This is a genomic window from Streptomyces sp. LMG1-1-1.1, from assembly GCF_040815545.1.
Classification (GTDB): Bacteria; Actinomycetota; Actinomycetes; order Streptomycetales; family Streptomycetaceae; genus Streptomyces.
This window is the reverse complement of the sequence record NZ_JBFPNH010000013.1, coordinates 1-56,409: the sequence shown is the minus strand read 5'-3', so window position 1 is coordinate 56,409 and position 56,409 is coordinate 1. Positions and strand designations below refer to the sequence as shown.

The 56,409-nt window shown below is 72.7% G+C and carries 50 protein-coding genes (1 of these 50 only partly in view); 21 read left to right on the top strand and 29 right to left on the bottom strand.

The window, feature by feature from the left end:
* From MRBLMG1_RS05020 to MRBLMG1_RS04955, 14 genes are all read right to left on the bottom strand, one after another.
* Positions 1–529: the 5' portion of a sirohydrochlorin chelatase gene (locus tag MRBLMG1_RS05020; protein WP_367821120.1), read on the bottom strand. Its footprint begins 215 nt before the window's first position; the window shows 529 of its 744 coding nt (coding positions 1–529); its start codon is at positions 527–529; its stop codon lies beyond the left edge, outside the window.
* An 8-nt stretch (positions 530–537) separates the two neighbouring features.
* Positions 538–1,431, bottom strand: coding sequence for an ABC transporter permease (locus MRBLMG1_RS05015; protein WP_367821118.1), 894 nt, complete (start codon positions 1,429–1,431; stop codon positions 538–540).
* The gene (locus tag MRBLMG1_RS05010; RefSeq protein WP_367821116.1) at positions 1,418–2,212 is read right to left on the bottom strand and encodes an ABC transporter ATP-binding protein; all 795 of its coding nucleotides are present in this window, start codon (positions 2,210–2,212) and stop codon (positions 1,418–1,420) included. The genes MRBLMG1_RS05015 and MRBLMG1_RS05010 overlap by 14 nt, the downstream gene beginning before the upstream one ends.
* A gap of 69 nt (positions 2,213–2,281) precedes the next feature.
* Entirely contained in the window at positions 2,282–3,391 is a 1,110-nt protein-coding gene (locus tag MRBLMG1_RS05005) for an aliphatic sulfonate ABC transporter substrate-binding protein (protein ID WP_367821114.1), read from the bottom strand.
* 205 nt (positions 3,392–3,596) lie between these two features.
* Complete coding sequence (locus MRBLMG1_RS05000; protein WP_367821112.1) at positions 3,597–4,937, bottom strand: sulfate adenylyltransferase subunit 1; 1,341 nt, start codon at positions 4,935–4,937, stop codon at positions 3,597–3,599.
* Positions 4,937–5,872 carry a sulfate adenylyltransferase subunit CysD gene (gene cysD, locus MRBLMG1_RS04995; RefSeq protein ID WP_033210002.1) on the bottom strand — a complete coding sequence of 312 codons (936 nt, stop codon included), beginning with the start codon at positions 5,870–5,872 and terminating at the stop codon, positions 4,937–4,939. Before cysD ends, MRBLMG1_RS05000 begins: the two co-directional genes overlap by 1 nt.
* Entirely contained in the window at positions 5,869–6,447 is a 579-nt protein-coding gene (gene cysC, locus MRBLMG1_RS04990) for an adenylyl-sulfate kinase (protein ID WP_367821110.1), read from the bottom strand. The genes cysD and cysC overlap by 4 nt, the downstream gene beginning before the upstream one ends.
* Positions 6,447–7,169, bottom strand: coding sequence for a phosphoadenylyl-sulfate reductase (locus tag MRBLMG1_RS04985; protein ID WP_367821109.1), 723 nt, complete (start codon positions 7,167–7,169; stop codon positions 6,447–6,449). The genes cysC and MRBLMG1_RS04985 overlap by 1 nt, the downstream gene beginning before the upstream one ends.
* Positions 7,166–7,345: a hypothetical protein gene (locus tag MRBLMG1_RS04980; RefSeq protein ID WP_367821107.1), complete on the bottom strand. Its 180-nt coding sequence runs from the start codon at positions 7,343–7,345 to the stop codon at positions 7,166–7,168. Before MRBLMG1_RS04980 ends, MRBLMG1_RS04985 begins: the two co-directional genes overlap by 4 nt.
* 28 nt (positions 7,346–7,373) lie before the next feature.
* On the bottom strand, positions 7,374–9,071 hold the full coding sequence (locus tag MRBLMG1_RS04975; RefSeq protein ID WP_367821104.1) for a nitrite/sulfite reductase: 1,698 nt from the start codon (positions 9,069–9,071) through the stop codon (positions 7,374–7,376).
* A gap of 136 nt (positions 9,072–9,207) precedes the next feature.
* The gene (locus tag MRBLMG1_RS04970) at positions 9,208–9,291 is read right to left on the bottom strand and encodes a putative leader peptide (protein ID WP_310591794.1); all 84 of its coding nucleotides are present in this window, start codon (positions 9,289–9,291) and stop codon (positions 9,208–9,210) included.
* A gap of 153 nt (positions 9,292–9,444) precedes the next feature.
* Complete coding sequence (locus tag MRBLMG1_RS04965) at positions 9,445–10,014, bottom strand: GNAT family N-acetyltransferase (RefSeq protein WP_367821102.1); 570 nt, start codon at positions 10,012–10,014, stop codon at positions 9,445–9,447.
* 280 nt (positions 10,015–10,294) lie between these two features.
* On the bottom strand, positions 10,295–11,587 hold the full coding sequence (locus MRBLMG1_RS04960; protein WP_367821100.1) for a helix-turn-helix domain-containing protein: 1,293 nt from the start codon (positions 11,585–11,587) through the stop codon (positions 10,295–10,297).
* 282 nt (positions 11,588–11,869) lie between these two features.
* On the bottom strand, positions 11,870–13,528 hold the full coding sequence (locus tag MRBLMG1_RS04955) for an acyl-CoA dehydrogenase family protein (protein ID WP_367821098.1): 1,659 nt from the start codon (positions 13,526–13,528) through the stop codon (positions 11,870–11,872).
* 17 nt (positions 13,529–13,545) lie between these two features.
* Here MRBLMG1_RS04955 and MRBLMG1_RS04950 point away from each other — a divergent pair, with 17 nt between their 5' ends.
* The 3 genes from MRBLMG1_RS04950 (at position 13,546) to MRBLMG1_RS04940 (ending at position 17,685) form a co-directional block, all read left to right on the top strand.
* Positions 13,546–14,670 (top strand): YihY/virulence factor BrkB family protein, encoded by a 1,125-nt coding sequence (locus MRBLMG1_RS04950; RefSeq protein WP_367821097.1) that lies wholly within the window; start codon positions 13,546–13,548, stop codon positions 14,668–14,670.
* Positions 14,671–14,929: 259 nt separating this feature from the next.
* On the top strand, positions 14,930–16,045 hold the full coding sequence (gene rsgA, locus MRBLMG1_RS04945; protein WP_367821095.1) for a ribosome small subunit-dependent GTPase A: 1,116 nt from the start codon (positions 14,930–14,932) through the stop codon (positions 16,043–16,045).
* A 200-nt stretch (positions 16,046–16,245) separates the two neighbouring features.
* Positions 16,246–17,685, top strand: a complete 1,440-nt coding sequence (locus tag MRBLMG1_RS04940) for a DNA-3-methyladenine glycosylase 2 family protein (RefSeq protein WP_414721488.1) — start codon at positions 16,246–16,248, stop codon at positions 17,683–17,685.
* On the opposite strand, the gene MRBLMG1_RS04935 is transcribed toward MRBLMG1_RS04940, so the two are convergent.
* Together MRBLMG1_RS04935 and MRBLMG1_RS04930 are read right to left on the bottom strand one after the other, a co-directional pair.
* Positions 17,672–18,154, bottom strand: coding sequence for a DUF456 domain-containing protein (locus MRBLMG1_RS04935; RefSeq protein WP_367821093.1), 483 nt, complete (start codon positions 18,152–18,154; stop codon positions 17,672–17,674). The two genes, MRBLMG1_RS04940 and MRBLMG1_RS04935, sit on opposite strands and share 14 nt — an antisense overlap.
* A 111-nt stretch (positions 18,155–18,265) precedes the next feature.
* Entirely contained in the window at positions 18,266–19,249 is a 984-nt protein-coding gene (locus MRBLMG1_RS04930) for a helix-turn-helix domain-containing protein (protein WP_367821091.1), read from the bottom strand.
* Between the two features lie 232 nt (positions 19,250–19,481).
* Here MRBLMG1_RS04930 and MRBLMG1_RS04925 point away from each other — a divergent pair, with 232 nt between their 5' ends.
* From MRBLMG1_RS04925 to MRBLMG1_RS04910, 4 genes are all read left to right on the top strand, one after another.
* The gene (locus MRBLMG1_RS04925) at positions 19,482–23,255 is read left to right on the top strand and encodes a S8 family peptidase (RefSeq protein ID WP_367821089.1); all 3,774 of its coding nucleotides are present in this window, start codon (positions 19,482–19,484) and stop codon (positions 23,253–23,255) included.
* A 138-nt stretch (positions 23,256–23,393) separates the two neighbouring features.
* Complete coding sequence (locus tag MRBLMG1_RS04920) at positions 23,394–24,800, top strand: protein phosphatase 2C domain-containing protein (RefSeq protein WP_367821087.1); 1,407 nt, start codon at positions 23,394–23,396, stop codon at positions 24,798–24,800.
* Between the two features lie 27 nt (positions 24,801–24,827).
* Positions 24,828–26,570 carry a pyruvate dehydrogenase gene (locus tag MRBLMG1_RS04915; RefSeq protein WP_367821085.1) on the top strand — a complete coding sequence of 581 codons (1,743 nt, stop codon included), beginning with the start codon at positions 24,828–24,830 and terminating at the stop codon, positions 26,568–26,570.
* A 67-nt stretch (positions 26,571–26,637) separates the two neighbouring features.
* Positions 26,638–27,045, top strand: a complete 408-nt coding sequence (locus MRBLMG1_RS04910; protein WP_367821083.1) for an ATP-binding protein — start codon at positions 26,638–26,640, stop codon at positions 27,043–27,045.
* A 42-nt stretch (positions 27,046–27,087) separates the two neighbouring features.
* Here MRBLMG1_RS04910 and MRBLMG1_RS04905 read toward each other — a convergent pair whose 3' ends face one another.
* A complete protein-coding gene (locus MRBLMG1_RS04905; protein ID WP_367821081.1) occupies positions 27,088–28,194 on the bottom strand; it encodes a DUF2637 domain-containing protein in 1,107 nt (368 codons plus the stop codon).
* Between the two features lie 204 nt (positions 28,195–28,398).
* The gene (locus MRBLMG1_RS04900) at positions 28,399–29,265 is read right to left on the bottom strand and encodes a (2Fe-2S)-binding protein (RefSeq protein WP_367821079.1); all 867 of its coding nucleotides are present in this window, start codon (positions 29,263–29,265) and stop codon (positions 28,399–28,401) included.
* 191 nt (positions 29,266–29,456) lie between these two features.
* Between MRBLMG1_RS04900 and MRBLMG1_RS04895 the strand changes: the two genes are divergently transcribed.
* Both MRBLMG1_RS04895 and MRBLMG1_RS04890 read left to right on the top strand, forming a co-directional pair.
* Positions 29,457–30,332, top strand: a complete 876-nt coding sequence (locus MRBLMG1_RS04895) for a GntR family transcriptional regulator (protein WP_367821077.1) — start codon at positions 29,457–29,459, stop codon at positions 30,330–30,332.
* A gap of 245 nt (positions 30,333–30,577) precedes the next feature.
* Positions 30,578–32,248 (top strand): WD40 repeat domain-containing protein, encoded by a 1,671-nt coding sequence (locus MRBLMG1_RS04890; protein WP_367821075.1) that lies wholly within the window; start codon positions 30,578–30,580, stop codon positions 32,246–32,248.
* 93 nt (positions 32,249–32,341) lie between these two features.
* Here MRBLMG1_RS04890 and MRBLMG1_RS04885 read toward each other — a convergent pair whose 3' ends face one another.
* Together MRBLMG1_RS04885 and MRBLMG1_RS04880 are read right to left on the bottom strand one after the other, a co-directional pair.
* Complete coding sequence (locus tag MRBLMG1_RS04885) at positions 32,342–33,130, bottom strand: hypothetical protein (protein ID WP_367821073.1); 789 nt, start codon at positions 33,128–33,130, stop codon at positions 32,342–32,344.
* 289 nt (positions 33,131–33,419) lie between these two features.
* Positions 33,420–35,117, bottom strand: coding sequence for a PucR family transcriptional regulator (locus MRBLMG1_RS04880; RefSeq protein ID WP_367821071.1), 1,698 nt, complete (start codon positions 35,115–35,117; stop codon positions 33,420–33,422).
* Positions 35,118–35,426: 309 nt separating this feature from the next.
* Here MRBLMG1_RS04880 and MRBLMG1_RS04875 point away from each other — a divergent pair, with 309 nt between their 5' ends.
* The 6 genes from MRBLMG1_RS04875 (at position 35,427) to MRBLMG1_RS04850 (ending at position 44,740) form a co-directional block, all read left to right on the top strand.
* Positions 35,427–36,317, top strand: coding sequence for an FAD binding domain-containing protein (locus tag MRBLMG1_RS04875; protein WP_367821069.1), 891 nt, complete (start codon positions 35,427–35,429; stop codon positions 36,315–36,317).
* A 2-nt stretch (positions 36,318–36,319) separates the two neighbouring features.
* Complete coding sequence (locus MRBLMG1_RS04870; protein WP_017238277.1) at positions 36,320–36,907, top strand: (2Fe-2S)-binding protein; 588 nt, start codon at positions 36,320–36,322, stop codon at positions 36,905–36,907.
* 2 nt (positions 36,908–36,909) lie between these two features.
* Complete coding sequence (locus MRBLMG1_RS04865) at positions 36,910–39,297, top strand: xanthine dehydrogenase family protein molybdopterin-binding subunit (RefSeq protein ID WP_367821066.1); 2,388 nt, start codon at positions 36,910–36,912, stop codon at positions 39,295–39,297.
* 344 nt (positions 39,298–39,641) lie between these two features.
* Positions 39,642–41,114 (top strand): NCS2 family permease, encoded by a 1,473-nt coding sequence (locus MRBLMG1_RS04860; protein WP_367821064.1) that lies wholly within the window; start codon positions 39,642–39,644, stop codon positions 41,112–41,114.
* Positions 41,115–41,155: 41 nt separating this feature from the next.
* A complete protein-coding gene (locus MRBLMG1_RS04855; RefSeq protein ID WP_367821062.1) occupies positions 41,156–42,292 on the top strand; it encodes an XdhC family protein in 1,137 nt (378 codons plus the stop codon).
* Positions 42,293–42,526: 234 nt separating this feature from the next.
* Positions 42,527–44,740, top strand: coding sequence for a discoidin domain-containing protein (locus MRBLMG1_RS04850; RefSeq protein ID WP_367821060.1), 2,214 nt, complete (start codon positions 42,527–42,529; stop codon positions 44,738–44,740).
* Between the two features lie 72 nt (positions 44,741–44,812).
* Here MRBLMG1_RS04850 and MRBLMG1_RS04845 read toward each other — a convergent pair whose 3' ends face one another.
* Complete coding sequence (locus MRBLMG1_RS04845; RefSeq protein WP_367821058.1) at positions 44,813–46,129, bottom strand: ROK family transcriptional regulator; 1,317 nt, start codon at positions 46,127–46,129, stop codon at positions 44,813–44,815.
* Between the two features lie 90 nt (positions 46,130–46,219).
* Positions 46,220–46,825 (bottom strand): TetR/AcrR family transcriptional regulator, encoded by a 606-nt coding sequence (locus tag MRBLMG1_RS04840; protein WP_189806881.1) that lies wholly within the window; start codon positions 46,823–46,825, stop codon positions 46,220–46,222.
* 116 nt (positions 46,826–46,941) lie between these two features.
* Here MRBLMG1_RS04840 and MRBLMG1_RS04835 point away from each other — a divergent pair, with 116 nt between their 5' ends.
* Positions 46,942–48,093, top strand: coding sequence for an acyl-CoA dehydrogenase family protein (locus MRBLMG1_RS04835; protein ID WP_367821055.1), 1,152 nt, complete (start codon positions 46,942–46,944; stop codon positions 48,091–48,093).
* 9 nt (positions 48,094–48,102) lie between these two features.
* On the opposite strand, the gene MRBLMG1_RS04830 is transcribed toward MRBLMG1_RS04835, so the two are convergent.
* From MRBLMG1_RS04830 to cynR, 3 genes are all read right to left on the bottom strand, one after another.
* Complete coding sequence (locus tag MRBLMG1_RS04830) at positions 48,103–48,465, bottom strand: peptidase inhibitor family I36 protein (protein WP_367821053.1); 363 nt, start codon at positions 48,463–48,465, stop codon at positions 48,103–48,105.
* Positions 48,466–48,686: 221 nt separating this feature from the next.
* Positions 48,687–49,250 carry a GlcG/HbpS family heme-binding protein gene (locus tag MRBLMG1_RS04825; RefSeq protein ID WP_367821323.1) on the bottom strand — a complete coding sequence of 188 codons (564 nt, stop codon included), beginning with the start codon at positions 49,248–49,250 and terminating at the stop codon, positions 48,687–48,689.
* 151 nt (positions 49,251–49,401) lie between these two features.
* Positions 49,402–50,313: a transcriptional regulator CynR gene (gene cynR / locus MRBLMG1_RS04820; RefSeq protein WP_367821051.1), complete on the bottom strand. Its 912-nt coding sequence runs from the start codon at positions 50,311–50,313 to the stop codon at positions 49,402–49,404.
* Between the two features lie 83 nt (positions 50,314–50,396).
* Between cynR and MRBLMG1_RS04815 the strand changes: the two genes are divergently transcribed.
* A complete protein-coding gene (locus tag MRBLMG1_RS04815; protein WP_367821049.1) occupies positions 50,397–50,996 on the top strand; it encodes a carbonic anhydrase in 600 nt (199 codons plus the stop codon).
* A 47-nt stretch (positions 50,997–51,043) separates the two neighbouring features.
* Positions 51,044–51,514, top strand: coding sequence for a cyanase (gene cynS, locus MRBLMG1_RS04810; RefSeq protein ID WP_367821047.1), 471 nt, complete (start codon positions 51,044–51,046; stop codon positions 51,512–51,514).
* 7 nt (positions 51,515–51,521) lie between these two features.
* Here cynS and MRBLMG1_RS04805 read toward each other — a convergent pair whose 3' ends face one another.
* Positions 51,522–52,133: a TetR/AcrR family transcriptional regulator gene (locus MRBLMG1_RS04805; RefSeq protein ID WP_367821045.1), complete on the bottom strand. Its 612-nt coding sequence runs from the start codon at positions 52,131–52,133 to the stop codon at positions 51,522–51,524.
* A 190-nt stretch (positions 52,134–52,323) separates the two neighbouring features.
* On the opposite strand from MRBLMG1_RS04805, the gene MRBLMG1_RS04800 reads away from it, so the two are divergent.
* The 3 genes from MRBLMG1_RS04800 (at position 52,324) to MRBLMG1_RS04790 (ending at position 54,386) form a co-directional block, all read left to right on the top strand.
* Positions 52,324–53,085: an SDR family NAD(P)-dependent oxidoreductase gene (locus MRBLMG1_RS04800; RefSeq protein WP_367821043.1), complete on the top strand. Its 762-nt coding sequence runs from the start codon at positions 52,324–52,326 to the stop codon at positions 53,083–53,085.
* A gap of 88 nt (positions 53,086–53,173) precedes the next feature.
* Positions 53,174–53,881, top strand: coding sequence for a TetR family transcriptional regulator (locus MRBLMG1_RS04795; protein ID WP_367821041.1), 708 nt, complete (start codon positions 53,174–53,176; stop codon positions 53,879–53,881).
* Between the two features lie 118 nt (positions 53,882–53,999).
* On the top strand, positions 54,000–54,386 hold the full coding sequence (locus MRBLMG1_RS04790) for a zinc ribbon domain-containing protein (protein ID WP_367821039.1): 387 nt from the start codon (positions 54,000–54,002) through the stop codon (positions 54,384–54,386).
* Between the two features lie 86 nt (positions 54,387–54,472).
* Here MRBLMG1_RS04790 and MRBLMG1_RS04785 read toward each other — a convergent pair whose 3' ends face one another.
* The 3 genes from MRBLMG1_RS04785 to MRBLMG1_RS04775 form a co-directional block, all read right to left on the bottom strand.
* Entirely contained in the window at positions 54,473–55,429 is a 957-nt protein-coding gene (locus MRBLMG1_RS04785) for an electron transfer flavoprotein subunit alpha/FixB family protein (RefSeq protein ID WP_367821037.1), read from the bottom strand.
* A 39-nt stretch (positions 55,430–55,468) separates the two neighbouring features.
* On the bottom strand, positions 55,469–56,254 hold the full coding sequence (locus tag MRBLMG1_RS04780) for an electron transfer flavoprotein subunit beta/FixA family protein (RefSeq protein WP_366042841.1): 786 nt from the start codon (positions 56,252–56,254) through the stop codon (positions 55,469–55,471).
* Between the two features lie 28 nt (positions 56,255–56,282).
* On the bottom strand, positions 56,283–56,409 hold a 127-nt coding region (locus MRBLMG1_RS04775; RefSeq protein ID WP_262986058.1), incomplete at its 5' end, for an acyl-CoA dehydrogenase family protein.

Genomic DNA, 56,409 nt, shown 5'->3' with positions numbered 1-56,409 from the left:
CGGCCTCGTCCGTACGGGGAAGGGATGCGGAGGCGAAGGCGGGCCGCACGGAGCACCAACCGGTGCGCCGCAGCTCCCGCGCCGTTTCTGCGATCACCGCGATCGCCTCCGGGTCTGTGGAGCCCGCCGAGGCCAGGACGACCCCGGCCGCGCTCTTGTCGCCGGGCGTGAGCCCGGCCTCGTACAGCCGCCGTTCCACCGCCGCGATCAGCAGCGGCGACGGGCCGAGGACCTCCGCCTGGCGGATGCTCAGGGACGGAGGCGCCTGGCGCAGTACGGCGGGGATGTCGGTCTTCGCGTGGAAGGCGCGGGTCAGCAGCAGCGGCAGCGCCACCACGTCCCGCACCCCGTCGGCGGCGAGCCGGTCGAGGACCCCCGGCACCGACGGCAGGTTGAACTCCAGGAACGCCGTCTCCACGCGCAGCCCCGGCCGCAGCGCACCGGCCCGGCGCACCAGCGCCTGGACGGTCGCCGCGTGCCGCGGGTCGCGGCTGCCGTGGGCGATGACGAGGAGGACGGAGCGGTTCACGGCGGGTCTCAGCCCTTCGTCAGCAGACCGCGGCGGCGGAGTACCGTGCGCTCCAGCGGGCTGAAGATCAGCAGGTCGATGGCGATGCCGACGATCAGGATGAGGATGATCGCCAGGAAGATCCCGGCCATGTCGATGTTGTTGCGGCCGTTCTCCAGGAGCTGGCCGAGGCCGAGGCCCAGGTCGGGGGAGGACGCGATGATCTCGGCGGCCATCAGCGAACGCCACGAGAACGCCCAGCCCTGCTTCAGACCGGCCAGGTAGCCGGGGAGCGCGGCCGGCATCACGATGTACCAGGCGCCCTTGAGACCCGTCGCGCCGAGCGTCTGGCCCGCCCGCAGGAAGAGCGGCGGGACCTGGTCGACGCCGGCGACGAGGCCGTTGGCGATGGACGGGACGGCGCCGAGGAGGATCACCGCGTACATCATGCTGTCGTTGAGGCCGAGCCACAGGACGGCGGGGGCCACCCAGGCGACCGAGGGCAGCGACTGGAGACCCGCGAGGATCGGGCCGATCGCCGCGCGCACGAACTTCACGCGGGAGACGAGCAGGCCCAGCGGGGTGCCGATGGCCAGGGCCAGGACGAAGCCGTAGAGCGCCCGCGACATGCTCGTCCACAGGACGCTGAGGAGCGTCCCTTCCGTCCACATCACGGTCAGGCTGTCCCACACCGCGGACGGGGCGGGGAGCTTGTACTCGTCCGTCACCTTCAGCGTGACGAGCAGCTGCCACACGACCAGGACGAGCACGACGGCGACGACCGGCGGGAGCACCTTCTTGAGGAGCACCTCACGGACCGGGGTCCGCCGGATCTGCACGCTGTCGAGCGCGTCCAGGCCGGCTTCGAGGCCGGCGAGGTCGTCGGCCTTCTCCGTCTTCAGGGCGGTTTCAGTGCTGGCCATGGCGGCGGATCTCCCCACGCAGGTGATCGGTGATCTCGAGGGACAGTTCCGCGACGTCGGAGTCCTCGATGCGACGCGGCTGAGGAATGTCGATGGTCCACTCGTGCGCGATCCGGCCGGGCCGCGAGGAGAGGAGGACGACACGCTCGGCCAGCCGCACGGCCTCGCGCACGTTGTGGGTGACGAAGAGCACCGAGAGCTTCGTCTCCCGCCAGATCCGGGTGAGCTCGTCGTGCAGCACGTCCCGGGTGATGGCGTCGAGCGCGGCGAACGGCTCGTCCATCAGGAGCAGGTCGCTGTCCTGGGCCAGCGCGCGGGCCAGCGCGACCCGCTGCCGCATGCCGCCGGACAGCTCGTGCACCCGCTTGTCGTACGAGCCGCCCAGCCGCACCAGGTCGAGCAGCCGCTCGGCCTCGGTGCGGCGGTCGGCCTTGGGCACCCCGCGCAGCCGCAGGGCCAGTTCGATGTTCTTGCCCGAGGTGAGCCACGGGAAGAGGGCGTGCTCCTGGAACATCAGGGCCGGCCGGCCGCCGGGGGTCTCGATGGACCCCGCGGACGGCCGGTCGAGCCCGGCGACCAGGTTGAGCAGCGTGGACTTGCCGCAGCCCGAGGCGCCCAGGAGGGTGACGAACTCGCCCGGGGCGACATCGAGCGAGATGTCGTCGAGGACGAGCTGCCCGCCGGCGGGTCCGCCGAAGGACTTGGAGACATGCTCGATGCGGGCGGCATGGGTCACCGCCGCACGGTCCTCGGCCTTGGCGAGCGTCGCGGTCGTGGCCATGGTCGTCACCTCCTGGTCATGCTGAACTCGGGCTGCTGCGCGGGTGTCTGAAGTCGGCTGCTCGGGGGACTACTTCGCGCCGAGACCGGCGTCGGAGACCTCGGGCTGACCCGCGGCCTTCAGGACCTTGTTGAGCGGCTTCAGGTCGTAGATGCCGGACAGCTCGGGCTGCTTCAGGAGACCGGCCTTCACCGCGTGGTCGGCCTGGGCCTGGAGGGTGGCCGCCAGCGGGTCGTTGGTGAACTGGATGGACGGCCACGCGGCGTCGATCACCTTGGCGCCCAGCGCCTTGCCCGAGAGGTCCTTCAGCTTGGCGTTGGCCGAGGCCTTCGCCTTGTCCTGGTTGGCGTTGATCCACTCGTTGGTCTTCACCGCGCCGCGCAGGAACGCCTCGACGACGTCCGGGTGCTCCTTCAGGAACTTCTGCGACACGATGATGTTCGTGATCACGAACTTCTTGTCCGGCCACAGGTCGGACTCGTCGAGCAGGACCTTCGCGCCGTCGCTGACCAGCTTCGACGCGGTCGGCTCGGGCACCCAGGCGCCGTCGATGGCGCCGGAGGCGTAGGCGTTCGGGGTGACCTTGTTGTCCGTGCGGACCACGGAGACGTCGCCCTTGCCGCTCTGGGCGTCGACCTTCCAGCCCTTCTCGGAGATCCAGTTGAGGAAGGCCACGTCCTGGGTGTTGCCGAGCTGCGGGGTGGCGATCTTCTTGCCCTTGAGGTCGTCCAGGGTCTTGATCTTCGCCGGGTTCACCACGAGCTTCACGCCACCGGAGGCGGCGCCGCCGACGATGCGGAGGTTGGTGCCCTTGGTCTTGACGTAGCCGTTGATGGACGGCGAGGGGCCGATGAAGCCGATGTCGATCGAGCCGGCGTTCAGCGCCTCGATCTCGGACGGGCCCGCGTTGAAGGTGGTGGGCACCAGCTTCGTGCCGCCCAGCTCCTTCTGGAGGATGCCCTCCTGGTCACCGACGAGCGCGGTGGCGTGCGTGAGATTGGGGAAGTACCCGAGCCGTATGGTGTCGGCGGAGAGCTTCTCGCCCTCGGCTGCCACCTTCTTCTCGTCGTTCTTGGCCTCGGATCCGTAGCCGCACGAGGCGAGCGCGCCGATCAGCAGCGGAAGGGCGGCGGCGGCGGCGAGGCCGCGGCGCAGGGTGGTACGGGTGGTGGCAGGCACGGGAGTTGTTCCCCTCGATTCAGCTTCTGCGAAGTCTGCGTTTATGTCGTTCGGGGTGGAGCGGGTGGAGCCGTGTCGCACCGCTCACGCGGTGCATCGAGGTCAGCACGCACATCGCGCGACACCTCCCCGGCCCGCGCCGAGCGCGCCGGAACCGATGCGGCCGCCCTCCTTCGCGAAGGTGGCGTAGACGTCCTTGCTCATGTCAGAAGTCCCACCCTTCTTCCTCGTCCACCGCGGCGACGGCCTTGGTCGTGGCGAAGGACTCGCCCGCCATGCCCGCCGCGAGTGTGGTGCCGTCCGCCGGGTCGATCAGCAGGAACGATCCGGTGCGCCGGGAGTCCGCGTACGAGTCGAGCGCGAGCGGCTCGGCCGTACGCACGACCACCCGGCCGATGTCGTTGGCGACCAGCTGCCCGGGGTTCGGGTGCTGGGACAGGTCGTCCAGGGTGAGCCGCGAGGGGATCTCCTTGACGATCGCCTTGACCGTGCGCGTGGTGTGCTTGAGCAGGACCCGCTGGCCCACCGAGAGCGGCTGGTCGGCCACGTGGCAGACCGTCGCCTCGACGTCCTGGCTGGTCTCCGGGGCGTCGCCGACCGGGGCGAGCAGGTCGCCGCGCGAGATGTCGATGTCGTCGGCGAGCCGGATCGTGACCGACTGCGGGGCCCAGGCGATGTCCACGGACTCGCCGAGCGCGTCGATCCCGGTGATCGTGGTGGTCCTGCCCGACGGCAGGACGGTGATCTCCTCGCCGACCCGGAAGGCACCGGCCGCGATCTGGCCGGCGTAGCCCCGGTAGTCGGGGTGCTCGGCGGTCTGCGGGCGGATCACGTACTGGACCGGGAACCGCGCGTGGCAGGCCGTCAGGTCGTGGCTGACCGGCACGGTCTCCAGGTGTTCGAGGACCGTCGGGCCGCCGTACCAGTCCATGTGCGCGGACGGCTCCACCACGTTGTCGCCGGCGAGCGCCGAGATCGGGATCGCGGTGATCTCCGGGACGCCCAGCTCGGAGGCGTACGTCGTGAACTCCTCGGCGATGGCGGCGAAGACGGGCTCGGCGTAGTCGACGAGGTCCATCTTGTTGACGGCGAGGACGACGTGCGGGACGCGGAGCAGGGCGGCGACGGCGGCGTGCCGGCGGGTCTGCTCGACGACGCCGTTGCGGGCGTCGACGAGGACCACGGCCAGCTCGGCGGTCGAGGCGCCGGTGACCATGTTCCGGGTGTACTGCACGTGCCCGGGGGTGTCGGCGAGGATGAACCGGCGGCGGGCGGTCGCGAAGTAGCGGTAGGCCACGTCGATGGTGATGCCCTGCTCGCGCTCGGCCCGCAGGCCGTCGGTGAGCAGCGCCAGGTCGGGCGCCTCCTGGCCGCGCTTGAGGGACGCGGCCTCGACGGCCTCCAGCTGGTCGGTGAGGACCGACTTGGAGTCGTGCAGGAGGCGGCCCACCAGGGTGGACTTGCCGTCGTCGACGGACCCGGCGGTGGCGAAACGCAGCAGGGTGGTGGCCGAGACGTCGGCGAACTGCTCGGTGGACGTGCTCATTAGAAGTACCCTTCGCGCTTGCGGTCTTCCATCGCGGCCTCGGACATCTTGTCGTCGGCGCGGGTCGCGCCCCGCTCGGTGAGGCGGGAGGCGGCGATCTCGGCGATGACGGCGTCGAGCGTGGTGGCGTCGGAGTCGACGGCGCCGGTGCAGGACATGTCGCCGACGGTGCGGTAGCGGATGAGCCGCTTCTCGACCGTCTCGGTGTCCTTGGGGCCGCCCCACTCGCCGGCCGTCAGCCACATGCCGTTGCGGGCGAAGACCTCGCGCTCGTGCGCGAAGTAGATCTCCGGCAGTTCGATGCCCTCGCGGGCGATGTACTGCCAGACGTCCAGCTCGGTCCAGTTGGAGAGCGGGAAGACGCGGACGTGCTCGCCGGGCGCGTGGCGGCCGTTGTAGAGCTGCCACAGCTCGGGGCGCTGGCGGCGCGGGTCCCACTGCGAGAACTCGTCGCGGAGCGAGAACACCCGCTCCTTGGCGCGGGCCTTCTCCTCGTCGCGGCGGCCGCCGCCGAAGACCGCGTCGAAGCGGTGCTGCTGGATCGCCTCGGTCAGCGGGACGGTCTGCAGCGGGTTGCGGGTGCCGTCGGGGCGCTCGCGCAGCTTGCCGGCGTCGATGTACTCCTGCACGGAGGCGACGTGGAGGCGCAGCCCGTGCTCGGCCACGACGCGGTCGCGGTAGGCGAGGACCTCGGGGAAGTTGTGCCCCGTGTCGACGTGCAGCAGCGTGAAGGGCACCGGCGCCGGCGCGAAGGCCTTCAGCGCCAGGTGCAGCATGACGATGGAGTCCTTGCCGCCGGAGAAGAGGATCACCGGCCGCTCGAACTCGCCCGCCACCTCACGGAAGATGTGGACGGCCTCGGACTCCAGGGAGTCGAGGTGCGACAGCGCGAACGGACTGTCCGTGGTGTCGTGAGCATGGGCGACGGTGGTCACAGCAGACCCCTCTCGGTGAGCAGCGCGTGGAGCTGCGCCGCGGACTCCTGCACGGTCTGGTTCTGGGACTCGATCCGCAGATCGGGGTTCTCGGGCGCCTCGTACGGGTCGTCGACGCCGGTGAGGCCGGAGATCTCGCCCGCGGCCTGCTTGGCGTAGAGGCCCTTCACGTCGCGGACCGAGCAGACGTCCACCGGGGTGGCCACGTGCACCTCGACGAAGGCGGTGCCCTCGGCCTGGTGGCGCTTGCGGACCGCCTCGCGGCTGTCGGCGTACGGGGCGATGACCGGGACCAGGACCTTCACGCCGTGCGAGGCGAGCAGCTCGGCGACGAAGCCGATGCGCTGCACGTTGGTGTGCCGGTCCTCGCGGGTGAAGCCGAGGCCCGCCGAGAGGAACTCGCGGATCTCGTCGCCGTCGAGGATCTCGACGCGGTGGCCCTCGTCGCGGAGCCGGCCGGCCAGCTCGTACGCGATGGTCGTCTTACCGGCGCTCGGCAGGCCGGTGAGCCAGATGGTGGCACCGGTCACGTGGTTCTCCTGGGAGGTCTGGGAGGTCTGAGGGGTCGTGGTCATCAGCCGTGGATCCCGCATTCGGTCTTGGCGCGGCCCGCCCAGCGTCCGGCGCGGGCGTCCTCGCCCGCCACGACGCGGCGGGTGCAGGGCGCGCAGCCGACGGAGGCGTAACCGTCCATCAGGAGCGGGTTGGTGAGGACGCCGTGCTCCATGACGTACGCGTCGACGTCGTCCTGGGTCCAGCGGGCGATGGGGGAGACCTTGACCTTCTGCCGCTTCTCGTCCCAGCCGACGACCGGGGTGTTCGCCCGGGTCGGGGACTCGTCGCGGCGCAGGCCGGTGGCCCACGCGCGGTACGCGGTCAGGCCCTCCTCCAGCGGCTTGACCTTGCGCAGCGCGCAGCAGAGGTCGGGGTTGCGGTCGTGCAGCCGGGGGCCGTGCTCGGCGTCCTGCTCGGCCACGGTCTGCCGCGGGGTCAGCGTGATGACGTTGACGTCCATGACGGCGTCCACGGCGTCGCGGGTGCCGATGGTCTCCTCGAAGTGGTAGCCCGTGTCGAGGAAGACGACGTCCACGCCGGGGCGGACCCGGGAGGCCAGGTGGGCGACGACCGCGTCCTCCATGGAGGAGGTGACGCAGAACCGCTCGCCGAAGGTGTCCACGGCCCACCGGAGGATCTCGAGGGCGGGGGCGTCCTCCAGATCACGGCCGGCCTGCTCGGCGAGTGCCTTGAGGTCGGCCGCGGTGGCTTCCTGGCCTTCTTCGTGCTGAGTGATCGTCATATCTGGTCCCCTCCAGGGGTGTTGCCCGAAGTCGCCGGGGCGAGCAGCCCCAGGAACTTCAACTGGAAGGCTCGGCTGCACGCTGCGCATTCCCAGGCGCCGTGACCCTGCTCGTTCGGACGCAGGTCCTCGTCGCCGCAGTAGGGGCAGAAGAACGGGGCCGCACGCTCGCTCATACCGTGTCCCTCGTCTCGCTCGCCGCGCTCACGAGAGCGACTCCTCGGAGGCGCGGGCCGTCCAGGTCGCGAAGCGCTCGCCGGTCTCGCGCTCCGCCTGGAAGCGCTTGAGGACGCGCTCCACGTAGTCGGGGAGTTCGGCCGCGGTGACCTTGAGGCCGCGGACCTTGCGGCCGAAGCCGGCCTCCAGGCCGAGGGCGCCGCCCAGGTGCACCTGGTAGCCCTCGACGCGGTTGCCGTCGTCGTCCAGGACCAGTTGGCCCTTGAGGCCGATGTCGGCGACCTGGATGCGGGCGCAGGCGTTCGGGCAGCCGTTGATGTTGATCGTCAGCGGCTCGTCGAACTCCGGGATGCGGCGCTCCAGTTCGTCGATGAGCGAGGACCCGCGGCCCTTCGTCTCGACGATGGCGAGCTTGCAGAACTCGATGCCGGTGCAGGCCATCGTGCCGCGCCGGAACGGCGAGGGGGTGACCCGCAGGTCCAGCGCCTCCAGGGCGGCGACGATGCCGTCGACCTGCGCCTCCTCGACGTCGAGGACGAGCATCTTCTGCTCGGCGGTGGTGCGGACCCGGCCGGAGCCGTGCGTCTCGGCGATCTCGGCGATCTTCGTCAGGGTGGCGCCGTCGACCCGGCCGACACGCGGCGCGAAGCCGACGTAGAAGCGGCCGTCGTTCTGCCGGTGGACGCCGACGTGGTCGCGCCACTGGCCGGCGGGCTGCTCGGGGGCCGGGCCGTCCGTCAGCTCGCGCTTCAGGTACTCGTCCTCCAGGACCCGGCGGAACTTCTCCGGGCCCCAGTCGGCGACGAGGAACTTCAGGCGGGCGCGGTTGCGCAGCCGGCGGTAGCCGTAGTCACGGAAGATCGAGATGACGCCCTCGTAGACGTCCGGGACCTCGTCGAGGGAGACCCAGGTGCCGAGGCGGACGCCGAGCTTCGGGTTGGTGGAGAGGCCGCCGCCGACCCAGACGTCGAAGCCGGGGCCGTGCTCGGGGTGGCGCACGCCGACGAAGGCGATGTCGTTGATCTCGTGCGCCACGTCGAGGAGCGGCGAGCCGGAGACCGCGGACTTGAACTTGCGGGGCAGGTTGGAGAAGTCCTTGTTGCCGACGATCCGCCGCTGGATCTCGTCGATCGCGGGCGTGCCGTCGATGATCTCGTCGGCGGCGATGCCGGCCACGGGCGAGCCCAGGATGACGCGCGGGGTGTCGCCGCAGGCCTCCGTGGTCGACAGGCCGACCGCCTCCAGGCGGTTCCAGATCTCGGGGACGTCCTCGATGCGGATCCAGTGGTACTGGATGTTCTGCCGGTCCGTGATGTCGGCGGTGCCGCGGGCGAACTCCTCGGAGATCTCGCCGATGACGCGGAGCTGTTCGGTGGTCAGCCGGCCGCCGTCGATGCGGACGCGGAGCATGAAGTACTCGTCGTCCAGCTCCTCCGGCTCCAGGACTCCCGTCTTGGTGCCGTCCAGACCCTGCTTGCGCTGGGTGTAGAGGCCCCACCAGCGCATGCGTCCGCGCAGGTCGTTGGGGTCGATGGAGTCGAAGCCGCGCTTCGAATAGACCGTCTCAATACGTGTCCGTACATTGAGACCGTCGTCGTCCTTCTTGAACTGCTCATTGCCGTTCAGGGGGGTGAAGTGCCCCACGGCCCACTGACCCTCGCCACGGTGGCGCCCGGCCTTGCGGCGGGCGGCGGCGGGAGTGGGGTTTTCCGGGGTGGCGGCCATGGCGTCTTGTCCTTCGGGACTGCGAGAGGGCGGCTCTGACCTGCACACTCACGCTCAGGTCAGAGGGTGGCGCGTCAGTGCGCAGCAGGGTGGGGCAGAGTCGGACTGAAAGGAAATCGCGGCGGTGCTGGTTCTCTCAGCGCGCCGGACAGATGGCGCTGGACATGCGGCCGAGGTCGACGTGCCGCCGACTCACCAAGGCAATTCCAGTTCCAGACATGACGGAAGCGTGTCACGGGACTTTGGACCCAGTCCAGCATCGTCCAGCATTTGGACTTAGTCGTCTCGTTTGTCGAGACGGTGTGTTCTGGGTCACGTGAAAGGGGCCCTGACCAGGGCCCCTTTGCGGTGCTTCGACGGTTCTCCGGGCGCCTCAGGCGTGGGCGCCGGGCCACGGGCCGGGGGTCTCGGCCTCCTCGGCCTCCTCGACCTTGGTGTCGAAGAGCCGGAAGCCGCGCCGCTCGTAGTTGGCCATCGCGTGCGGGCCGTCGAGCGAGCAGGTGTGCAGCCACACCCGCTTCGTCTCCTCGCGGCCCGGCCAGCGCGCTGCCAGGTCCCACGCCCGCTCCACCCCGTACGACAGGAGGTGCCCGCCGATCCGGCGGCCCCGGAAGGCGGGGATCAGCCCGAAGTAGACGATCTCCACCACGCCGTCGTCCTGCGGGTCCAGCTCCACGTACCCGGCCGGCGTCCCCTTCTCGTACGCCACCCAGATCTCGGCGCCCGGCTTCTCCACGATCTCCTGCCACTGCTTGTAGGTCAGCGACAGCCGGTCGGACCAGCGGATGTCGCCGCCGACCGCGGTGTAGAGGAAGCGGCTGAACTCCGCCGACGGCACCTCGGCCCGTCGGATCGTGACGTCCTCGCCGGCCGGCGGGGTCGCGGGGCGCAGGTCGGACGGCGAGGTCTGTTCGAGGGACCAGGTGGTGAGAGTGATGCTCATAGGCCCATCGCATCATGCGGAGCGCCGGATTCCCAGATCGGCCCTGCTCCCCGCCGTCCCAGCGGGCCACCGGGCAGACGGCCGTCCGCATACTGGACAGGGCCGGGCGCGGTGCCGGGCGCGGTGCCGGGCCGCGCCGGGCAGGGTGGGCCGGTAGGGACGACGGTGCCGGGCCGCGCCGGGCAGGGTGGGCCGGTAGGGACGACGGTGCCGGGCAGGGATGAGGCACGGTGCCGGGCATGCCGTGCCGGGCCGGTAGGGAGGACGGCGCCGGACTCCCCTATGTAGTCGCCGGCGCCCGGACCGCCGGGGCCGTCGAGTGGGGCAGCAGGTCGGCGGGGAGCCGGGGGCGCAGGATCTCCACCGCCACCTCCTCGCGGAAGCGGTAGGGGCGGTGCGCCAGGACCCCGGCGAGGTTCCGGCGCACCCGGGACATCTCCGCGCGCACGGTGACCGTCCGCGTGCGGTCACCGAAGACGTCGTCCGCCAGTTCCGCCGCCGTCCGCCCGTCGCGATGGAGCGCGAGGACGTAGAGGAGCTCGGCGTGCCGGGGGCTGAGCTCCTGCTGCCAGCTGCCCGCCACCCCCGAGACGGCCACCGTCCAGCGGCGCGGCCGGCTGAGGTCGAGGACGACCCGGCTCGCGGCCTCCGCGCCGGGCTCCGCGGCCCTGGCCTCCTCCTCGACCCGCAGCAGCCAGCCGCCCGGCAGCGGCTCCACCGCGCACACGCCGAGCGACGGGAGCCACACCCGGCCGGCCCGGAAGGACTTGGGCAGCGCGATCCGGTCCACCGGCGCGAGCCCGGTCACCGCCGCCGTCCAGCCGTGGGCGTCCACGGCGACCGCGCGGCCGCCGACCCGGCAGAGGATCGGCGCGGCCACCGCCCGCAGCCGCTCGATCGAGCCGCGGTGCCGCTCCCGCATCTCGGCCTCGGCGAGCTGCGCCACCGAGCCGACGAGCGCCAGCATCGCCGGGTGGAAGCTGGACGCCGGGCCGCTGACGTCCAGGATGCCGAGGAGCCGCTGGTCGCGCGGGTCGTGCACGGGAGCGGCGGCGCAGGTCCAGTTGTGCAGCGCCTGGACGTAGTGCTCGGCGGAGTGCACCTGGACCGCCCGGCCCATGGCGAGCGCCGTTCCGACCGCGTTGGTGCCGGTGGCGTGCTCGGTCCAGGCCGCGCCCTCCTCCAGGCAGATGCCGTTCGCCCGCCGCAGCACGGAGGGGTTTCCCTGGCGCCACAGCACCCGGCCGTGCTCGTCGGTGACCACCATGATCTGGAGGGAGGCGTCGGCGATGCCGGCGAGCCCGCCGCTCAGCGTGCGCATGACGTCGGAGAGGACCGTGGTCCTGCGCCGCTCCTCCAGCTCGTCCCGCTGGAGCAGCACCGTGTCCGTGCCCTGGTCGGGGTCGAGACCGAGTCGGGCCATCCGCTGCCAGGACGCGTCGATCACGGCGCGGGGCGCGATCGGGGGCGTACGGCCCGCGAGGGTCTCCTCGCGCACCCGGTGCAGCAGTCTGGCGGCCTGGGCGGCGTCCATCGAGGCCAGTCGCCTCATGTCGAGCTGCGTGTTCTTCATCGGTCTCTCCCAGCCACCCGGGGTGCTGTATCGGTTCTGCACGGGGCAGATGTCCGGAGTGTCGGTGCCCATCGTGCCGTCCTGGGCCGTCCCGCGAGGCCCGGTTCGCACAATCCTGCAACCCTTTGCAACTCTGGCGATCGACCGGCGCCGTGGGCGACTCTGGTGCGAGCGGTGGGTGGTGCCGTGTCGGCGCAGCACCACCCCCGCTTTTCCGCGCGTGCCGACCCTTTCCGGGTCCACCCCTGGTACGCGCGGCCCCACCCTTCCGCGTACGGCGCGTCAGACCGCCACCCGTGCCCGCTCCACGAGCGAGCGCAGGTCCAGGGTGTGCGGCAGCGTCCCGAACGCGGAGCCGCCGTCCCCGCCGAGGCGCCCGGCGCAGAACGCGTCCGCGACCTCCGGCGGCGCCCACCGGACGAGCAGCGAGGCCTGGAGGACCAGGGCCATCCGCTCGACCAGCCGGCGAGCCCGCGCCTCGATCCCCTCCAGGTCCGCCAGTTCGACGAGCAGGCCCCGGATCGCCCGGTCGAGCCGGTGGTCCGCGCCGCGTGCCGCCCCCACCTCCCGAAGGAAGGCGTCGAGCACGGCCGGTCCGGTGCGCAGCGCCCGCACCACGTCGAGGGCCTGGACGTTCCCCGAGCCCTCCCAGACGGAGTTGAGCGGCGACTCCCGCAGCAGCCGGGGCAGGCCGGACTCCTCCACGTAGCCGTTGCCGCCGAGGCATTCGAGCGCCTCCGCCACCACCGGCGTGCAGCGCTTCGTCACCCAGTACTTCGCCACCGGCACGGTGATACGGAGCAGGGCCCGCTCCTGTTCGGAGTCGCTGCCGCCGTGTGTGTCGACGGCGTCGTGGGCCGCCGCGAGACGCATGCCGAGGACTGTGGCCGCCTCCGACTCCAGGGCGAGATCGGCCAGGACGTTCCGCATCAGCGGCTTCTCGATCAGCAGCCCGCCGAACGCCTCGCGGTAGGCAGAGTGGTGCACGGCCTGCGCCACCGCCTGCCGCATCAGCGCGGCGGAGCCGACGACGCAGTCGAGCCGGGTCGCCGCCACCATGTCCATGATCACGGGGATCCCGCGCCCCTCCTCGCCCACCCGGCGCGCCCACGTCGTCCCGTCGAACTCCACCTCGGCGGAGGCGTTCGACCGGTTGCCGAGCTTGTCCTTGAGCCGCTGGAGCGCGAACGCGTTGCGCGAGCCGTCCGCGAGCACCCGCGGCACCAGGAAGCAGGTCAGCCCCGCCGGCGCCTGCGCGAGCACCAGGAACGCGTCCGACATGGGGGCCGAGCAGAACCACTTGTGCCCCGTCAGCACGTACTCCCCGTCGGCCGCCAGCGGCCGCGCCTCCGTCGTGTTCGCCCGTACGTCGCTGCCGCCCTGCTTCTCCGTCATCGCCATGCCGATCAGCACGCCCGGCTTCTCCGCGACCGGAGCGAGGTCCCGCTCGTACACGTGCGACGTGGCCGCCGGCTCCCAGACCTCCGCGAGCTCCGGCTCGGCGCGCAGGGCCGGCACCGCGGCGTGCGTCATCGACAGCGGGCAAGCGTGCCCGGCCTCGGGCTGCGAGGCCACCAGGAACCCGGCGGCCCGCCGGACGTGACCACCCGGACGACCCCACGCGTCCGTGAGCCCGGCACTCACGGACCGGCCGAGGAGCCGGTGCCAGGCCGGATGGAACTCGACCTCGTCGATCCGGACGCCGTACCGGTCGTGGGTCCGCAGCCGCGGCGGGAACGCGTTCGCCAGCTCCCCCCACTCGCGCACCTGCTCGGACCCGGACGCCCGGCCCAGCAGGACGAGCTCCTCGCGGGCCTCGGTGAGGAGCTCCGGAGCGAGGTGCCGTTCGACCGCCTCCGCCAGCGCCCGATCGCTCGTGAAGACGTCGTATCCCACCAGGGGCGGAGCCTGGTTGGTCACTGTATGGGTGCTCGCTGACATGCCGATACGGTAAGCAGGTGCAGGCAGCAAGCGAAACACCCGATCGGCCCGAGCGTCGGCCCTGGAGCAGGCTCCACCGCGCGCGCGTCCTCTACCGCAACGTCTCGAAGCGGAAGATGGTCTGGCTGCTCCTCAAGGACACCGTCAACTCGTGCATCGAGTACCGGATCCTCGGCCTGGCCGCCGAGGCCGCGTTCTTCACCCTGCTGTCCCTGCCGCCGCTCCTCCTCGGCCTCATCGCCCTCCTCGGGTACGCGGACGACTGGACCAACACCGACACCGTCGCGAGCATCGAGGAGAACATCCTCCGCGCCGCCGGCACGGTCCTCTCCGACCGGGGCGTCCACGACATCGCCAAACCGCTCCTGGACGACGTCACCCAGGGCAAACGGCCCGAACTGGTGTCCCTCGGCTTCGCCATCGCCCTCTGGTCGGGATCACGCGCGGTGAACGTCTTCATCGACACCATCACCGTCATGTACGGCCTCGACGGCCACCGCGGCATCGTGAAGACCCGGCTCCTGGCCTTCCTCCTGTACATCGTGGCCCTCGTCATCGGCGCGGTCGTGCTGCCCCTCGCGGTCGTCGGCCCCGACCGGGTCGTCGAGCTCGTCCCCTGGGGCACGGAGGTCGTCGCCGTCCTGTACTGGCCGGCCGTCACCCTGCTCTCCGTCGCCTTCCTCACCACGCTCTACCACGTGTCCGTGCCCGTCAGGTCGCCGTGGATCGAGGACATCCCCGGCGCGCTCGTCGCGCTCGCGATGTGGACCCTGGGCAGCTTCCTGCTGCGCATCTACCTCACCAGCCAGGTCGAGGGCCCCACCATCTACGGCTCCCTCGCCGCCCCCATCGCCGTCCTCCTCTGGATCGGCATCTCGGCCTTCGCCGTGCTCGTCGGCGCCGCCGTGAACGCCGCCATCGACCGCGTCTGGCCCTCCGTCGCCACCGCCGCCGCCCGCGAGGCCAACGAACGGGCCCGCGCCCTCCAGGCCGCCGAACTCGTCGCCCGTGTCCGCGCCGAGGCGGAGGACGTCGACGAGGACGACCCGGACATGCCCTCCGAGTTCCCCGAGCGCTGGTCCAAGTTCCTCCCCCCGGACGACGTGAAGTCCCGCCTGCACTCCGGCTGGGAGAAGGACTGACCCGGGACTGACCCTCCAGGGACTCGGGGCCGGGGACGGCCCGGAAAACGGTGCGGAAAAACCCGTGGCGCGCGCGGGACGCTCCGGCTACGGTGAATGCCGTACAAGATCGCGAAAGACACACAGGAGGTGTGACCGATGGCTGTCGTCTCGAAGGGCCTCGCCCGCACGCGGATGTTCCTCCACACCACCTCCGCGGCCACCGGCTGACCTCACTCTGCTCGTCTTTTCGCCGGGGCCGCCCCTTGAAGGGTCCCCCTTGTCTTTCTCGCTTTCCCGCGACTTCTCCTCTTCCGCTCTGCTCGACGCCCACGGCTGGGACTCCGGCTGGGACGCCGACTTCGCGCCCTACGCCGCCCAGGGGCTCGTCCCCGGGCGGGTCATCCGTGTCGACCGAGGCCAGTGCGACGTCGCCACCCCCGAAGGGGTCGTGCGCGCCGACACGGCGTTCGTGACCCCGCACGACCCGCTGCGGGTCGTGTGCACCGGCGACTGGGCCGCCGTCGACCCCGAAGGCGCGAGCGACCCCCGCTACGTACGGGCGTGCCTGCCGCGCCGTACGGCCTTCGCGCGCTCCACTTCGTCCAAGCGGTCCGAGGGCCAGATCCTCGCGGCCAACGTCGACCACGCCGTCATCACCGTCTCGCTCGCGGTCGAGCTCGACCTCGGCCGGATCGAACGCTTCCTCGCCCTGGCGTGGGAGTCCGGCGCCCAGCCGACGATCGTCCTCAGCAAGGCGGACCTCGTGCCCGACCCCGTCGGGCTGTCCTACCTCGTCGAGGACGTCGAGACGGTCGCTCCCGGCGTCCAGGTGCTGCCCGTCAGCTCGACGACGGGAGAGGGCCTCGACGTGCTGGCCGCGACCGTCGCCGGCGGCACGACCGTGCTCCTCGGTGTCTCCGGCGCCGGGAAGTCGACCCTGGCCAACGTGCTCGTCGGCCACGACGTCATGACCGTCCAGGCCGCCCGTGACGTCGACGGCAAAGGCCGCCACACCACGACCACCCGCAACCTCTTCGTCCTGCCGGGCGGGGGAGTCCTCATCGACACCCCCGGACTGCGCGGCGTCGGCCTCTGGGACGCCGAGACCGGCGTCGGCCAGGTCTTCTCGGAGATCGAGGACCTGGCAGGGAAGTGCCGCTTCCCCGACTGCGCCCACGAGGCGGAGCCGGGCTGCGCGGTCCTCGCGGCGGTCGACGACGGCACCCTGTCCGTGCGCCGGCTGGAGAGCTTCCGCAAGCTCCTGCGCGAGAACCAGCGGCTCGTGGCCAAGACCGACGCCCGCCTGCGCAACGAGATCCGCAAGGACTGGAAGCGCAAGGGCGACGCGGGCCGCGCCGCCATGGAGTTCAAGCGCAGCGGGCGTCTGCGGTAGCGCTCACGCACGCGACCGGGGTCGTACGGCCCCGGCACGCGCGTGCGCACGGAGTCATGGTCGTACGGCCCCGGCGAGCGCGCGGACACCGCGCCGCGGTCGTACGGCCGCCGGGAGCGTCGTCGTCGTATGGCCGCCCGGGGAGCGTGGTGTCCGAAAACCGCGAGCCCCGGGCGGCCGGCGGTCGCACACTGGGAGGCGTGAGGGACGACGACACCCGCTACGAAGCGGTCAGCAGCAGGGACGCCCGGTTCGACGGAGAGTTCTTCTTCGCCGTCCGGACCACCGGGATCTACTGCCGGCCCAGCTGCCCGGCCGTCACGCCCAAACGGCAGAACGTCTCGTTCTTCCCGACGGCCGCAGCCGCCCAGGGGCACGGCTTCCGGGCCTGCCGCCGCTGCCGGCCGGACGCCGTGCCCGGCTCGGCCGCGTGGAACGTGCGGGCCGACGTCGTCGGGCGCGCCATGCGGATGATCGGCGACGGCGTCGTCGACCGCGAGGGCGTGCCCGGACTCGCCGGTCGCCTCGGCTACAGCACCCGCCAGGTGCAGCGCCAGCTGACCGCCGAGCTCGGCGCCGGGCCCGTCGCCCTCGCCCGCGCCCAGCGGGCGCACACCGCGCGGCTGCTGCTCCAGACCACGGGCCTGCCCGTCACGGAGATCGCCTTCGCGGCCGGATTCGCCAGCGTCCGCCAGTTCAACGACACCATCCGCGCCGTCTACGCCCGCACCCCGACCGCGCTGCGCGCCGAGGCGGGCAGCGGAGCGGGAGCCCGCACCGCGCTCGCCGCCGGGGTGCCGCTGCGGCTCGCCCACCGGGGGCCGTACGCGGGCGGCGAGGTCTTCGACCTGCTGGCGGCCGAGGCGGTGCCCCGCGTCGAGGAGGTCGTCGGCACCCCGGGCGCCCGCACGTACCGCCGCACGCTCCGCCTCCCGTACGGCACCGGCGTCGTCTCCGTCGACGAGCGCTCCGCGGGCCGCTGGCTCGACGCCCGCATCCACCTCACGGAGCTGCGCGACCTCACCACCGCCGTGCACCGGCTGCGCCGCCTCTTCGACCTGGACGCCGACCCGTACGCGGTCGCCGAACGCCTCGGGGCCGCCCCCGGGCTCGCCGCCGAGGTGGCGGCCCGGCCCGGCGTGCGCTCCCCGGGCACGGCCGAGCCCGAGGAGTTCGCCCTGCGGACGGTCCTCGGTCCCGAGGAGTCGGCCCGGATCGTCGCGCCGCACGGCACCCCGCTGGCCGAGGCCTGCGGCACCCTCACGCATGTCTTCCCGGAAGCGGCCGCACTGACCGATCACCCCGTCGCGGGGCCGCTCGCCCGCGCCCTCGCCGACGGGACCGTGCGCCTCGACCCGGGCGCCGACCGCGACGACGCCGAGCGGGCCCTGCGCGCCGTCCCCGGCGTCACGGCCGGAGCCGCGGCCCTGATCCGGATGCGTGCCCTCGGCGACCCGGACGTGCCCCCGACGGACGGCCCGGACGCGGAGGAGTGGCGGCCCTGGCGCTCGTACGCGACGCGCTATCTCGCCCCGGTCCCGGCGTCGGGGAGCGGGAGCGGGCGCAGGGGAGGGGCGGGACTCAGCCCCAGGGCGGCGGGGAGCGGGAGCCCGCGAGAGGCGGGGCTCAGCCCCAGATGACCGCGCCCGCCCAGGCGCCGACGATCAGCAGGCAGGAGAAGAGCTCGACGAGCACGCTCGTGCCGGCCGCGCGCATCACCGCCCGGGTCGCCGCCCTGGCCTGGCCGTGGCCACCGAGGCGGAGCCGTTCCGCCAGGTAGATCCCGCCGACGAAGCCGGGGACCGCCCCGATCACCGGGATCAGCACGAAGCCCAGGAGCGCCCCCACCCCCGCGTACGCCACGATCCGGCGGGTGATCCCGACGCCGCGGAAGCGGCGTGGTGGCAGTTGCCAGACGATCACCTGGGTGAGGAGCAGCAGGCCGGTCGAGGAGACGAGCAGGATCCAGGCGAGGCCCGTCCGCTCGTGCAGCGACCACCAGAGCATGGCCGCCCACACCAGCCACGTCCCCGGCACGCCGGGGGCCAGGACCCCGAACAGACCGAGCAGCATCACCGTCGCGATCATCAGGATCTGCCACACACCCACGAAGCCCAGGGTGCAGCACGTCGGCGGTTTCCGCAGGTCGCGAAGGGCGGACGGGGTACGCGGCGAGGGTCGGCCGCGTACCCGGTGGGGGAGGGCCGGGTCCGGGCCGCGTCAGCGGCGGGCCACCCACCCCTTCTCGTACGCGTGCCAGCCCAGCTGGAGCCGGGTGGTCACCCCGCTCAGCTCCATCAGCCCCTTCACCCGGCGCTGGACGGTCCGCAGCCCCAGGTCCAGCTGCTTGGCCACGCTGGCGTCGGTCATCCCGGCGAGCAGCAGCGACAGGATCTCCAGGTCCATGCCGTCCGGGCCCGGCGCCTCGTCCTCGGTGATCTGCGCGCCGGCCCCGAGGCGCAGCGGCAGGGCGTCCCGCCAGACCGACTCGAAGAGGCCCATGAGCGATTCGAGGAGCCCGCTCGCGTGCACGACGATGGCCGCGGGCTCGGCGCCCCGGCCGGTGAGCGGGACCATGGCCAGGGACCGGTCGGCGACCACCAGCTTGGTGGGGACGCGGTCGGCGACGCGGATGAGTTCCTCGCGGCCGAGCGCCGCGGAGAGTTCGAGCAGCCCGGTCGGGAGGGTGAGGACCTCGCGCTCGATCACCACCCGGTAGCGCACGCCCCGCCCGGCCGCCTGCTCCTCGGCGTCGTTCTCCAGGCCGGTGACCGCGATCGGCTTGCCGGTGACGAGGGCGCAGACCTCCTCCGTCGCGCCCAGTTGGAGCTGGAGGAAGCGGTGGGTGACCGCGCTCGCGCCGGTCACCACCTCCACCAGGTCGTGCACGGCGATGCCCTCGGCCTCCGCGCGGTACTCCTCGGCGAGCAGCGCCGCCGCCAGTTCGGCCTGCTCCAGCTCGTGGCGCTGCTGGGTGAGCAGCGCGCCGAGCGCCACCCCGGGCGGCGCCGCCACCCACCGTCCGGTGCGGGCCGAGGACTGGGCGGCGAGCCCCTGCGACTCGAGCCGGCGCAGGGCCCGCTCGGTGTCCTGTTCGGGCAGGGCGAGCCGGTGCGCGAGATCGGTGACCTCGGCGGCGCCCAGCGCGACCAGGGCCCGGTACGCGGACTCCTGGCGCTCGTCGAGTCCTATCGCTCCCAGCATGGATGCCCCACCCCTCGCCGTACCGCCGGTGGGCGGTCCCGATCTTTCCGGGACGTTCACCGGAGGCATTCGTTCCGTTGGTGACCTGGCGGGAAACGGCCACGGCGCATTCCCGCCTCGCCCATCATCCCTGCACCGCCCTCACCTCTGCCAATGTGGCGCCACCGCAGCACCAACAGCCTTCGGAGAAGGGCCTTTCGCGCCCTTTTTCCGGATTCAGATGGGGAGAGCGATGCGCCCGATTTCGCGTACGGCCCTGGGGGCGGCGACCGCCGCCGTCCTGGCCGTCACCGCGGTCGCGCCGTCCATGGCCGACGCGCCGCAGGACGACACGACCGGCAAGCGACCGCTGGTCGGCAGCGAGGCCGCGGCCCGCGCCGGGAAGGGTGCCGACGGCCGGGCCGCCACGGTGACCCTGGTCACCGGCGACCGCGTCCTGGTCACCCGCGACGCCCAGGGCGACCCGGCGGCCACGGTCCTCCCGCGCGAGGACGGCACCGTCCCCTTCGTCCAGACCCGCCGCTCCGGCCAGGACCTGTACGTCTACCCCGAGGACGCCACCGACGCGCTCGCCGCCGGGCGCGTCGACGAAGAGCTCTTCAACGTCACCGGCCTCGTCCGCCAGGGCTACGACGACGCGGCCACCACCACGCTGCCCCTCATCGCGGTCTACGGCTCCGACCTCGCCCGCTCCGTGCCCGCCGCCCCGCGCGGCGCGCGGCGCGGCCAGGTCCTCAAGGCCGTCGACGGCGTCGCCCTCACGGCCGAGAAGAAGCAGGCCGCCACCTTCTGGGCCGAGATCAAGGCCCCCGGCGCCCGCTCCGCGGCCGGACTGAAGAAGCTCTGGCTCGACCGCAAGGTCGAGGCCACCCTGGAACAGTCGACGAAGCAGGTCCACGCCCCCGAGGCCTGGGCCGACGGCTACGACGGCACGGGCACCAAGGTCGCCGTCCTCGACACCGGCGCCGACGCCGAACACCCCGACCTCAAGGGCCGCATCGCCGCCTCGGAGAACTTCACCGACTCCGACACCACCGGCGACCACCAGGGCCACGGCACCCACACCATCTCCACCGTCGGCGGCTCCGGCGCCGCGAGCGGCGGCAGGAAGAAGGGCGTCGCCCCCGGCGCCCAGCTCCTCAACGGCAAGGTCCTCAACGACTCCGGCTCCGGCGCCGCCTCCTGGATCATCGCCGGCATGGAGTGGGCCGTCGCCCAGGGCGCCGACGTCGTCTCCATGAGCCTCGGCAGCTCCGTACCCACCGACTGCACCGACCCGATGAGCGTCGCCGCCGAGGAACTCGCCCGGAACAAGGGCACGTTGTTCGTCATCGCCGCCGGCAACTCGGGCCCGACGCTCAACACGGTCTCCTCGCCCGGCTGCGCCCCCGGTGTGCTCACCGTCGGCGCCACCGACCGCGACGACTCCACCGCCTGGTTCTCCAGCCGCGGCCCGACGATCGTCCACCACACCCTCAAGCCCGAGATAGCCGCGCCCGGCGTCGGCATCTCCGCCGCCGCGGCGGGCGGCCGGGGCGTGTCCGCCTACCAGTCCATGTCCGGTACGTCGATGGCCACGCCGCACGTCGCGGGCGCCGCCGCCATCGTCAAGCAGCGCCATCCCGACTGGACCGCCCAGCAGATCAAGGCGGCCCTCGTCTCCTCCGCCGAGAGCGACCTCCCCGGCGACGTCCGCGAGGTCGGCGGCGGCCGGCTCGACGTCAAGGCCGCGATCGACCAGACGGTCCTCGGCGCCCCCGCCGTCCAGGCCGGCACCTACCACTGGCCGCAGGACAAGAGCGACCGCACCACGGTCTCCGTGCCGTACACCAACACCTCCGACGCCCCCGTCACCCTGCGGCTCGCCGTCGAGAAGGTGACCGGCAACGACGGCTCCGCCGTCCGGTCCACCGTCGCCCGCCTCGGCGCGCGCACCGTCACCGTCCCGGCCGGCGCCACCGTCCAGGTTCCGCTGGACATCGCCCCCGACGCCCGCCTGGAGCGCGCCCAGTACGGCGACGTCACCGGCCGCGTCCTCGCCACCGGCCCCGGCGGCATCCACGTCTCCACCCCGTTCTCGCTCCACGTCGAGCCCGAGACGGTCACCCTGCGCGTCAAGCTGATCGACCGACAGGGCAAGTCGGCGGCCGGCGCCTCCTCCCTCGACGTCATCGGCACCGACGACGCGAGCGGCGAGCGCCGCTTCAACGACGGAGCCGCCGACCAGGTCTACCGCCTGCGCCCCGGCAGCTACTTCCTCTCCTCCTTCGTCACCACGCCCGACGCGGGCGAGGGTGCCACGATGAACGACTCGCTGAGCTACCTCGGCCGCCCGCAGCTGGAGCTGAAGAAGGACACCACCGTCGTCCTCGACGCCAGCAAGGCCCACAAGCTGTCGGTGCGGACGGACAAGGCCACCGAACTCCGCGGCGCCACCCTCGCGTTCGCCCGCTCCTGGGACGGCTTCTGGCTGCACGCCGGAACCGCCTCCGGCCCGCGCACCATCCGCGGCTACTACGCCTCGGTCGAAGGCCGGTCCGACGAGGGCGACTTCGAGTTCGGCAGCTACTGGAGGGCCGCCGCCCCGCAGATCACCTCGCTGCGCACCGCCGACGGCCTGACCCTGCACCCGCTCACTGCCTCCATCGGCTCCGACAACCTGGACGGCACCGGCTCCGCCCGCCTCGTCGACGCCGGGACCGGCACCCCCGACGAGCTCAAGGCCGCCGGTGTCCAGGGCCGCGTCGCCCTCGTCCGACTGCCGGACGACTCCACCGCCGCGGGCACCCTCGCCCGCAACGCCAAGGCCGCCGGCGCCGTCGCCGTCGTCACGTACCACTCGGCCCCCGGCCGCTGGTACCCGAGCGGCGGCTTCACCGGGCTCGGCCTGCCGGTCCTCTCCGTCCCGGCCGACGAGGCGACCGCCCTCCTCGGCAGGCTGGCGGCCGGCGAGGTCAACCTCGCCTGGAACGCCACCGCGAAGACCCCGTACCTCTACAACCTCGCGTTCCCCGAGTCCGGAGCGATCCGCGACGAGAAGGCGTACCGCGTCCACGACCGCGAACTCGGCCGCTCGGACTCCACCTACGGGTCGGCGGGCATCGCCACCGACTTCGTGGACTTCCCGGCGGCGCGCCGCCCCGACGGCGTCCGCGTCGGCTTCGGCTCGCTGGAGACGGTCCCCGCGCCCGGCACCCGCACCGAGTACTACTCGGCCGGCGACACGACCTGGGAACCGATGGTCGGCAGCAGCTTCCCGTTCGGCGAGATCATGGTCGCCACCCCGCACGCGTACCCCCCCGGCGAGAAGCGCACCGAGAAGTGGTACGACGGCGTCCTCGCCCCCACCGCCCCGCGCGACACGACCGGAGCGCCGGTCCTCGTCGCCGAGCGCCAGGGCAACCTCATCGGCTTCGCCGACGCCATGTGGGGAGACGGCACCCACTACGCCGTGCCCGGCTCCTTCGGCGACATCGGCAACGTCCGGCTCAGCCGCGACGGCGAGGTCCTCGGCGAGAGCAGCTGGCCGTTCGGCGTCTTCGAGGCACCGGCCGAAGCCGGGACGTACACCCTCGAACAGAACACCATGAAGATCGGCAGCAAGGTGTGGGCCCGCTCCACCTCCGTCAACTCGGTATGGAAATTCACCTCCAAGCTTGATGAGACGGTCTATTCTCAGGGCATCCCGATTCTCTTCCCCCGGTACGACCTTCCGGAGGACGGACTCAAGACCCTCGCCGCGACCGACGGCCAGCAGATCGGCCTCACCGCGACGGGTCACGCGGGCTACACCCCCGCTGCGCTCACCTCGGCCAGGCTCTCGTACTCCTACGACGGCGGCACGACCTGGACCGAAGCGCGGGTCTCTCAGCAAGGCGGCGGCTGGACCGCGACCGTGAACCACGCGGGCGCGACCGGCAAGCAGGTCACACTGAAGACCGAACTGACGGACGCCAACGGCAACTCCGTCACCCAGACCGTGGTCCGCGCTTACGACGTGCGCTGATCACGCCGGTCCGCCGGGCGTCCTTCCCGTGGGGGGTGGGGCCGCCCGGCGGATCACCCCTGCGCGGACCACCCGTTCGCAGCAACGGTTTTCCTGATGTCCCGTTTTCGGGCGCCGCGAGCGGTGGACAATAAGGGCATGACTCAGCAGGGGGACAACTGGTGGGACAAGCTCTACGACGACGCGGCGCCGGACACGGCACCGACGGTCTCGGGTGACACGCTCGACGACCACTTCGACACGGCGCCCCGCGCCGCACCCGGCCCACCGGGCGGAACACCACCGCCGCCACCGGACCCGCCGCCGCCCGCGCACGGCGTGCTCCCCGCGCTGCCGCCTCCGGCACCCGGCCGGGCGCCCTGGGAGGTGCCCGAGGCGGGGCCGCGGACCTTCCCGGCGCCGCCGCCCCCGGCCGACCCGCCCGTCGAGACCCCCACCGCCCAGGTGCCCGCGCCGCCGGAGCCGGCGGCCGGCGAGCCGGCGTCCGACCCCGGAGCGGACACCGCGGCCGGCCCCGACTCCGACCTCACCGTCGAGGTCTCCGTGCCCGTGGACCTGCCCCGGCCGCGGACCGGCTTCGTCGGCAGCAGACCGCCCACCTACGAGCCCGAGCCCACCGCCCTGCCCGTCGCCCGGCCCGGCGAGCTCGCCGAACTGGTCCCCGACACCGTCCTCGACGGCGCCCGGTACGGCACCTGCACGCTGCGCGCCGCCTCCGTACGCGGCGACTCCGCCCGCTACCGGGGCGAGCCCCGACGCGACGCCCTGCTCACCGCCCGCTTCGGCCACGACGAGACCGCGCTCGTCCTCGTCGCCGTCGCCGCCGGCTCCCGCGCCGCCGAGGACGCCCACCTGGCCGCCGCCGACGCCTGCCACTGGATCGCCGAGGCCGTCTGCCGCAGCCACGCCCGGCTCTCCGAGGACATCAGGTCGGGCCGCCGCGGCGACCTCAAGTCCGGTCTGCACCGGCTCACCGACCGCACGTACGGCAAGCTCAGGACGCGCGCCGCCGAACGGGGCCTCGCCCCCGACGAGTACACCGCGACCCTGCGCTGCCTGCTCGTGCCGGCCGACCCCGAGTGCCGCACCCGGGTCTTCTTCGGCATCGGCGGCGGCGGCCTGTTCCGGCTCCGCGACGGCGCGTGGCAGGACCTCGAACCGCTCCTGCCCGAACCGGTCGCCGTCGGCGCACCCGTCCTCGGCTTCGGCTCACCGCCGCCGGTCGCGGAGGCCACCGAGGAGGGCGACCGGCTGACCATGGACCTCGGCATCACGACCGCGCCCGGGCCGGTCATCGAGGAACCGGTGCCGCCGCCCGAGCCGTTCCGGTTCCGGGCCTCCGTCGCCCGCCCCGGCGACACCCTGCTCCTCGCCTCGCCGGGCCTCGCCGAGCCGATGCGCGGCGAACCCGCCCTCGCGCACGCCCTCGCGGACCGCTGGACGGACCGGGAACCCCCCGGCCTGGCCGCCTTCCTCGCCGACACCCAGCTGAGGGTGACCGGCTACGCCGACGACCGCACGGGGGCCGCCGTCTGGGAGGCGTAACGCGCCGGGCCGTGTGTTGATGGAGCCATGGCCAAACAGAACGTGGCGGAACAGTTCGTCGACATCCTCGTGCGCGCGGGCGTCCGACGCATGTACGGAGTGGTGGGCGACAGCCTGAACCCGGTCGTCGACGCCATCCGCCGCACCCCGGAGCTCGACTGGATCCAGGTGCGGCACGAGGAGGTGGCGGCCTTCGCGGCGGGCGCCGAGGCCCAGATCACCGGTGGCCTCGCCGCCTGCGCCGGGTCCTGCGGACCGGGCAACCTGCACCTGATCAACGGCCTGTACGACGCCCACCGCTCCATGGCCCCGGTGCTCGCCCTCGCCTCGCACATCCCGTCGAGCGAGATCGGCCTCGGCTACTTCCAGGAGACCCACCCGGACCAGCTGTTCGGCGAGTGCAGCCACTACAGCGAGCTCATCTCCAACCCGCAGCAGATGCCCCGGCTGCTCCACACGGCGATCCAGCACGCCGTCGGCCGGGGAGGCGTCAGCGTCGTCTCGCTGCCCGGCGACGTCGCCTCCCAGCCGGCCCCGGAGAAGGCGTCGGGGTCCGCGCTCGTCACCACCCGGCCCACCGTCCGCCCCGGGGACGGCGAGATCGAGGCGCTGGTCCGGATGATCGACGAGGCCGATCGGGTGACGCTCTTCTGCGGCAGCGGCACGGCCGGCGCGCACGCCGAGGTGATGCAGTTCGCCGAGCGGCTGAAGTCGCCCGTGGGCCACGCCCTGCGCGGCAAGGAGTGGATCCAGTACGACAACCCGTACGACGTCGGCATGAGCGGACTGCTCGGCTACGGCGCCGCCTACGAGGCCACCCACGAGTGCGACCTGCTGATCCTGCTCGGCACCGACTTCCCCTACAACGCCTTCCTGCCCGACGACGTCAAGATCGTCCAGGTGGACGTCCGGTCCGAGCGCCTCGGCCGCCGCTCCCGGCTCGACCTCGCCGTCTGGGGCGACGTGCGCGAGACCCTGCGCTGCGTCATCCCGCGCGTCCGCGCCAAGACCGACCGGCGCTTCCTCGACAAGATGCTGAAGAAGCACACCGACGCGCTGGAGGGCGTGGTCCGGGCGTACACCCGCAAGGTCGAGAAGCACGTCCCCGTCCACCCCGAGTACGTGGCCTCCGTCATCGACGAACTCGCCGACGACGACGCCGTCTTCACCGTCGACACCGGCATGTGCAACGTCTGGGCGGCCCGCTACCTCACGCCCAACGGGCGGCGCAGGATCATCGGTTCGTTCACCCACGGCTCCATGGCGAACGCGCTGCCGCAGGCCATCGGCGCCCAGTTCGTCGACCGGAACCGGCAGGTCGTCTCGCTCTCCGGCGACGGCGGGTTCTCCATGCTGATGGGCGACTTCCTCACCCTGGTCCAGTACGACCTGCCCGTGAAGGTCGTCGTGTTCGACAACTCCTCGCTCGGCATGGTGGAGCTGGAGATGCTCGTCTCCGGCATGCCCTCGTACGGGACGACGAACAAGAACCCCGACTTCGCCGCCATCGCCCGCGCCGCCGGGGCGTACGGCGTCCGGGTCGAGAAGCCCAAGCAGCTGGCGAGCGCCCTCAAGGACGCCTTCAAGCACAAGGGCCCCGCCCTGGTCGACGTCGTCACCGACCCCAACGCGCTCTCCATCCCGCCGAAGATCAAGGCCGAGATGGTGACCGGCTTCGCCCTCTCCGCCAGCAAGATCGTCCTCGACGGCGGTGTGGGCCGGATGCTCCAGATGGCCCGCTCCAACCTCAGGAACGTGCCTCGGCCCTGAGGGAATGCGGGCGCCCCGGCGGGGCATGCATCCCCGTGAGCCTGTTCGACGACTGTGGGTGGGGGATATGGCCGGGGAGGCGCGACAGCCGACTCAACTGCTCAGGAAAGTGGGTGGCACGGATCTCACCGCGGTGCCGGAGGTACGGCACGCCTTGCGGGAACTGCTGCGGAAGTGGGGCGGTCCGGGCGCCTCCGACGTGGCCGAACTGCTCACCAGCGAACTGGTGACCAACGCCCTGGTCCACACCGACCACGGGGCCGTCGTCATGGCGACGGTCGTCCCCGAGCAGCTCAGGGTCGAGGTCCGGGACTTCGTCCCCGGCCTGGAGGCGAGGCCGCACGCACCGCCCCCCGAGGACGGCACGCACGGCAGGGGACTCGTCCTCGTCCAGGCGCTGGCCGACTCGTGGGGGGTCGAGGACTGCGGCGTGGGCAAGGTGGTGTGGTTCGAACTGAACGGTGGGGCCGCCTGAGAGGCGGCCCCACCGGTGTTACGGGTTCCGCACGATCCGTGCTCAGCCGAACTGCTGCTCCAGGTCCTTGAGCTTGCGCTCCAGGGAGTCGAGCCGGGGCAGCGTCTGGGTGTCGTCCTCGGCGGTGAGGTCCACCGTCCGGGAGTCGCCCGTGCGGGACTCAGCGCCCCTCACGGCTTGCAGGGAGGGCCGGGGTCGAAGCGGCAGCTGTCCGGGATCCGCTATGGCGGGCTCCGCGACGGCGGCCTGTACGGCGGCCGTCGCGGAGCCCGACCCGGCGCCCGCACCCGAGCCGGAACCGGCCGTGGCGTTCAGCGCGGCCATCTCGACCTGGCGGCCGCCGCCCCGGCCGAGCCCGAAGGCGCGGTGCTGGCGGTTGATCGCCTTGAGGCGTGCCCGGTCGAGCTTGACCTGGTCGCGCCGTCGGATCCGGTTCTGCTCCTTCTCCCGCCGGTCCTCGCGCACCTCGTCGACCGCCTCGTCGAGCGTCCGTACGCCCTCCAGCAGCATCAGCGACCAGGCGGCGAAGGTCTCGCGGGGAGCCCGCAGCCAGCGGACGATCCGGATCTGCGGCAGCGGGCGGGGCACCAGGCCCTGCTCGCGCAGCGCCGCCCGGCGGGTCTGCTTCAGGGCCCGGTCGAAGAGGACCGCCGCCGAGAGGGACATGCCCGCGAAGAACTGCGGGGCGCCGTCGTGGCCCAGACCGCGCGGCGCGTGGACCCAGTTGAACCAGGCCGCCGCGCCGGCGAACAGCCAGACCAGGAGCCGCGAGCCGAGGGCCGCGTCGCCGTGGCTGGCCTCGCGCACCGCGAGGACCGAGCAGAACATGGCCGCGCCGTCGAGGCCGAACGGGACGAGGTACTCCCAGCCCCCGGCGAGGTTGAGGTTCTGCCGGCCGAAGCCGACGAGGCCGTGGAAGGAGAGCGCCGCGGCGACCGCGGCACAGCAGAAGAGGAGGACGTAGGACGCGGTGCCGTAGACCGCTTCCTTGCGTCTGCGGCGCTCCTCGCTGCGTTCCCAGGAGTCCTCGGCCGCGGCCTGGTCACCGGCGCGCTTCCCGCGCGCGAGCACCGCCACCGCCGTCAGGACTCCGGCCACCATCACGCCACCCGGAAGCAGCCAGTCCAGCGATATGTCGGTCAGTCTCATGCGGTGTCCCTTGCATCGCAGTAGGGCGTTTGGCGGCCCATACTGGCCGACCCCGTGCGGTGCTCAAGGGGTTTCCGGGCAAGAGCACGCCATCGGGGGCCCACGGCATACGAATAGGTGCGATCTGGTCGAACGCACATACAGGGAACGGGAATTGAGTTCGATTTACGCCACCCGTGCGGGTGGCGTAATCACCCGGGAGCCTCAGGCGGTCGCGGCCAGTCGGCGGACCCGCTCGGCGTCGCAGGTGCGCGGGCAGGTGAGGCAGGTGTCCTCGGGGCGCAGCGTGTAGAAGAAGCAGCAGGTCGCCCGGTCGCGGGTGGCGCGCGGGGCGCCGTCGGCGTCCTCGGACCCGGCCAGCTCGCGGAAGCCCGCCGCGCCGGCGTACGGCTTGTACGGCTTGGGCGTGCCCGGCATGAGGAGTTCGAGTTCCTCCATCGCCCGCCGCTCCTCGCCGAGCAGCGCGCCGACGTACCAGAGGCCCTCGACGATCTCGTCCGTGATCATGCCCCACAGGGCCCGCCGGCCGCGCCTCATGCGGGGGCCGAAGCCGCCGAGGACCGCCTCGAAGTGCTCGGCGAGCGAGGCGCGGACCTCGGCCCGCAGCGCCTCCTCGTCGGCGACGATCCGGGCGCCGGGCAGGGCGGCGGCGGGGTCTCCCGGCAGGCAGGCGAACTCGTCCACCCGGACCGACATCCGGCCGAGCGCCCGCTGGAAGGCGACGTTCCCGGCGGGCAGCCGGGGCACCCGGCGGTGCAGGAACCACGGGACGGTGACGAGGAGGCAGGCGGGCCAGGCGTAGCGGTGCAGTCCGAAGCTCGCGACGACGTCGGGGCGGGCCTGGGCGCCGTAGTCGCGCAGCACCTGCGCGTTGTCCCAGGCGAGGAAGGCGTCGAGGGCCGGGCCCCCGGTCGCGAGCTCGTCCGCGCCCACCCAGCCCGCGCCGCGCGGCAGCCGCTCGCCCCGGGCCGGTTCCTCTATCCGCAGGCCGGAGAAGGCCTCGGCGAGTCGTGCGTAGGAGGCGGCGACGGGCGAGGCGGGCGGAGCGGGCAACAAGGCGGGGACGGTCATGCGGACCACCGAATCGCGATCGTAAGGAGGTTAGCCTTACCTTACCCGATTGGGGATCATCTCTCACCACCGCGGCCGCCCCACCTGCGGGGCAGCCCCTCACCCCCGCGACGCCGATCCGTTCGCCTATGGTGCACAGAGGACCCGGCCCACGCGAGCCGGGCCCGGCACGAGGCCCCAGGAGGACCCGGGTGGAGCAGAGCGCAGCGCGCGAGCGGGCGGCGGACCGACCGTCCCCGCCCTTCGGCGACCCGGCACGCGTACCGGAGCAGGGCCGGAGCGCGGACGACGCCGGACGCCCCGGCCGGACCGCGTACACCCGTGCGACGGAGGACACCCGCGCCGGCCGCTACACCCGCGGTCCCGCCCGCACCCCGGGCGCGGCGCCGGCGGACGACGCCCCGGGCGCCCGCGGCGAGCACACCCACGCCACCGCCCCCCGCGAGGTGCGGCGGCACTCCGTGCGCGGACAGATCCTCGACGCCCTCCGCACCGCCCTCGTCGGCGGCGAGCTCGTACCGGGCGAGGTGTACTCCGCCCCCGCCCTCGCCGAACGCTTCGGCGTCTCGGCCACACCCGTGCGCGAGGCCATGCAGCGACTGGCCGTCGAGGGCGCCGTGGAGGTCGTGCCGAACCGCGGCTTCCGCGTCACCGAGCGCACCCCGCGCGAGCTCGCCGAGCTCGCCGAGGTCCGGGCGCTCATCGAGGTCCCCGTCATGCTCCGGCTCGCCCGCACCGTCCCGGCCGCCCGCTGGGCCGAACTCAGGCCGCTCGCCGAGGCGACCGCGGCCGCCGCCGCCCGCGGCGACCGCGCCCACTACGCCGAGACCGACCGGGCCTTCCACCGGGCCGTCCTCTCCCTCGCCGGTAACACCCAGCTGCTCACCGTCGCCGACGACCTCCACCGCCGCTCCCAGTGGCCCCTGATCAGCGCCCCCGCCCTCCGCCACGGCGACCTCGTCGCCGACGCCGCCGAGCACACCGCCCTCCTCGACGCCCTGATCGCCCAGGACCTCACCGTCGTCCAGTCGCTCGTACGCGAGCACTTCGCCGGAGCGGACGGCTGAGCGAACGGCCGCGTGGCGCCTAGGGGGTGTCGGGAATCTCCGGCCTGGCCCGGCGGGCGTGACGGCGCCGCTTTCCGGACAGGGCCTGGCCGGTCGGGCCGTGAACCCGGCCAGAGCGGCGAGGCGCCCCGCGGCCCGTCCGGCGTCGCCCGGACCGGGCTCGATCGACCAGGTCCTCCCGGACGCCGGGGCGACTAGAGTCGGAGGCGTCAGCCGCCCGCACCGTCTTGCCCGTGAGGTGCTCCATGACGTCCGTGACCCCGTCCTCGGCATGGGACGGACGCCGACCCGTCACCGGTACGGAAGCCGAGGCCGCGGCCCTGCTCGGCTGGCTGACCGACCCGGAGGCGCCGCGGCTGTGCGTGGTCACCGGTGCGGCGGGCGCGGGGAAGACGGCCCTGCTCGGCTGGTTCGCCGCGTACGGCCCCCGGGCCGGCCGGCCGCGACGGCGGACCGGCCGGATCCTCGTGCCGCTGGCCGGGCAGAGCGTGCTCGGCGCCGCGTGGACGATCGCCGACCGGCTCGGCGTGGTGGCGAAGTCACCCGGCGACCTCGTGCACGCGCTCGCCACCAGCGAGGCGCGGCCCGCGGGACGGGCCGTCCTGCTCCTGACCGACCTGCACGCGGCGGCCGAGCCGGCCGAACTCACCCGGCTGATCGGGGAGCTCGCGGGCGTGGGCAGGATCCGCCTGGTGGTCGAGGCCAGGAGCGGCAGCCCCGCCCCGGCGGTCCTCCGCGCCGAACGACGGGTCACGCTCGTGGACCTGGACGGCGACCCCGTACCCGGCGAGGTCCTCCCCGTGGAGCCCGCGGCCCGGCCGCTGCCCGACCTCTCCGACCCGGTGGCGGTCTGCGTGGCCGACCCGCTGCTCGTCACCACCGGGTACGTCACCGGCGCCGCCCCCGCCGGCGTGCCCGGCACCCTCGACGGCCCCGAGGCCCCCGCCCGGCCCGGCGAGGGCACCGCGGACGACCACGGCGGGCTGCGCGCCGCGTGGATGCGCGCCGGGCAGTCGCTCTGCCGCGAACAGCCCCCGGCGGAACGGGCGTCGGTGCTGCTCGCCGCACTCGGCGACGGAGCCGACCCCCGGCTGCGCCCCGCGCTCGAGGAACTCGCGGAGGGCGCGCCCTGGCGGCTCAGGTGGGCTCGCCACCGGGGCGACCTGACGCCGCCCTGGCCCGGCCCGGTCACCGTGCTCGGCTCGGCCGGCGGTCCGCTGGAGGGGACGCTGCTCGTGGGCGACCGCACCGGCGCCGTACGGCTGCTCCACGAGGCGGACGCGAGCCCGGCCGGACGCCTGGCGCACACGGTCCCCGGCCGGGTCACCGCACTCGCGCCCGCCCCCGACGGCACGGTGCTGCTCCTCGACGACCGGGGCAGGCTGCACACCGTGCGGGGCACCGCGCCCCGGGCCCCGTACCTGGAGCGCCTCACCGAGGCCGTGTCGGCGACCCTGGCCCGGCACCCGGGCACGGCCCTCGCCGCCATCGCGGGTTCCGTGGTGGTGGGGGACCGGCTCGGTTCCGTGCATGCCTTCGGTCTCACCGGGCTGCACCAGGCGGCCTCGCACAGCGGCCGGGTCACGGCGGTCGCGGCGGTCGACTCCGAGACCCCGTTCGTCTGTTCCGGCGGCGCGGACGGCACGGTGCGGCTCTGGACCCCGGGCCGCGATCCGCGTCCCGAACCGCTCGCCGAGCGCCCCTCCCCGGTCGTCTCCCTGCACGCGACGGAGACCCCGCACGGCCCTCTGGTCGCCGCGGCCTGGGCCGACGGACTCGTCGAACTCCACCGCCCGGAAGGCGGACCGAAGTCGTCCTTCCGTCCGGGGCCCCCGATCCGCGCGGTGGCCGTCACGGGAGCGGGCGCCCTGGTCGTCGGGACCGACGAGAGCCTGATCTGCCTCGTGCCCAAGTAGCCTCAGGCCGCGCATGGTCGAGGGGTGGTACCGCGACGGACGCGCCGCGGTACCACCCCTCACCCCTTCAACGGTCCCGGACCGTACGGGACTTCAGGTCGCGGTCCGGGGCGAAAGCTGGGCCGACAGCCAGGTCGGCACCCCGTCGAGGAGGCGGAAGAGGCGCCGGGCCTCGGCCCGCAGCCGGCCGGCCTCCGGTTCCGTCTCGGTGTCGGCGAGGGCGGTGAGCGCCGGGGCGGTGCCGACCAGGTAGCCCAGCTCCTCGCGGATCCGCAGCGACTCGGCGAAGCCGTGCCGCGCCTCCGCCAACTCGCCGTCCCGTAAAGCCAGTCCGGCGAGATGGCGCCAGGTGGAGGAGAGCAGCAGCGAGTCCCCCCGGGCGGTCGCCCCCGCGTGCGCCCTGCGGTACGCGGCACGGGCCGCCTCCGGGGAGTCGCCGAGGTTCTGCGCGACGAGCCCGCGCCGCAGGTCGAGCAGCGGCCGGCCCTCGGCGTCGGGGGCGATCAGCGCCGCCGCCCGACCCAGCGCCATCCGCGCCTCGTCGGCCCGGTCGCGTACCCCCAACAGCGTGGAGGCGTAGGCGAGATAGCCGCGTTCGCAGGCGGCGGCCCCCCGCTCCTCGTCGGTGCGGGCGACCGCCTCGGCGGCCCGCAGCGCCTCCTCGGCGTCGGCCCAGCCCTGTTCGGTGTAGAGGCAGCGCTCGATGAGCAGCGCGGCCCGTTCGAGTGCGACGGCGGGTTCGGTGGCGCGCGGCGCGAGCAGCGCGGCCGCGTCCGTCCAGCACCCGCGGGAGCGGAGCCGCCATATGGCGGTCTCCACGGGGGTCTCCTTGCCATAGGCGAGGGACGGAGTTTCGCCACCCCTTGATTCGGAACCAGACATGGCGGTGTCCGCCACATTGCCCTCCCCGAGCGCGCCATTGAGCTGTTGAGTAGACCCGCATCTCAGCACATGGGCAGCACCTGGCCAAGGGGTCAGGTGAAAGAATTCACAAGAGTCCGGGGAGTGCGGCCGCCGCCGTCCGGGCAGCGGCCGACAAGCCGTCAGATCGCCGCCGGGCCCGGGATCAGGCCCTCGCACGGCCCGTCGGCCGACCCGGCCGACGGGCCCCCACCAGCCCGGACGTCACTCCTTCGGACTCCATCGAAAGGGTGAATCCGTGCGAAGTGGATCAGCTCATCCGCAGGGCCAGGAAGAAGTCGAGCTTGTCCTCCAGACGGGCGAGGTCACGGCCGGTGAGCTGCTCGATGCGGCCCACCCGGTAACGGAGCGTGTTCACGTGCAGGTGCAGGCGGGTCGCACAGCGCGTCCAGGAGCCGTCGCAGTCCAGGAAGGCCTCCAGGGTCGGGATGAGCTCCGCCCGGTGACGCCGGTCGTAGTCCCGCAGCGGGTCGAGCAGCCGGGCCGTGAAGGCGCGGCGGACGTCGTCCGGGACGAACGGCAGCAGCAGGACGTGCGAGGCCAGCTCGTGGTGGCCGGCGGCGCAGACCCGGCCCGGGCGCGCGGCGGCGACCCGGCGGGCGTGCCGGGCCTCCTCCAGGGCCCCCCGGAGCCCCTCCGCCGAGGCCACGGCCGCGCTGACGCCGAGCGTGAGGCGCCCGTCGTCCGAGAGCCCGGCCGAGAGCGGGGCCCGTACGGCGGCGAGCAGGGCGTCCGCGTGCAGGCCGAGCGCGGTCGCCGGGCCCTCGTCCTCGCTGTCCGGGAGCGGGCCCGCGGCCAGCGGGACCAGGGCGATGGCCTCGTCGCCGCTGTGCGCCACCGCGATCCGGTCGGCGGACTCGGCCCCCACGGTCGCCGGGTCGACCAGGATCTCCTCCAGGAGCGCCTGGGCGACCGGCCCGCCGTCCACGGCGGGGCTCTGGCCGGCCTCCTGCTCCCACTCCACACGGGCCACGACCACCTGCCAGTGCGGGGCCGTGCCGAGCCCGGGCAGCAGCACCGGGGCGGCGACCCGCAGCCGGGCCGCGATCTCGGCGGGCGCGGCGCCCGTCTGCACCAGCTCGAGGACCTCCTGGGCCAGCCGGCGGCGCACCGTGCGGGCCGCGTCGCGGCGGTCCCGCTCGACCGCGATCAGCTGGGTGACGCCCTGGAGCAGGTCGAGCCGGGCGGCCGGCCAGTCCCCGGCGTCCGCCTCGACGGCGAGCAGCCAGTCCGACAGGACCGTCTCGCGCACGTCCCGGGAGGCCGGAGCGGCGCCGCGGCCGGTGTTGCGGATCGGGAAGAGCGAGTACGTCGCCCCGGCGGCGCTCAGTCGGTGCGGGCCGCGCCGGCCCGTCCGGGTGGCGGCCAGGTGCTCACCGGCCAGGGTGGCCGCGAGACCGGGCTCCAGGGGCTCTCCCGCGCCTGCGATCTGGCGGCCGGTGGGGGAGAGGACCCAGGCGCGCAGGTCCAGGTCGGAGCCGAGGAGGTCGAGGACGACCTCGGGGCCGCCGCCCGCCGGTCCCGAGGTCATGAGCCGCCGGTGCCGGTCCACGACGGCCGCCAGGTCGCCGGCCCGCTCGCCGGACACCTGTCGAACAACGTGTTCGGTGATCGTCGCGAACGCAACGGACTCGTTGACCGCGAAGAGCGGCAGCCGATGGCGAGAACACGCCTCTACGAGATCGTCCGGGATGTCGCCGAGCTCGGCCTCGCCGGCCGCCAGGGCGGCGACCCCGGCCGAGGCCAGGATCCGGACGAAGGGTTCGGCGTCGGACGGGTCGGCCCGCCAGGCGAGGCCGGTCAGCACCAGCTCGCCGCCCGACAGGTACCTGCTGGGATCCTTGAGGTCCGTCGTCATCACGCCGCGGACGGTCCGGTCGAGCTCGTCCTCGCCGCCGAGCAGGCGCAGCCCCAGCGCGTCGTTCTCCAGCAGTGCGCGCAGCCGCATCGTGTCGCCGCCGTTCCTTCGTTGGGTGAGGGTGGGTGTCGCGTTGTCGACGGTGGCGTGGTGCCACCGTTTCCAGGGGAAAACAGAGAGGTTTCTGTTTCCCGCCTTTCGTTCGAATCTACAAGACGACGAAGGGCACCAGCCAACTCCTTCATGTTTTCGGTGACTGCACCCGGACGATCGTGGGCTTGTGTACTAGGCCACACACCGCGTGAACAGCACATGAACACGATGTCGAGGGCCGCCGGCCGTCCCCCCGGGCCCCACCGTTCGACCCCCGATCACCAGAATCACTAGAAGAGAGCCACCATGGACTTCCTTCGCCCCGCCAGCTGGGAGGAGGCGCTCGCCGCCAAGGCCGAGCACCCCACGGCCGTGCCGATCGCAGGCGGCACCGACGTCATGGTCGAGATCAACTTCGACCACCGGCGGCCCGAGTACCTCCTGGACCTGAACCGTATCGAGCTGCTGCGCGAGTGGGAGGTCGGCGAGGAGAGCGTCCGGCTCGGCGCCTCTGTTCCGTACACCGCGATCATGGAGAACCTGCGGGCCGAACTGCCGGGCCTGGCACTCGCGTCCCACACGGTCGCCTCCCCGCAGATCCGCAACCGCGGCGGCGTCGGGGGCAACCTCGGCACCGCGTCGCCCGCCGGCGACGCCCACCCGGCCCTGCTCGCCGCAGGCGCCGAGGTCGAGGTCGAGTCCGTGCGCGGCAGCCGGTTCATCCCGATCGACGCGTTCTACACGGGCGTGAAGCGCAACGCGCTCCAGCCCGACGAACTCATCAAGACCGTCCACGTCAAGAAGGCGGACGGCCCCCAGCAGTACTCCAAGGTCGGCACCCGCAACGCGATGGTCATCGCCGTCTGCGCCTTCGGCCTGGCCCTGCACCCCGAGACCCGTACCGTCCGCACCGGCATCGGCTCCGCCGCGCCGACCCCGATCCGCGCCAAGGAAGCCGAGAACTTCCTCAACGCGGCTCTGGAGGAAGGCGGCTTCTGGGACAACGGCAAGATCATCACCCCGTCGATCGCGAAGCAGTTCGCCGACCTCTGCTCGGGCGCCGCCAACCCGATCGACGACGTCCGAGGCACCGCCAAGTACCGCCGCCACGCCGTCGGAATCATGGCCCGCCGCCAGCTCGGCTGGACCTGGGAGCAGTACCGCGGCACCGGCCGCACGCTTGAGGGAGCTGCATAACCATGCGCGTCAATTTCACGGTCAACGGTCGTCCGCAGGAAGCCGACGACGTCTGGGAGGGCGAGTCCCTCCTCTACGTCCTGCGTGAGCGCCTGGGTCTGCCCGGCTCCAAGAACGCCTGCGAGCAGGGCGAGTGCGGTTCCTGCACGGTCCGCCTCGACGGCGTGCCGGTCTGTTCCTGCCTCGTCGCCGCCGGCCAGGTCGAGGGCCGCGAGGTCGTCACGGTCGAGGGCCTCGCCGACTTCGCCAAGGAGCGCGCGGAGCACGCCGGTTGCGCCTCCGGCGCCTGCGGCACCTCGCTCGACGCCGCCAAGAAGTGGGAGGCCAAGCCCGGTCAGGACTCCCAGACCGGCGAGGGCGTCGAACTCTCCCCGATCCAGCAGGCGTTCATCGACGCGGGCGCCGTCCAGTGCGGCTTCTGCACCCCCGGTCTGCTGGTCGCGGCCGACGAGATGCTGGAGCGCAACCCGTCCCCGACGGACGCGGACATCCGCGAGGCGCTCTCCGGCAACCTCTGCCGCTGCACCGGTTACGAGAAGATCCTCGACGCGGTCCGCCTCGCGGCCGCCCGTCAGGGAGAGGCGGTCTGATCATGGCTGGCACCACCACGGGCATCCCCCGCGACGTCACCCAGAACCACGTCAAGGGCGGCATCGGCGAGTCCACGCTCCGCCCCGACGGCACCCTGAAGGTCACCGGCGAGTTCGCCTACTCCTCCGACATGTGGCACGAGGACATGCTGTGGGGCCAGGTCCTCCGGTCCACCCTCGCGCACGCCGAGATCGTGTCCATCGACACCTCCGAGGCCCTCGCGATGGACGGCGTCTACGCCGTCATGACGCACGAGGACCTGCCGGCCGCGAAGAACTACGGCATGGAGTTCCAGGACACCCCGGTCCTCGCCTACGGCAAGGTCCGTCACCACGGTGAGCCGGTCGCCCTCGTGGCCGCCGACCACCCGGAGACCGCCCGCCGCGCCGCCGCGAAGATCAAGATCGAGTACCGGGAGCTCCCGGTCATCACGGACGAGGCCTCGGCCACCGCTCCGGACGCGATCCTGGTCCACGAGGGCCGCGACGACCACCACTCCGGTCACGTCCCGCACCCCAACATCGTGCACCGCCAGCCGATCATCCGCGGCAACGCGGCCGAGGCCGCCAAGCGCGCCGACGTCATCGTCAAGGGCGAGTACACCTTCGGCATGCAGGACCAGGCCTTCCTCGGCCCGGAGTCCGGCCTCGCCGTACCGGCCGAGGACGGCGGCGTCGACCTGTACGTCGCCACCCAGTGGCTGCACTCGGACCTCAAGCAGATCGCCCCCTGCCTCGGCCTGCCCGAGGAGAAGGTCCGCATGACGATGGCGGGCGTCGGCGGCGCGTTCGGCGGCCGCGAGGACATCTCGATGCAGATCCTCGCCGCGCTGCTCGCGATGCGCACCGACAAGCCGGTCAAGATGGTCTACAACCGGTACGAGTCCTTCTTCGGGCACGTCCACCGGCACCCGGCGAAGCTCTACTACGAGCACGGCGCCACCAAGGACGGCAAGCTCACGCACATGAAGTGCAAGATCGTGCTCGACGGCGGCGCCTACGCGTCGTCCACGGCGTCGGTCGTCGGCAACGCCTCCTCCCTCTCGGTCGGCCCGTACGTCATCGACGACGTCGAGATCGAGGCGATCGGCCTCTACACCAACAACCCGCCCTGCGGCGCCATGCGCGGCTTCGGCGCGGTCCAGGCCTGCTTCGCCTACGAGGCCCAGATGGACAAGCTCGCGGCCAAGCTGGGCATGGACCCGGTCGAGCTGCGCCAGCTCAACGCCATGGAGCAGGGCACGATCATGCCGACCGGCCAGGTCGTGGACTCGCCGGCCCCGGTCGCCGAGCTGCTCCGCATGGTCAAGGCCCGCCCGATGCCGCCGGAGCGCCAGTGGGAGACCGCCGGCGAGGGCGCGGACGTCCGCGCACTGCCGGGCGGCCTGTCCAACACCTCGCACGGCGAGGGCGTGGTGCGGGGCGTCGGCTACGCGGTCGGCATCAAGAACGTCGGCTTCTCCGAGGGCTTCGACGACTACTCGACCGCCAAGATCCGTCTCGAGGTCATCAACGGCGAGCCCGTCGCGCTGGTCCACACCGCCATGGCGGAGGTAGGCCAGGGCGGTGTCACGATCCACGCCCAGATCGCCCGTACCGAGCTCGGCGTCCAGCAGGTCACCATCCACCCCGCCGACACCCAGGTGGGCTCGGCCGGTTCGACCTCCGCGGGCCGCCAGACGTACATGACCGGCGGCGCCATCAAGAACTCCTGCGGGATCGTCCGCGAGAAGGTCCTGGAGATCGGCCGGCGCAAGTTCGGTTCGTACCACCCGGCGTGGGCCAACGCCGAACTCCTCCTGGAGGGCGGCAAGGTCGTCACCGACAACGGCGAGGCCCTCGCGAGCATCGCGGACGTCCTGGAGGACCAGGCCGTGGAGGTCGAGGAGGAGTGGCGGCACCGTCCGACCCAGGCCTTCGACCTCGTCACCGGCCAGGGCGACGGCCACGTCCAGTACGCCTTCGCCGCGCACCGCGCGGTGGTGGAGGTCGACACCGAGCTCGGCCTGGTCAAGGTCATCGAACTGGCCTGTGCCCAGGACGTCGGCAAGGCGCTCAACCCGCTCTCCGTGATCGGCCAGATCCAGGGTGGCACCACCCAGGGCCTGGGCGTCGCGGTGATGGAGGAGATCATCGTCGACCCGAAGACGGCGAAGGTCAGGAACCCCTCCTTCACGGACTACCTGATCCCGACCATCCTCGACACGCCGACCATCCCGGTCGACTACCTCGAACTGGCCGACCCCAACGCGCCGTACGGCGTCCGGGGCATCGGCGAGGCCCCGACCCTGTCGTCCACCCCGGCCGTCCTCGCGGCGATCCGGGCCGCGACGGGCCTGGAGCTCAACAAGACGCCGGTCCGCCCCGAGGCCCTCACCGGCACCCTCTAGGACTCTCCGGGCGGTACGTGCCTCCCAGGGAACGTCACACCTCCCCCCGCCCGCACCGCCCGGAGTAACCCCTCAGCACCACCCCGCATCACCCGCTCGAAAAGCACCACCGCACCGCCCCCGCTCGAAAGCCACCACCCGCACCGCCGGCACCACCCGCACCACCGGCAGTAACCGCATCAACCGCAGCATCCGCAGTAACGCAGTACCGATTAACCCCGTTCGCCTCGGGCCGTCCCCCGGGTCGTGCAGCCCACGCAGCATCCCAAATCCCGCAGCTTCACCAGATCAGAAACCTTCGAAGTCTGATGCGGGTGCCCCTTTGAACCTTGGGAGTAGGCCCCATGACCCAGTCGTCTGTGGAGCCCAAGACCGCATCGGAGGACGCGGGCTCCGGCTCCAACGTCCCCGCCGGCCGCTCTTGGCTCGACCGGTACTTTCACATCTCGGAGAGAGGATCCACCGTCGCGACGGAGATCCGCGGCGGCGTCACCACCTTCATGGCGATGGCGTACATCCTCCTGCTCAACCCGATCCTCCTCGGGGGTCCGGACGTCGAGAAGAACGTCCTCGCCTCTTCGGCCGTCATCACGGCGACCGCCTTCGCGGCGGCGGTGACCACCCTGCTGATGGGCTTCGTCGGCAAGGTGCCGCTCGTCCTCGCGGCGGGACTCAGCGTCTCCGGTGTGCTCGCCACCCAGGTCGTGCCCCAGATGACGTGGCCGCAGGCCATGGCCATGTGTGTCGTCTACGGTCTGGTGATCTGCCTCCTGGTGGTCACCGGTCTCCGCGAGATGATCATGAACGCCATCCCGCTGCCGCTCAAGCACGGCATCACCATCGGCATCGGCCTCTTCATCGCGCTGATCGGCTTCAACAAGGCCGGCTTCGTCGGCGCGGGTCCGCAGTTCGGTCCGCCCGTCACCCTCGGCGCCGGCGGTGAGCTGGTCGGCTGGCCCGTCCTGATCTTCGCCGTCACCCTGCTCGCGATCTTCGCCCTCCAGGCCCGCAAGGTCCCGGGCGCGATCCTCATCGGCATCGTCGCCGGCACCGTCATCTCGCTGATCGTCAACGCGGTCGCGGACATCCCGGCCAAGGGTCCGGGCTCCTGGGCCAACGGCTCCCCGGAGCTCAAGGGCAGCGCGGTCTCCAGCCCCGACTTCTCGCTCATGGGCGACGTCGACTTCGGCGGCTGGGGCGACGTCGGCTACATCACGGTCGGCGTGATCGTCTTCACCCTGGTGCTCGCCGGCTTCTTCGACGCCATGGCCACCATCATCGGTGTCGGCACCGAGGCGAACCTCGCCGACGACAAGGGCCGGATGCCCGGCCTGTCCAAGGCGCTGTTCATCGACGGCGCGGGCGGCGCGATCGGCGGCGTCTCCGGCGCCTCCGGCCAGACGGTCTTCGTGGAGTCCGCCACCGGCGTCGGCGAGGGTGCCCGTACCGGCTTCTCCTCGGTGATCACCGGCCTGTTCTTCGCGGCCTGCCTCTTCTTCACGCCGATCACCCAGATCGTGCCCCGTGAGGTCGGCTCCGCCGCCCTGGTCGTCATCGGCGCGATGATGATGATGAACGCCAAGCACGTGAACTGGGGCGACAGCTCCGTCGCGATCCCGGTGTTCCTGACCGTGGTACTGATGCCGTTCACCTACAGCATCACCCCGGGCGTCGCGGCCGGCGTCATCGCCTACACCGTCATCAAGGTGGCGCAGGGCAAGGCGCGCGAGGTCGGTGCGTTCATGTGGTGCCTGACCGCGATCTTCATCGTGTTCTTCGCCCTTCACCCGATCGAGGGCTGGCTCGGCGTCAGCTGACGTCCGACCTCCCGCCCTCCCCACACCGCAAGGAGACCGACATGCTGGACATCGCCGAAGAGCTGCACCGGTGGGTCGAGCAGGGACGCGCGTTCGCCGTCGCCACCGTGGTGGCGGTCGGCGGCAGCGCGCCCCGGCAGCCGGGTGCCGCCCTCGCCGTCGACAGCGAGGGCACGGCGATCGGCTCGGTCTCCGGCGGGTGTGTGGAGGGCGCGGTGTACGACCTCTGCGTCCAGGCCCTCGAAGACGGCAGGACCGTCGTCGAGCGGTTCGGATACAGCGACGAGGACGCCTTCGCGGTCGGCCTGACCTGCGGCGGCGTCATCGACATCCTCGTCACCCCGGTCCGCGGCGGGGTCTTCCCCGCCGCGGTCGCGGCCGCCGCCACGGGGGAGGCGGCGGCCCTGGCCCGCATCGTCGACGGGCCCGACGAGCTGAAGGGCACGGCGCTCCTGGTCCGCCCCGACGGCTCGTACGAGGGGCGGCTCGGCGGCCACCCCGAGCTGGACCGCACCGCGGCGGGCGAGGCCCGCGCGATGCTCGACACGGGCCGGACCGGCACCGTGGAGATCGGCGAGGACGGCAGCCGCTGCGGACAGCCGCTTACGCTCCTGGTCGAGTCCTCCGTCCCCGCCCCCCGCATGATCGTCTTCGGCGCCATCGACTTCGCCGCCGCCCTCGTCCGGGTCGGCAAGTTCCTCGGCTACCGCGTCACCGTGTGCGACGCGCGGCCCGTCTTCGCGACGCCGGCCCGCTTCCCCGAGGCCGACGAGATCGTCGTCGAGTGGCCCCACCGCTACCTGGAGTCGACGGAGGTCGACGGCCGCACGGTCCTGTGCGTCCTCACCCACGACGCCAAGTTCGACGTGCCGCTCCTCCAGGCGGCCCTCAAGCTGCCGGTCGCCTACGTCGGCGCGATGGGCTCGCGCCGCACCCACGAGGACCGCAACGAGCGGCTCCGCGAGGTCGGCGTCACCGAGCTCGAACTCGCCCGGCTGCGCTCGCCGATAGGCCTCGACCTGGGCGCCCGCACGCCGGAGGAGACCGCCCTGTCGATCGGCGCGGAGATCGTCGCCAACCGCCGCGGCGGCAGCGGCGCCTCGCTCACCGGTGCCCACACCCCGATCCACCACGACGGCCCCCGCGAGCCCGACGGCCGCATAGGCTCCGTCGCCTGATCCCGGTCGACCCTTCCCGGCCCCACCCCGCGCGGGGGAGGGGCCGTCGTCGTTTCCCCGCGCTTACACGGAGAAGGTGTCGTCTCCATGCGCCCGTTGTTTCTCGATACTTAATGCAGAGCAAAAGAAAAGTCTTGTCGAATGGCTTGACCCTCACTGTCCCCAACCGCAACCATCTGCTGCGGAGAGCGCGCTCCTCCTCCAACTCCCCCTCATCCCCGAGGAGATCGACCCATGCCCGCAGCCGGCACCCGCGTCGCGCCACCCCCACCCCCGACCGGCCAGGATCCCCGCCCCGTCTCCCGTCCCGCACCCCGGCGGGCCACCGCCGCCGCACTGGTCACGGCGCTCCTCGCCGGACTGCTCGCACTCGTCGCCGCACCCCCCGCCGCGGCCGCCCCCGTGCTGCTCTCCCAGGGCAAGCCGGCCACGGCCTCCAGCCAGGAGAACGGCGGCACCCCGGCCACCGCGGCCGTCGACGGCGACCCCGGCACCCGCTGGTCGAGCGCCTTCGCCGACCCGCAGTGGATCCAGGTCGACCTGGGCGCCCCGGCCGCGCTCAGCAGGGTCGACCTGCGCTGGGAGACCGCGTACGGCAAGGCCTACCGCATCGAGCTCTCCACCGACGGCACCACCTGGACCAGCGCCTACAGCACGGCGAACGGCCCCGGCGGCAACGAGTCCCTCCCCGTCGCCGGCACCGCCCGCTACGTCCGCGTGTACGGCACCACCCGGGCCACCGGATACGGCTACTCGCTCTGGGAGTTCCAGGTGTACGGCTCCGACGGCGGCGGCCCGGTCCTGCCCGGCGGCGGCGACCTCGGCCCGAACGTGCACGTCTTCGACCCGTCCACGCCCGGCATCCAGGCCAAGCTGGACGAGGTCTTCACCCAGCAGGAGTCGGCCCAGTTCGGCAGCGGCCGGCACGCCTTCTTCTTCAAGCCCGGCACGTACAACGGCCTCAACGCCCAGATCGGCTTCTACACCCAGATCGCCGGACTCGGCCTTCGCCCGGACGACACCACGATCAACGGCGACGTGACCGTCGACGCCGGCTGGTTCAACGGAAACGCCACCCAGAACTTCTGGCGCGCCGCCGAGAACCTCGCCCTCAACCCCGTCAACGGCACCGACCGGTGGGCCGTCTCGCAGGCCTCCTCGTTCCGCCGCATGCACGTCAAGGGCGGCCTCAACCTCGCCCCCGACGGCTACGGTTGGGCCAGCGGCGGCTACATCGCCGACTCGAAGATCGACGGCCAGGTCGGCAACTACTCGCAGCAGCAGTGGTACACCCGCGACAGCGCCATCGGCGGCTGGTCCAACAGCGTGTGGAACCAGGTCTTCTCAGGCGTCGAGGGCGCCCCGGCGCAGAGCTTCCCCGAGCCCCGCTACACCACCCTCGACACCACCCCCGTCTCCCGTGAGAAGCCCTTCCTGTACTGGGAGGGCGGCGAGTTCAAGGTGTTCGCCCCCGCCAAGCGGGTCAACGCCCGCGGCACCAGCTGGAGTACGGGCACCCCGCAGGGCCGGTCGCTCCCGCTGAGCGCGTTCTACGTGGTCAAGCCCGGCACCACCGCAGCCACCATGAACGCCGCCCTGCGCCAGGGCCTCCACCTGCTCTTCACCCCCGGCGTCTACCACGTCGACCAGCCGATCCAGGTCGACCGCGCCGACACGATCGTCCTCGGCCTCGGCCTCGCCACGATCATCCCCGACAACGGGGTGACGGCGATGAAGGTCGCCGACGTCGACGGCGTCCGGCTCGCGGGCTTCCTCGTCGACGCCGGACCGGTCAACTCCCCGGTCCTGCTGGAGATCGGCACCCAGAACGGCGCCGCCGACCACGCCGCCAACCCCACCACCGTCCAGGACGTGTATCTCCGCGTCGGCGGCGCGGGACCCGGCAAGGCCACCGTCGCCATGGCCGTCCACAGCGACGACACCATCGTCGACCACACCTGGGTCTGGCGCGCCGACCACGGCGAGGGCGTCGGCTGGGAGACCAACCGGTCCGACTACGGCGTCCGCGTGTACGGCGACGACGTCCTCGCCACCGGCCTGTTCGTCGAGCACTTCAACAAGTACGACGTCGAGTGGTTCGGCGACCGCGGCCGCACGATCTTCTTCCAGAACGAGAAGGCCTACGACGCGCCGAACCAGGCCGCCGTCCAGGACGGGCCCCACAAGGGCTACGCCGCCTACCGCGTCGACGACTCCGTCACCACCCACGAGGGCTGGGGGCTCGGCAGCTACTGCTACTACAACGTGGACCCGACGATCCGTCAGGACCACGGCTTCCGCGCCCCGGTGAAGCCCGGGGTCAGGTTCCACGACCTGCTCGTCGTCTCCCTCGGCGGCAACGGACAGTACGAGCACGTCATCAACGACGTCGGCGCCCCGACCTCGGGCACCTCCACCGTGCCGTCCACGGTGGTCTCGTACCCCTGAGCGGGCCGGATCCCTCGCTGATCCTCCCCGCGCTCCACCCCCTCCCCGGATGACGGGCCGGGCGGCGTGCCCTCAGCGCGCCGCCCGGCCCCGCACCGTCGACGCCCACGCCGGCTGCTCCCCGGCGGCCTCGCCCCCGGTCTCGGCCCGCCGTCCGCCGAGCGCGAAGAAGTCCGCGAGCGGCAGGATCGCCGCGCCGACCGTGACCGCGTCGGGCCCCAGCTTCCCCATGGCGATGCCGACCCGGGCCGCCGGGTACGCGAGGGCGGACTCCTTCGCGTATCCCTTGACCGTCTCCAGGAAGCGGGCGCCGAGCTGGAGGCCGGCCCAGCCGCCGACCAGGATGCGTTCGGGCTGGAAGAGGTTGATGAGGTCGGCGAAGCCGGCGCCGAGGTATTCGGCGGTCTCCTCCAGGACGGCCAGCGCGGTGGCGTCGGCCTGCGCGCCGGGGTCGGCCGGGTAGGCGGCGGCGAGCATCGCGGTGAGGGCGGTCTCCTCGTCCGCGCCGGCCGGGGGCTTGCCGCCGGCCTCGCGCCACCGCTCCAGCAGTGCCTCCGCGCCCGCGTACGCCTCCAGGCAGCCCTGGGCGCCGCAGCGGCACCGCCGGCCCCTCACCCGCACCTTCAGATGGCCCCATTCGAGCGCCCGGCCGGGACCCATCGGGTCCGTCACGACACAGGCGCCGACACCCGAACCGAAGAGCACGACCACGGCGCTGTGCGCACCCCGCCCGGCCCCGAACCACATCTCGGCCTGGCCCAGCGTCTTGGCGCCGTTGTCGATCCGGTACGGCACCGAGGCCGGCAGGTCGACGGACTCCCGCAGCAGCCGCTCCAGCGGGACGGCGTCCCAGCCGGTGGTCTGGCCGTGCACGACCGCGCCGTCCTCCGGAGTCGGGGCCACGATCCCGGGCACGCCGACCCCGACACCGAGGAGCCGCTCGGCGGGCACGTCCGCGGTCCGCAGGACCTCGGCGATGCCCTCGCGGATGTGGTCCACGACCACCCCGACCTCGTAGCGGTCGTGCGGGTGGGGGCTGTCGGCCGCCAACGGGCGCTCGGCACGGGCGAGTTCGGTGAGCGTGAGGTCGAACAGCTCGATCCTCACCCGTGTCTCGCCGACGTCGACGCCGATCATGCAACCGCTGCCCGGGGTGACCCTGAGCAGGATGCGGGGGCGGCCGCCGGCCGAGTCGACGCTGCCGGCCTCCTCGACCAGGCCCTCGGCGACGAGCTCCGCCACCACGTTGCTGACCGAACCCGAACTCAGCCCGGTCGCCGGACCCAGCTCGAAACGGCTCATCGGCCCGTCGAAGTACAGACAGCGGAGGACGGCCGTGCGGTTCTCCCGTCGCAGGTCACGTACGGTGCGGCCGTTCCGCATGGTCACTGGGCCCCCTGGTGAAGTAGTCCTCGGCTCAAAAGTACCGCCTCGACGGGGCCCCGGATCGGTCGCCGGTCGCGCAGGACGCGGACGGGGTCAGGCCCTGCGGAGGCCGCTGAGGAGGAGTTCGGCCAGCTGCTCGTAGGCCTCCGCGTCGGCGAGGCCGGTGGCCGCGGCCACCTGGCGCCGCTGGATGCGGACCATCACGGAGGAGATGACGTCGGCGGCGAAGGTCACGTGGACCTCGCGGAAGACGCCGGCCCGCACGCCCTCCTCGATGAGCTGCTGGACCCGGCCGGCCGCAGCGCGCGTGTTGCGCTCGTAGACCTCGGCCGCCGGCTCGAAGGCGGCCACGTCGTCGAAGAACTGCGGCGAGACCGGTGCCAGCTCGGCCGACACGGCCCGCAGGTAGGCGGCGAGTCGCTCGGCGGGGTCGGTGGCCGCGGCGAGGACGGCCTCGACGCGGGCGGTGGCGCGCCGGAAGAAGTGCACGACCGCCGCCCGGACGAGCTGCTCCTTGCTGCCGGCCAGGCCGTACAGGGTCCGCTTCGAGCAGCGCAGGCGGGCGGCCAGATCGTCGAGCGTGAGCCGGGCGAATCCCTCGCCGACGAGGAGGGCGACGAGTTCCTCGAAGAGGGCGGAGCGGCGCGCCGCTCCCCGGCCCGTGAGCTTCGGGGCGTCGGCGGCGGAGGTCTCGATCACCCGGCCAGTATTCCAGGCCCGTGCTCCGGGGGGTTACGGCGGCACCCTTCTGCGCTACTCTCAGCGGTACTGCAGTACCTCCCCCAGTACCACTTTGCGCGCCGCTGGAGTCGCACATGGATGTCGACCGCCTGCTTCCCACCCCCGAGGCAGCGGACCTCATCGCCCTCACCCGGGAGATCGCCGACAAGGAGCTCTCTTCACGGGTGGACGAGTACGAGGCCGCCGAGACCTATCCCGAAGGTCTCTTCGCCACGCTCGGCCAGGCCGGGCTGCTCGGCCTCGCCTACCCCGAGGAGTACGGCGGCGGAGGCCAGCCCTACGAGGTCTACCTCCAGGTCCTCGAGGAGCTCGCCGCCCGCTGGGCGGCCGTGGCCGTCGCCACCAGCGTCCACACCCTGGCCTGCCATCCCCTGCACTCCTTCGGCACCGCGGAGCAGAAGGAGCGCTGGCTCCCGGCGATGCTGGAGGGCCGCACCATCGGCGGCTACAGCCTCTCCGAGCCGCAGGCCGGTTCCGACGCCGCCGCCCTCACCTGCAAGGCCGAGCGCCAGGACGACGGCAGCGGCTACCGGGTAACCGGCACCAAGGCCTGGATCACCCACGGAGGCAAGGCCGGCTTCTACGCCCTCTTCGCCCGCACCGCCCCCGGCAGCCGCGGGATCTCCTGCTTCCTCGCCCCCGGCCGGACCGAGGGCCTGAGCTTCGGCGCACCCGAGCGCAAGATGGGCCTCCAGGCCGTCCCCACCACCTCCGCCTACTGGGACGGCGCCCTCCTCGACGAGGACCGGCGCATCGGCGACGAGGGCCAGGGGCTCCAGATCGCCTTCAGCGCCCTCGACAGCGGCCGCCTCGGCATCGCCGCCTGCGCCACCGGACTCGCCCAGGCGGCCCTCGACACGGCCGTCGACTACGCCAACGAGCGCACCACCTTCGGACGCAGGATCGTCGACCACCAGGGCCTCGGCTTCCTGCTCGCCGACATGGCCGCCGCGGTCGACGCGGCCCGCGCCACCTACCTGGACGCGGCCCGCCGCCGCGACCTGGGCCGCCCCTTCAGCCGCCAGGCCAGCGCGGCCAAGCTCATCGCCACCGACACCGCCATGAAGGTCACCACGGACGCCGTCCAGGTCCTCGGCGGCTACGGCTACACCCGCGACTTCCCCGTCGAGCGGTACATGCGCGAGGCCAAGATCATGCAGATCTTCGAGGGCACCAACCAGATCCAGCGCCTGGTGATCAGCCGGGGACTGGCCCGCCCGGAGTAGCGCCGCCGATCAGCAGCTCGCCGAGCTGCTGATCCGGATGCCCGTGATGGTGTCGCCGCCCCCACCCTGCATGTTCGGCAGGATGCAGAAGGAGCTGCCGCCCGAGTGCTGCACCCACACCGTGTCGTCGTTGCGGGTGTTCACGACGCTGTAGAACGTCCGCGGCGTCGTGTACTGGTAGTACGAGGTGACGTCCTTGAACATGGCGACGATCTTGCCGTCCCAGTGGTAGCCCTCGTAGACGCACACGTACGGGTAGGGGCAGCCGAACTGGCTGTCGGCCTGGGCGGTCGACGCGTTGAGACCGCTGAGGCCGAGCACCGCACCGAGAGCCGCCACCATGCCGATGACGCGACGGGACCGAGTCTTCACAATTCCCCCTGGGGATAAGGCGTTTCCACGGTCGGGGGGCGCGTCCGAGAGGCCCGCCCGACGACTTCCGGCCGGAACCTAACACCGCTGAAGGTGGCCGAAAACGCTCTGGAGGCGGGAAAGCGGTGTCCCGCCGTCCCCGGGACGCACACGGGACGACGGGACGACGTGAAAGCGGCCGGCGGACCCGTCTCCGGGGCCGCCGGCCGCTCCTGGCGTGCCTACTTGCCGAGGGTGGCGGCGCCGGCCTGGGCGAACTTCTCGTCGAGGTCGCCGGAGGGGGCGCCGGCGACGCCGATGCCCGCGATGGGGGCGCCCTTGGCGGTGACGGGGGCGCCGCCGGCGAGGAAGAGGGTGCCGGGGATGTCCTTGAGGGTGGGGGCGTTGGTGAGGCGCTTGGCCAGTTCGGAGGTGGGGGCCTTCCAGGAGACGGCGGTGTACGCCTTCTTCTCGGCCGACTCGTAGGACTGCGGGCCGGCGCCGTCGCCGCGGAGGGTGACGAGGGTGTTGCCGTTGCGGTCGACGACGGCGACGGAGACGCGCTGGTTCTCCTTCTCGGCGGCGTCGAGCGCGGCCTGCGCGGCCTTGGTCGCGGCCTCGATGGTGAGGTGCGTCGACCGCGTCGTGTTCTTGTTCTTCGCGTCCGCCTTGGCGACGGCGGCGGCCGGGGCGGCCGCCGTGTCCTCGCCGGTGGCGTTGGCCGAGTAGGCACCGAAGCCGCCGAGGGCGAGAGCGGCGACGATCGCGCCACCGGTCACGACACGGGTGCGCGAGGTCTTCTTCACGTGCTTCATGGGGGTCCGCTCCAGTGAACTCGGTGTCCGCGGGGGCCGCCGGGAAGCCGTGGCCCGCTCTGACTCCCATCCTGGTGGCGCATCCCTCACGCTCCGTCGTCGTCCCGGCTGCACCCGGCGCTCGCAACGGTGGACCCCGGTGTCATCCGATCGGCTGACCCCCGGCCTCCTCGCCGTCCCATTGCGCGGCCAGGTCGGCGAAGGCCCCGGCGGCCGCGCTCCGGTAGCCGGCCGCGCGCCGCAGGAGGACGACACCGCGGGCCGGCAGGGCGGGGGAGAGCGGGACCGGGCTCAGCCGGGGGTGGTCCCGGGTCACGGCGTCCGGCAGGACGGTGGCCAGCGCGGTGCGCCGCACGATCTCCGTGAGCGCGCTGACCGAGTCCGTCTCCACCGCGATCCGCGGCCGGACCCGGTGCTCGGAGAGGTACGCGTCGATGTGCAGACGGGTGGCGAAGTCCCTGCTGAGCAAGGCGAGGTGATGATCGGTCAGGTCTTCGACCGGGACCGGCTCGGTCCGGCCCGCGAAGGGGTGGCCGGGGCCCACGACGAGTCCGAGGGTCTCGGTGAACAGTCCGGTCGCCTCGATGCCCGGGAGATGGACGCCTCGGAAGGCGATGCCGAGATCGAGGCGGTCGGCGAGGAGTTCGGCCTCGATGCGGTCCTGGGGCAGCTCCCGCACCTCCACGTCGATGCCCGGATGGCGGGTGTGGAAGGCGGCGACCAGCGGGCCGGTCAGATAGGCGGTGAAGGTGGGGGTGACGGCGAGCCGGAGGTGGCCGCGTGAGAGGTCGTGCACATCGAGCACCGCCCGCTCGCCCGCGGCCAGGTCCCGCAGGGCCCGCCGGGCGTAGCGGGCGTACGTCTCCCCGGAGTCCGTGAGGCGCACCGTACGGCCGCCGCGGTCGAGGAGCTGCGTCCCGAGCGCCTTCTCCAGCTGCCTGATCTGCTGGGACAGCGTGGGCTGGGCGATGCGGAGCTCCTCGGCCGCACGCGTGAAGTTCGCGTGCTCGGCGACGGCGAGCAGATAGCGGAGATGGCGGAGTTCCGGCTGCATGCCCCCGACTATAGATCGTATCTATAGCAGAGATCGACAGCAGGTCTTGGACGCTATAGCCACTGGTCGTGCAGGGTGAGGACATGCCTCATCTCGCCGAGGGAATCGCCCGCTTCCAGCGGGAGGTCTTCCCTGCCAAGGCCGGGCTCTTCGCCCGCCTGGCCACCGCCCACCACCCCGGGACGCTCTTCATCGGCTGCTCGGACGCCCGAGTCGTCCCCGAACTGATCACCCAGACCGACCCGGGCGAGCTCTTCGTCGTCCGCACCGCCGGGAACCTCGTCCCCGCCCACACCCCGGGCACCGACGGGGTCACCGCCGCCGTCGAGTACGCCGTCGCCGTCCTCGGCGTCCGGGACGTCATCGTCTGCGGGCACTCCGCCTGCGGCGCCATGACCGCGCTCGCCGAAGGCCGCGACCTGACCGCCGCGCCCGCCGTCGCCGCCTGGCTGCGCCACGCCGACGCGTCGCTGGCCCGTACCGCGGCGACCGGCCGACAGGGGGACGTCGCCGCCCTCGTGCGGGAGAACGTCACCGCGCAACTGGCCAACCTCGCCACCCACCCGTCGGTGGCCCGCGCCCTCGCCGAGGGAGCCGTACGCCTGCACGGCTGGGTCTTCGACATCGCCGACGGCACCGTCGAGGAACTCGCCACCGCGGCGGGCCCCGCGCTCGCCGCCTGACCCCCACCACACGAAGCAGTCCCCCAAGGAAGAAGGACGTACCTCCCATGACGCACGCCCAGTTCGACCCCACCGCCCGTCACGCCCTCGCGATCGCGGCCGTCGACGCCAAGGACCGCAAGGACCTGACCTGGCAGCGGATCGCGGACGCCGCCGGCTTCTCCGTCGCCTTCACCACCGCCGCCGTGCTCGGCCAGCACGCCCTGCCGGCCGGGTCCGCGAAGGCCGTCGCCGAGCTCCTCGGCCTGGACGAGGACGCCGAGCGGCTGCTCCGGACCATCCCCACCCGCGGCTCCCTCGACGGCGCCGTCCCCACCGACCCGACCATCTACCGCTTCTACGAGATGCTCCAGGTGTACGGCACCACGCTGAAGGCCCTGGTCCACGAGGAGTTCGGCGACGGCATCATCTCGGCGATCAACTTCCGGCTGGACGTGAAGAAGGTCGCCGACCCCGAGGGCGGCGAGCGCGCGGTCATCACACTCGACGGCAAGTACCTGCCGACCAAGCCCTTCTGACGGAAGCTCAGCCAGCTGTGGCGGACGCCTCGGCGCCGAGCAGCGCGAGCGAGTTCGTCCACAGCGCGCCGAGGCGGCCCGGGTCGTCGTACAGCTTGGCGAAGAGGACCTCGCCCTCCAGCTGGGCGACCAGGGCGCGCGCGGCGGCGCGGGCGTCGGCGACCGAGACCTCGCCGCGCCCGCGGGCCTCGGCGACGGCCCCCTCGACCAGGGAGACCTGCTCCTCGAAGATCTCCCGCAGCCGCTCGCGGACGCTCTCGGTCCGGGTGCTCATCTCCAGGGCCAGGTTCCCGAGCAGGCAGCCGGTGACGGCGCCGCAGCTCTCCCGGTCGGCGCGCAGCCCCTCCTCGGTGGACGCGTACAGCCGCCGCAGCCGCGCGAGCGGAGGGACGTCCGGGTCCAGCGCGCGGTCCCACGCGGCGCGGCGCCCGGTCCAGTGCTCGTCCACGACGGCGAGGGCCAACTCCTCCTTGGAGGCGAAGAAGTAGTAGAAGCTCCCCTTCGGGACCCCGGCCGCCGCACAGATCTCGGCCACGCCGAGGGCGGAGTAGCCGCGCGACAGCATCAGCGTCTCCGCGGCGGCCAGGATGCGCTCCCGCGCGTCACTCGTTCGCCCCATGGCCCCGAGTCTACGACCGGTCGACTACCTCCTCGCGCGTGCGCGGCCTCCGCTTCCGGGCGCGCGGGTCACGGTTCTATGGTGGGCGGCGCAGATCGCGCGGACCGCGCGGTCCTCCGCGGGCACGCGCCCGATCCGGCGGCCATCCCGGCGGCAGGGTCGCACCCGCACGACACGAACGAGGAGTTCCATGGACATCGCCGGCTCCGCCGCTCTCGTCACCGGTGCCGCATCCGGTCTCGGGGCGGCCACCGCGGCCGCGCTCGCCGCCCGCGGCGCCACCGTCTACGGCCTGGACCTCGACAAGGCCGTGGCCGCCGCAGGGCCGCTGCCGGAGGGCGTCAGGCTGCTCGCCGCCGACGTCACCGACGAGGAGCAGGTCCGCGAGGCGCTGGCCGCGGTCGACGCCGACGGCGCCGAGCTCCGGCTCGCCGTGAACTGCGCCGGCATCGCCCCCTCCGCCCGCATCCTGGGCCGCAAGGGACCGCACGACCTCGACCTGTTCCGCACGGTGCTGAACGTCAACCTCCTCGGCACGTTCAACGTGATGCGGCTCGCCGCCGAGGCCATCGCCCGGCACGAGCCCGACGAGCACGGACAGCGCGGCCTCGTCGTGAACACGGCCTCGATCGCCGCCTTCGAGGGCCAGGTCGGCCAGATCGCGTACGCCGCCTCCAAGGCGGGCGTCGCCGGCATGACCGTCACGGCCGCCCGCGACCTGGCCCAGTTCGGCATCCGGGTCGTCACCATCGCCCCCGGGATCGTCGACACCCCGATGATGGCCGGGTTCGGCGAGGACGTCAGGGCCGGTCTCGCCGCGAGCGTCACCTTCCCGCAGCGCCTGGCCCGCCCGGAGGAGTACGCCCGGCTCGTCACCATGATCGCCGAGCACGACTACCTCAACGGCGAGACCATCCGGATGGACGGCGCCCTGCGCATGGCCCCCCGCTGACCCTCCGTACCCCCGAAAGCGCACTCGGTGCCGGATTCCTCCGGCACCAAGTGCCGCGCGGGGCGGTTTCGGGTGTTAGGTTCGGGCCATGGGAACTGCGTCGACGAACTCCACGAAGCCCGCGATGCGGGACTCCCTCATCGCCGCGGCCTTTCAGCTCTTCCTGGAGCGGGGCTACGAGCAGACCACCGTCGACGACATCGTCACGCTGGCGGGGGTCGGCCGGCGGTCCTTCTTCCGGTACTTCCCGTCGAAGGAGGACGTGGTCTTCCCCGACCACGAGCAGGCCCTCGCCGACATGACGCGCTTCCTCGCCGCCAGCGCCGACTCCGACGACCCGGTGGTCCGGGTCTGCGACGCCGCCCGGCTCGTCATGCGGATGTACGCCGAGAACCCGACCTTCTCCGTCCAGCGCTACCGCCTCACCCGCGAGGTCGCGGGACTGCGCGCGTACGAACTCTCGGTCGTCTGGCGGTACGAGAAGACCCTCGGCGACTACCTGCGCACCCGCTGGGCCGACCGCAGGGACGGCACGCTGCGGGCCAACGTCGTCGCGGCGGCCGTGGTCGCCGCCCACAACCACGCCCTGCGCCACTGGCTGCGCTCGGGCGGGGAGGGCGACCCGCAGGCGGAGGTCGACCGCGCCCTGGACTTCGTGCGCGCGACCTGGAGCCCGGACCCGGCGGCGGAGGCGCCGCAGGACGCGACCGAGGACGTCGTCGTGGTCATCACCAAGCGGTCCACGCCGATGTGGCGCGTGGTGCGCGAGGTCGAGTCGAGCCTCGGGGAGGGCTGAGGCGCGGTAGGGGTTCTCAGTATCCGGAATTGAGGGAACTCAGGTCTTTATTTGATGGCACTCAGTGCCATATCTTTGCCTTGCACGGTCGAGCCGCCGAGTGCAAGGAGAAGGCATCGTGTTCCACACGGGACTGAGGAGCGGGACCGCCGTCCAGGACGACGAGGCGACCCCGGACTCCGAGCTCTACTTCCAGCGCTGCCGCTGGTGCCACACCACGACGTTCCAGCGCCTGCTCTGTCCGACCTGCGGGTCGACGGACCTCGCGCCCGAACTCAGCGAGGGCGAGGGCGTGATTTCCGTACGGCGCGGGGTCGCGGCGGCCGACGCGGACCTCTGGCCGGTGCACATGACGGAGGGCTTCGTGGTCCGCTGCCGGGTCGACGGACCGCTCCACGCGGTGCGTCCCGGGGTCCGGGTCAAGCTCTCCTCCGGCGCCGGGGTGACCGGACGCAGGCCGGTCGTCCGGCTCTGCGACGAGATCCCGCTCGACGGCTGGTTCTGACCAACGCGTCCGGCGACGACGACAAAGAAGGGGCGGCGGGTGGCACAGAGTGCCACCCACCGCCCCTTCCTCGTGGGACCGGGCCGTCAGCGGGCGCCGATCTCGTCCGTCAGCTGCGGCAGCACCTCGAAGAGGTCGCCGACCACGCCGTAGTCGACCAGGTCGAAGATCGGGGCCTCGGGGTCCTTGTTGACCGCGACGATCGTCTTCGACGTCTGCATGCCGGCCCGGTGCTGGATCGCACCGGAGATGCCCGCCGCGACGTACAGCTGCGGCGAGACCTGCTTGCCGGTCTGGCCGACCTGGTTGGAGTGCGGGTACCAGCCCGCGTCCACGGCGGCGCGGGAGGCGCCGACGGCCGCACCGAGCGAGTCGGCCAGCTTCTCGACGACGGCGAAGCCCTCGGCCGCGCCGACGCCGCGGCCGCCGGAGACCACGATCGCGGACTCGGTCAGCTCGGGGCGGCCGGTGGAGACGCGCGGGGTGCGCGAGACGACCTTCGCGGCGTTGCCGGTGAAGGCGACGGTCACGTTCTCGACGGTGCCGGCGGCCGGAGCGGCCTCCGGGGCGGCCGAGTTCGGCTTGACCGTGATGACCGGGACGCCGTGCGAGACCGTGGACTTCACCTGGTACGAGGCGGCGAAGACGGACTGGGTGGCGACCGGGCCGTTCTCGCCGGCCTCCAGCTCCACCGCGTCGGTGATCAGGCCGGAGCCGAGGCGGAGCGCGACGCGGGCCGCGATCTCCTTGCCCTCGCCGGAGGAGGTCACCAGGACGGCGGCCACCTCCTTCTCCTTGGCGAGCTGGGTGAGCGCGTCGACCTTCGGGACGACGAGCTGCTCGGTGAACTCGGCACCGTCCGCGACGTACACGGTGGCCGCGCCGTACTCGCCCGCCTTGGCGGCGATCGAGGCGGCGGCGTCGCCGGCGCCCAGGACGACCGCCGTGGGCTCGCCGATGCGGCGGGCCAGCGTCAGCAGTTCGAGGGCCGGCTTGCGGACCGCACCGTCGGCGTGGTCCACGAGAACCAGGATCTCAGCCATGATTCGTAGCTCCTGTGTGGGTGAGTGACCGACGGCGGGTCAGATGAACTTCTGGGTCGCGAGGAAGGCGGCGAGCTGCTTGCCGCCGTCGCCCTCGTCCGTGACGATCGTGCCCTGGGTACGGGCCGGACGCGCCGTGGCCGAGTCGACCAGGGTCCACGCCCCGGCCAGGCCCACCTCGTCGGCGTCGATGTCCAGGTCGTCGAGGTCCAGCTCCTCGACCGGCTTCTTCTTGGCGGCCATGATCCCCTTGAAGGAGGGGTAACGGGCCTCGCCGGACTGGTCGGTGACCGACACGACGGCCGGCAGCGGGGCCTCCAGGAGCTCGGTGGCGGCGTCGCCGTCGCGGCGGCCCTTCACCAGGCCGTCCTCGACGGAGAGCTCCGAGAGCAGGGTGACCTGCGGCAGGCTCAGGCGCTCGGCGAGCAGCGCGGGCAGCACGCCCATCGTGCCGTCGGTCGAGGCCATGCCGCAGACGACCAGGTCGAAGCCGGTCTTCTCCAGCGCCTTGGCCAGGATCGCGGAGGTGGCGATGACGTCGGAGCCGTGGATGTCGTCGTCGTTGACGTGGACGGCCTTGTCGGCGCCCATGGAAAGCGCCTTGCGCAGCGCGTCCTTGGCGTCGTCCGGGCCCACGGTCACGACGGTGACCTCGGCGTCGTCGGACTCCTCCGAGATGCGGAGGGCCTGCTCGACCGCGTACTCGTCCAGCTCGGAGAGCAGGCCGTCGACGGCCTCGCGGTCGGTCGTCAGGTCGTCGGCGAAACCGCGGTCGCCGGTCGCGTCGGGGACGTACTTCACACAGACTGCGATCTTCAGGGTCACGGCCTGTCTCCTTTCAACGGGCTGGTGGTTACGGGAGGTTGCGGGCCATCACGATGCGCTGAACCTGGTTGGTGCCCTCGTAGATCTGGGTGATCTTGGCGTCGCGCATCATCCGCTCCACCGGGTAGTCGCGGGTGTAGCCGTAGCCGCCCAGG

What these genes read in the sequence shown, in the direction of transcription:
- MRBLMG1_RS05015 (WP_367821118.1), bottom strand. Translation starts at nt 1,431, where the DNA reads ATGGCCAGCACTGAAACCGCCCTGAAGACGGAGAAGGCCGACGACCTC.
- MRBLMG1_RS05010 (WP_367821116.1), bottom strand. Translation starts at nt 2,212, where the DNA reads ATGGCCACGACCGCGACGCTCGCCAAGGCCGAGGACCGTGCGGCGGTG.
- MRBLMG1_RS05000 (WP_367821112.1), bottom strand. Translation starts at nt 4,937, where the DNA reads ATGAGCACGTCCACCGAGCAGTTCGCCGACGTCTCGGCCACCACCCTG.
- cysC (WP_367821110.1), bottom strand. Translation starts at nt 6,447, where the DNA reads ATGACCACGACCCCTCAGACCTCCCAGACCTCCCAGGAGAACCACGTG.
- MRBLMG1_RS04985 (WP_367821109.1), bottom strand. Translation starts at nt 7,169, where the DNA reads ATGACGATCACTCAGCACGAAGAAGGCCAGGAAGCCACCGCGGCCGAC.
- MRBLMG1_RS04980 (WP_367821107.1), bottom strand. Translation starts at nt 7,345, where the DNA reads ATGAGCGAGCGTGCGGCCCCGTTCTTCTGCCCCTACTGCGGCGACGAG.
- MRBLMG1_RS04975 (WP_367821104.1), bottom strand. Translation starts at nt 9,071, where the DNA reads ATGGCCGCCACCCCGGAAAACCCCACTCCCGCCGCCGCCCGCCGCAAG.
- MRBLMG1_RS04970 (WP_310591794.1), bottom strand. Translation starts at nt 9,291, where the DNA reads ATGTCTGGAACTGGAATTGCCTTGGTGAGTCGGCGGCACGTCGACCTC.
- MRBLMG1_RS04965 (WP_367821102.1), bottom strand. Translation starts at nt 10,014, where the DNA reads ATGAGCATCACTCTCACCACCTGGTCCCTCGAACAGACCTCGCCGTCC.
- MRBLMG1_RS04960 (WP_367821100.1), bottom strand. Translation starts at nt 11,587, where the DNA reads ATGAAGAACACGCAGCTCGACATGAGGCGACTGGCCTCGATGGACGCC.
- MRBLMG1_RS04955 (WP_367821098.1), bottom strand. Translation starts at nt 13,528, where the DNA reads ATGTCAGCGAGCACCCATACAGTGACCAACCAGGCTCCGCCCCTGGTG.
- MRBLMG1_RS04930 (WP_367821091.1), bottom strand. Translation starts at nt 19,249, where the DNA reads ATGCTGGGAGCGATAGGACTCGACGAGCGCCAGGAGTCCGCGTACCGG.
- MRBLMG1_RS04925 (WP_367821089.1), top strand. Translation starts at nt 19,482, where the DNA reads ATGCGCCCGATTTCGCGTACGGCCCTGGGGGCGGCGACCGCCGCCGTC.
- MRBLMG1_RS04920 (WP_367821087.1), top strand. Translation starts at nt 23,394, where the DNA reads ATGACTCAGCAGGGGGACAACTGGTGGGACAAGCTCTACGACGACGCG.
- MRBLMG1_RS04915 (WP_367821085.1), top strand. Translation starts at nt 24,828, where the DNA reads ATGGCCAAACAGAACGTGGCGGAACAGTTCGTCGACATCCTCGTGCGC.
- MRBLMG1_RS04910 (WP_367821083.1), top strand. Translation starts at nt 26,638, where the DNA reads ATGGCCGGGGAGGCGCGACAGCCGACTCAACTGCTCAGGAAAGTGGGT.
- MRBLMG1_RS04905 (WP_367821081.1), bottom strand. Translation starts at nt 28,194, where the DNA reads ATGAGACTGACCGACATATCGCTGGACTGGCTGCTTCCGGGTGGCGTG.
- MRBLMG1_RS04900 (WP_367821079.1), bottom strand. Translation starts at nt 29,265, where the DNA reads ATGACCGTCCCCGCCTTGTTGCCCGCTCCGCCCGCCTCGCCCGTCGCC.
- MRBLMG1_RS04890 (WP_367821075.1), top strand. Translation starts at nt 30,578, where the DNA reads ATGACGTCCGTGACCCCGTCCTCGGCATGGGACGGACGCCGACCCGTC.
- MRBLMG1_RS04885 (WP_367821073.1), bottom strand. Translation starts at nt 33,130, where the DNA reads ATGTCTGGTTCCGAATCAAGGGGTGGCGAAACTCCGTCCCTCGCCTAT.
- MRBLMG1_RS04880 (WP_367821071.1), bottom strand. Translation starts at nt 35,117, where the DNA reads ATGCGGCTGCGCGCACTGCTGGAGAACGACGCGCTGGGGCTGCGCCTG.
- MRBLMG1_RS04875 (WP_367821069.1), top strand. Translation starts at nt 35,427, where the DNA reads ATGGACTTCCTTCGCCCCGCCAGCTGGGAGGAGGCGCTCGCCGCCAAG.
- MRBLMG1_RS04870 (WP_017238277.1), top strand. Translation starts at nt 36,320, where the DNA reads ATGCGCGTCAATTTCACGGTCAACGGTCGTCCGCAGGAAGCCGACGAC.
- MRBLMG1_RS04865 (WP_367821066.1), top strand. Translation starts at nt 36,910, where the DNA reads ATGGCTGGCACCACCACGGGCATCCCCCGCGACGTCACCCAGAACCAC.
- MRBLMG1_RS04860 (WP_367821064.1), top strand. Translation starts at nt 39,642, where the DNA reads ATGACCCAGTCGTCTGTGGAGCCCAAGACCGCATCGGAGGACGCGGGC.
- MRBLMG1_RS04855 (WP_367821062.1), top strand. Translation starts at nt 41,156, where the DNA reads ATGCTGGACATCGCCGAAGAGCTGCACCGGTGGGTCGAGCAGGGACGC.
- MRBLMG1_RS04850 (WP_367821060.1), top strand. Translation starts at nt 42,527, where the DNA reads ATGCCCGCAGCCGGCACCCGCGTCGCGCCACCCCCACCCCCGACCGGC.
- MRBLMG1_RS04835 (WP_367821055.1), top strand. Translation starts at nt 46,942, where the DNA reads ATGGATGTCGACCGCCTGCTTCCCACCCCCGAGGCAGCGGACCTCATC.
- cynR (WP_367821051.1), bottom strand. Translation starts at nt 50,313, where the DNA reads ATGCAGCCGGAACTCCGCCATCTCCGCTATCTGCTCGCCGTCGCCGAG.
- MRBLMG1_RS04815 (WP_367821049.1), top strand. Translation starts at nt 50,397, where the DNA reads ATGCCTCATCTCGCCGAGGGAATCGCCCGCTTCCAGCGGGAGGTCTTC.
- cynS (WP_367821047.1), top strand. Translation starts at nt 51,044, where the DNA reads ATGACGCACGCCCAGTTCGACCCCACCGCCCGTCACGCCCTCGCGATC.
- MRBLMG1_RS04805 (WP_367821045.1), bottom strand. Translation starts at nt 52,133, where the DNA reads ATGGGGCGAACGAGTGACGCGCGGGAGCGCATCCTGGCCGCCGCGGAG.
- MRBLMG1_RS04800 (WP_367821043.1), top strand. Translation starts at nt 52,324, where the DNA reads ATGGACATCGCCGGCTCCGCCGCTCTCGTCACCGGTGCCGCATCCGGT.
- MRBLMG1_RS04795 (WP_367821041.1), top strand. Translation starts at nt 53,174, where the DNA reads ATGGGAACTGCGTCGACGAACTCCACGAAGCCCGCGATGCGGGACTCC.
- MRBLMG1_RS04785 (WP_367821037.1), bottom strand. Translation starts at nt 55,429, where the DNA reads ATGGCTGAGATCCTGGTTCTCGTGGACCACGCCGACGGTGCGGTCCGC.